Raw genomic sequence first — 55,465 nt, 5'->3', positions numbered from 1 at the left:
CCGTTGAACAGCGGCGAGCCGTTCATGACGATCCCGACCCGGCCGCCGCCGTCCGCGGGTGCCCGCATCTTGTGGGCCAGGTGAAGCAGGAAGAGCATCTGCCCGTCCGAGGTCGCCGGCAGGCCGGGGGCGAACCGGCCGTACGGGCCGGCCTCGTCGCGCTCCTTGGTGACCTTCTTGGCGTACTGCTTCCAGTCGACGCCGTACGGCGGGTTGGACATGCAGAAGTCGAACTTCTTGCCCTTGAAGGCGTCGTCGGTGAGCGTGTTGCCGAAGGCGATGTTGGTCGCGTCGTGGCCCTTGGCGAGCAGGTCCGACTTGCAGATCRCGTACGACTGCGGGTTGTACTCCTGGCCGTACAGGCTCAGSTTCGCGTCCGGGTTCTSCGCGAGCAGGTGYTCCTCGGCCAGGGCGAGCATGCCGCCGGTGCCCGCGGTCGGGTCGTAGAGGGTGCGGACGATGCCGGCCTCGGTCAGGTCGACGTCCTTCTCCGCGAAGAGCAGGTCGACCAGCAGGCGGATCGCGTCGCGCGGGGTGTAGTGGTCGCCGGAGGTCTCGTTCGCGGCCTCGTTGAACTTACGGATGATGTACTCGAACGCATCGCCCATGTCGGCRTTCGACACCACATCGGGGTGCAGGTCGATTGCCTTGAACGAGGTGACGATCTCGCGYAGGAGCCCGGCCTTCTCCAGAGCGAGGATCTCTTTCTTGAAGTCGAAGTACTCGAACACGTCCACGTCMGCCGAGAACCGGTCGATGTAGTCGGCCAGGTTGTCCRCCAGCCCGTCGGCGTCGGCCAGGAGGTTGCTGAATCCGTAGTKGGAGGTGTTGTAGAACGGYCTGCCGGTCGCCTTCTTCACCTCGATCTTCAGCCGGTTCGGRTTGTCGAACKKCCGCGCGAGCTCGCGGACMGTCTCCCGGTCGGGTTCGAGGATGCAGTCGARCCGGCGCAGGATCGTGAGCGGGAGGATCACGTTGCCGTACTGGTTGGGGCGGTAGGGACCCCGAAGCTGGTCGGCGATCGACCAGATGAAACTACCGAGGGTGCTCACAGGGCTCCTTGAGGGAATCTCACGCGAAGACGGAGTGCCGGACGCCCGGGCCATGGGCCACCGGCGCCGCCGTGTTCGGCGGCCGAAGTTCCTGACCAGTCCGTTCCAGCAACCGAGCAGTCTGGCGGGCTCGTCGATTCTGATCTCACCCGACTCGAGGCATGGCCTGCTGGAAGTTCTCGGCGACGTACCGCTGTCGACGACGGCGAGGACCAGCACCTCGTCGTCGGCGAGCAGACGGTGAAGCCGCTCTGGCCACGGCTCGCGGCGACCAGGTCGATCCCGACGTCGGTCACCCCGGCCCGGCCAGGCCAGGCCGTCCACTGCCAGACCTCGGAGAACCTCTCGGTCCACCCCGGGTCGGCCTCCAGGTACACCTTGATCAGCAGCTCGAACTTGTCACCTTTGTCCCGCTCGTCCAGCGACGCGGCACGAGGATCCCCCGGCAACTCGCGAATCGTGATCCCCACGGGCGATAGTCTGCCGTACAGGTCTGACAATCACGCCAAGACCCTTGCGACACAGTCAGCATCCGGCTAAAGACCGCCCTACGCTGCGGCGGCTTAGGACCACGCCACGCTCACCACGAGAGCATCTGATCTCGGTGGACGCGGGATCGTGGCCGCGGACTACGGGCCGACGACCGGCGCGGATCATCGCGGAACTTCACCGTCTCGGGTCCGCAGTAAGACGATGCGGGAGTCGCGATCTGGATAGATCATCGAGTGGCCGGGTAGGGGTACCGGCCCGACGGCAGATCGGTCGTAATGTTGCTCTTTGTGTCGAAAACTGTCGACCGTGTGATATATCGGTGCCATCACCGTGATGCGAGGGGGCCCGTGGACACCGACATCGCCGCCATCCTCACGAGGCTCGGCCAGGTCGATCCGACCGACCCGCGGGATCTGCGTCGCGTCTGCGACGCCACTGCGGCGGCCTTGGCCGCGGYCGGCGTCGAGCCGCCGTTCCAGGTCCGCGCCGCTGACGCGATCGCCGACCCGTGGCTAACCTGCTCGCGGCTCTACTGGGGGCGCCGCCTGCTCACTGAGCCGACTATGCAGGTCGCGGCCCAGTGCGCCCGCTGGCTGGCCGCACATACCAACGACCTGACAGCCCAGCAGCGGGACGTGATCGTCGAGGTGTGGTCGCTCGGGTTCGCGGAGGCGACCAGGGACACAGTCGACTCGCGCTACGACGTCGCCGCGGCCACGGGCAGGCTCGCCGACGAGCCCGCCGACGTCCGCAGCTTTGTCGTGCTTTACCACGCCGCCAAGTTGCGGGCGAACTACTGGTTCGATGAGCTGGACCTCTTCCTGGAATCCTCGCCGCTGATCGCCACCGGCCGGGACCAGGCACACGGTCCTCTGCTCGCGGCGTTCCGTGCGTTCGCCGCGTTCGGCAGCCGTCGGCGGACCGTCGAGTACGCCACCGGTCTGTTCACCCAGGCGTGGGACGCTGCCCTGCGATCACGGCAGGTCGTGGACGTCTGCCTGGACGGGCTGCGTGTGGCACCGCCGTTCGAGGGGCGGGGGGAATTGCTGCGCCGCCATGCTGCCGAGGCGGCCAGCATCTATCCCGATGATCATAAAATCCGGTACTGCCTGGCGCAGGGGCAGCGGATGTGCGGCCTGCTCTCGGAGGCACTCGATACGATCGGGACCGCGCTGCGGCTCCTGTCCGCCGCGGGCGAATGGGACTCCGCCGCCAGGCCGCGCTACCTGCAAGAACATGACTTCATCTGCTACCTGCGGCGCCATGGCCGGGAAGACGCTGCCCAGCAGGCCGCAGCAGACCAGGACAGGGCCGCAGCGCGCCAGCTCCAGCGTCGGCTCCGGGACCCCAGCGCGCTGATGGGCATGGTGGTACTCGTTGTCATCCTCGAAGTCGTCTTGGTGATTCTTGCCGGGAGATCGAGCGCCGCCGGTGCACTGGACTTGCGGGCCCGTCTGGGGATGCAGGCGGCTCTCGGCGGGAGTCTGCTGCTCCTCGTCGCGTTCGTCAGCGCGATGACGAGGTTGACCGTTCTCGGGCGTCGTCGTCCCCGGTAGCGGTCGCCGGTCCGCTTCGCAGGGCGGCATCGCGTGACTGGAGGCGCGGCAGTCGCTGGGAGGCCGGCCTTCACGATCGGGAGCAGCGAAACGCGCAGGCGGGGCAGGCGGTAGCGATCGGCGGCAGTCTTTCTGCGCTGAGCAGCGGGGACAGCCAGCGTCGCCGCGCTGTCTGATTCGCTGGGCCAGTCTCCTGGCATTGCGACGGTTAGGTCGCTGCGGTCACGCTATGGTCACCTATGGTCTCTCCCCAGGCTCTTCATCGGGTGCAGGGAGCACGCATGATCTGCTGGATCAACGGATCGTTCGGGGCGGGTAAGACGACGTTCACCGAGGAGCTGAGACGGCGGTGCCCGGACGCGGTGGTGTTCGACCCGGAGGAGGTCGGGTTCATGCTGCGCGACATGCTCCCCCCGGCCCCGTCGGGTGACTTCCAGGACCTGCCCGCGTGGAGGCTTCTGGTCGTGGAGACCGGGCGGGTGCTGGTTTAGCAGCACGACGGGCTCGTCCTCGCGCCGATGACCGTGGTCGATCCGGGATACGCGCGGGAGATCTTCGGCGGGCTGGCCGCATACGGGATCGCGGTGCGGCACTTCTTCCTCAAGGTGCCGCCCGCACGGCTGCGGGAGCGGATCACCGGGCAGGTCATCCACCCCGGCGACCCGCAGCGGGATGCCGAGGTCCGGCGATGGCGCCTCGCCCAGGTCGATCGGTGTGCCGCCGCCGAGGACACCCTGCCCAGTGACACGGTCATCCTCGACGGCAAGTTACCGGTGGCGGCGCTGGCGGACGAGGTGCTGGAAGTGCTCCGGCAGGAGGGCCAGTTCTCGCTGTAGGGCGGGAGTGCTGCCGGCCATGCTCAGGCCGGGCGACTCGACCATGGCAGAACCTGGCCMGGGCAGCTCGGAATAGACGCTCGCCGTCACGGCTCCGGCGTCTCGCCAATGCCGGAATCGGCTGTCAAGCAAGAGCAGGATCGCGGGGGCACTGTGTACCCTCGGCCGGCTTGGCGAGGGGGTCACCGAAGACGGCCTGAAGGGTTGTGAAGGCCAGGTCTCGCAGGGACTCGGGCACACGGGGCTGCCGGGAAGCCGGTGGCGGAGGCTGGCGGTGCGCGCGGCCAGGGGGCGCGCAGACACGCTGACCCGTCGTCATCGGAGGATCGCGGCCCGCGCTACGGGCGAGACGCGATCTTCTGAGTGGGTGTTCTGTGAGCTCTTGCCGGGTCTGGGTCTGAGTTGATGTCTGGTTTGCGTGCCTGGTGGCGGTTTCGGGGCTGGTCGGGTTGCGCCTGGTGGTGGGTGCGTTCTGCTGGAAGGCGTGAGCGAACGCAAACCGTACCCGAGTGATCTGTCGGACGAAGCGTGGGAGCTGATCCGCCCGGTCCTCACCGCGTGGAAGGCGGCGCACCCATCGGTGTCCGGGCATGCGGGTCGTTACGACATGCGGGAGATCGTGAACGCGGTCCTGTACCAGACCCGGACCGGCTGCCAGTGGCGCTATCTTCCCCACGACCTGCCACCGGTGTCCGCGGTGTACTACTACTTCGGCGCCTGGCGGGATGACGGGACCACCGAGACGATCCACGACCTACTGCGCTGGCAGGTCCGGGAGCATCACCGCCGCCCGGCTGATCCGAGCGCGGTCGTGCTGGACTCMCAGACGGTCCGGTCCTCCACCAACGCCCCGGCCGACACCACGGGGCTGGATCCGGGAAAGAAAAGCCGGGGCCGAAAACGCGGGATCGCGACCGACACCCTTGGCCTGCTCATCGCCGTCACGGTCGTCGCCGCGTCCGTGCACGACAACCTCATCGGCACCGCCCTGTTGGACGCGGTCGCGCTCGCCGCGCCGTCGGTGCGTACGGCGTGGRTGGACGCCGGGTTCAAGAACACCGTCGCCGAACACGGCGCCGCTCTGGGCATCGACGTCGAGGTCGTCGGCCACGGGCCTCGGGGGCGGGGGTTCACCCCGCTGCCCAAGCGGTGGCGAGTCGAGCAGACCTTCGGCACGTTGATGCTGCACCGCCGCCTGGCCCGGGACTACGAAGCGAGACCGGCCAGCGCGGTCGCGAGGATCCACTGGTCGATGGTCGACGTGATGACCCGCCGGCTGACCCGCGCGGCCACCCCGACCTGGCGCGACCCGCCGACCTGACCAACAAACGACGGGTGCGAGAGGCGGGAGCGGTGATGAAGGACCTGTTGGAACGGATCGAGGCCCGGCGTGTCCGGGCCGCGCGGACCGTGGAACGGCTCCAGGCCGAGATAGCCGGGCTCACCGAGCAGCTCGCCGCCGCCGAACACGACCTGGAACGGCTGGAAATCACCCGCGAGACGGTGCTGGACCTGTCCGCCGAGGACAACGCCACACCGGTCGAGATGCCGCCAGGCTATCGCGAGGTGGTCGCCCTGTTCGAGCACGACGGGAACGGGCTAYGCGCCAAGGACGCCTGCCAGGCACTGGGCACCGGCACCGAACCCCGCCACATCGAAAGCATGCGCGCCAAACTGAAACGCCTCGTCGACCGCGGCGTGCTCACCGAACCCGACCCCGGCCTGTTCGTCCTGCCCCGGCCCACCCCAGAGATCAGCTCAAGCTGAGACCCGACGAAGACTCACAGAACACCCACTTAGGTTTTTGATCGTCTGGTTTGGCTGTTGGGATCTTCGCCTGGTTCGCTGCCTGTTGTGACGCCGGAGGAGATGGAACAGGTGCGTCCGGTCGTGGAGGAGTTCGCGGCGCGGATGCTGGCGGACCTGCCACGCAAGGACCAACGGGCCAAGGGCGAGCTCTACCTGCGTGGGCTGATGCTGGACGGGAAGCGCAAGAGCCTGGTGCCGATGGCCGCCCGGCTCGGGGTGGACCATCAGGGCCTGCAGCAGTTCCTGCGGAACTCGACGTGGGAGCACGGCGAGGTCCGCCGGCGGCTGGCGGGCTGGGCGGTGGAGTTCGTGGCCCCGGAGGCGCTGGTCGTCGATGACACCGGGTTCCCGAAGGACGGTCCGGCCTCGCCGGGGGTGGCCCGGATGTACTCCGGCACGCTGGGGAAGGTCGGCAACTGCCAGATCGGGGTGTCCGTGCACGCGGTGACCGACTGGGCGTCGGCGGCGCTGGACTGGCGGCTGTTCCTGCCTGCGTCCTGGGACGACACCGCCTGCGATCCGGCCGAGGCCGCGGCAGTCCGCGACCGCCGGACACGGGCCGGGATCCCCACCGAGGTCCGGCACCGGGAGAAGTGGCGCCTGGCGTTGGACATGTTCGACGAGCTCGCCGGCTGGGGCGTGCCGCCCCGGCCGGTCGTCGCGGACGCCGGCTACGGCGACGCCGCCGAGTTCCGTCAGGCTCTCACCGACCGGCGCCTGGTCTACGTGCTCGGGGTGACCCCCACCGCCACCGCCCACCCCGCCGACGCCGTACCGGTCACCGCGCCCTACTCCGGGAACGGACGCCGCCCCGTCCCGGCCTACCCCGACCCGCCGTCCACGTTGAAAGCCCTCGCGCTGGCCGCCGGCCGCAGCGCGCTGCGCACCGTGACCTGGCGACACGGCACCCACCGAAGCCCAGCCAACCCCGACGCGGCGATGCGCTCCCGGTTCATGGCCCTGCGGATCCGCCCCACCGCCAAAGCCCTCACCCGCGCCGACGACCGCAGCCTGCCGGAATGCTGGCTGCTGGCCGAATGGCCCCCCGGCAAGGCCGAACCCACCGACTACTGGCTGTCGACCCTGCCCGCCGACATCCCCCTGCGCCAACTCGTACGCCTCGCGAAGATCCGCTGGCGGATCGAACACGACTACCGCGAGCTCAAGGACGGCCTCGGCCTCGACCACCACGAAGGACGCTCCTTCCTCGGCTGGCACCGCCACGTCACCCTCGTCTGCGTCGCCCAGGCGTTGTGCACCCAGCTCAGACGCAGCCCAAAAGCCCCTGCGCCGGCCTGACCCTCTACGGAGTCCTCCGCATGCTCCAGACCCTGCTCAACGTCTGGACCGGCGCCTGCCGCACCTGCCACCRCCCCTACGAACCGTTACCAGGAGGAACACCTCCACATCCCGGAGTCACCTAACAAAGTCCTATTAGAACCTGTTTTGAATCTTGGGTTCGGACAGCGAGCCGCGTCCAGGTGGTTCCTGGCAAGGCGGAAGGCCGAGCCGATACCGGATGAGTTGTATCGGTTCGGCCAACAACGAAGCCAGGGGCCGGCTGGGCGTGGATCGCCCGGACAGAAGATTCAAAACAGGTTCTTAGAGATATCAGACCAGCGACCGTCCCCGGCGCCGTCCTTAATATTGGAGCTCATAACCGTCAGCATGTTTCCAGTTTCCCGTCAACGATTTTCTCCTGATGAAGGGGTCGCTCTGATCCTGCCGACACCGGCCAGGATTGGTGGTGACGATTCTTGTCGGACTGGGTGTACCAGACGATCTGGATACACGTACCCAGGTGCGCGAACAGCCAGCGTGCCTGGTCAGCTGAGGAGAATGACCCGCGTAGCCCACCGTCGCACCCGACAACACAAACATGATCGTCGAATTGGAGTCCCCAGGCGAGTATGCGGGCATTCGACCGGTCGCCGTGCTCCTCGACCAAGGCGAACGGGCAGGGTGCCGCAGCGGCGACGAACGCCTCCAGCGTCCCCGCCTCATCCTGGCAGGCGGCCGGCTGTGCCATCCCAGCCGAGCCCTCACGGCTGGGAGCATCTGTCTGCTGGCCATCGGCCGTCATGTCCGCCTTCCCGTTGTCAAGGTGTGCGCGTGGCTGCCACGGCGACGGAGCGCTCCCAGGCGGTCGGAAATGGCAAGCGGTAGACGTCTCCGCTGCCCAACCGCTCCCCGATGGGTGCCGCGGGTCCCCGGTCGGATCTGCCTGCGCGCAATCAGCCCGGTGGGGCCGGCCAGCGTTGATCCTGACACGCATGGTCTGGCCGGCAGACAGCTCGGCGGCGGGCGGATCGCGGGAGGACCTGGTCGGCGGCGCTATCCGTGACCATCGTCGCCGTCGCTGGGGCCAGTTGTCTGGTTGCCAAAGGTCTGTACGACGGTGACAGCGCGGCGCAGCGCCGCGGCGGTCGTGTGGGCTTCCTCGGGGGTGAGGCGTCCGTAGCCGTCGAGTTCACCACCGTCACCGGCATCGATGACGATCATCGGTGGGTGGGTTGTCGAGGCGGTAACGTACTGTTCGATCGTCACCCGGACTGCTGCCTCCCCACGCAGCCCGGGGATCTCCGGAAGGTCGATCAGGGCGAGCTCGGTGGTGTGGTAGTCGCCAGGGCCGTCCGTCTCCACGTGCAGGTGGCCGGCGGGCTCCTGGCACCACGGCGGGCAGGAACGGTCGTGATCGTCGTCGGTCATGCTGGCGTCGCCTGAGTCTCGGTCGGTGCGGCCGGTCGGGTATGGGTGTCGGTGCGGTCGGCTGCCGGTCGTTGCATCCAGTCGTCGAGCGCGCGCAGGCCGTCGATGACGCGTTGGAGCAGCGTGTGGTCGTGGACGATCGGATCGGCGCTGCTCACATCCCCGTCGGCCTGCGGGCTTCGGCGAGGCAGGCCCGCCGATCCCGGCACATCGGTGACGACGGCGGAAATCGGTGGTGTGTCGTGCGCTATGACTGCCCAGACGACCTTGCCGTTCGTCCGGTAGCCGCCGTCGGCGGTGCGGACCCGGACCCAGTAGTAGCCRGTGTCTCGGGTCAGGGCGCTGACCAGGTGCAGGCCGCGGCCGTCCTCGGCGTTGGGATCGGCGTCCCGGCGGGTCGGCTGCCCGGTGTCCCCGTCCCACACCTCGACGATCACGTCGTGGTGGCTGTAGGTGAGGCGCACGGCGACTCTGGCAACCGAGTGGCTGTCGTTGTGCTGGTGTGCTCGATGGCCGGCGCGCGTCGCGTTGGTGACCAGTTCCGACACCACGATGGCCACGTCGGTTAGCCCGTCGAGCCCCCAGCGCTGGAGTTGCGCCATGACGTTCTGGCGGGCGGTGCCGACGGAACGAACGTGTGCGGGGTAGTGCCAGACGTGCTGTAGCGACATGAGGACGAAACGCGTGGGCTCGGGGAACGTGGCGGGGGCGAGAGCGGCGGTCATGACGGCTTTCTCGGCTGGAGGATCTGGCACGAAGCGGCTCTCCTGGCCACGAGGCGCGTGCCTGCTCGCCGGGCTGTGGGCATGTGGCCTGACAGCAAGAACGCGTGACGCTGTGGGCCGTGGGGCGAGAATGCCGGAGGAAGCGGGATGCCGTGACTGGGTGTCCGGAGCGAACCCGTCGGGCTCCATCAGGAACCCCCCTGYGACGGCCGGCCCGCCACCGCGAACTCTTCGCCCGTGTAGGGCCTCCGATCAGCTGGCCTGGGCCTGGTGCCAAGGGCGCTGCCAGGGCGCGTCGCGCACGCGGTCCTCATCATCCGAGCAATCCTCGCCGAGAGTAGTCATAACGGAACCGTTACACCATCGCCCCGATGGCGTCAGACAGTCATTCCCCCCGTCACGAAGAAGCTGTTCGTTGCGTCCCACCCCTTTTGACCTGGAGAAACGTCCTGSACCACGTCTGTCGATTCGGGACGGTGCCCGCCTTCACTCCCCGAGGAGCAATCGTTCACCACCGTGGACACGCCATGCGGGAGCACAGGACAACCCCCGTGCGCAGAGGGACGCCCCATCCTCATGGCTATGCCCAGCCGGCGAGTCGGACAGGACGAGCGATGGTCCCGGAAACGGGCGATCGGCGTTTCCGCCTGTTTCCACGGTTCTGCCGGGGTCAACGACCGCGAACCGATTTTTTCGTACCCGTGACCTTCCAGCGCGGGAGGACGAGGATGGCGAGCCCTCGTTGACCTTCAGGCGGACCGCGGCGATCTGCTGGGGCAGCTGCTAACGGCACACCCACATCGTGATCTTCTGGCCGTTGACAGACCGGAACCGCCCGTCTACCGTCCGGGTTCTCGGCGCAGGTGGGTGAAGAGCGTGTCGACCTCGCCGGGCGGGGAGTCGCGGTAGGTCGTCCAGGCATCGAAGATTTCTTCCGCGCCACGGATCATGGTGTCCGGCAGGCATGCGGCACGCAGGGCAGCGGCGGCTTCGGCCATCTCCGGTGACCACCGCCACGCACGAGCGGCGACGGAGGGAAGATAGTCGGGTTCGGCGAGGATCGGGCGGTGGTAGCGCTGCCCCTCCGCGGTCAGGACGTCCCCGACGCCGTAGTGCTCGGCGAGCGCGTGGGCGAGTCCGGCGAGGGCGCGGCTGGCCTTCTGGAACACCGCCTGCGCGGTCTTCAGCGCCGACGCGGCGCCGATTTGGTCGGAGATCGGTAGGACGTCCAGGTCGGAGCCGGTGAACAGGTCCGCCACGGCGGTGGTGTCCTCGGGTGTGCCGGCGAGGTAGAGCCGGGTGGTCCCCGGCCCGGTGGGCGGCGGGCCGATGATCGCGCCGTCGACGACCCGGACCGTGGTGTCCGCGAACAGGTCACCGATCGCTGCCATCCGTTCGGGGGTGAGCGCGTTCGCGTCGAGGAAGAGCCCGTGGCGGAAGCCGGCCGCCAGCACCGCCGCGGCGATCCGGTCGGCGACCTGCGGGGGACACAGGGAGATCACCACGTCCGCGTCGTGGACGAGGGCGGTCATGTCCGGTGCGGGCCGCAACCCGGCGGCGCTGGCGCGGGACGCGGTCGCGGCGCTGCGCCCTTCCGGCAGCCACCGCACCCGCGCCCTGCCGGTGGCCTGCCGGCCTACCGCCGCGCCCATCGCCCCGGGGTGCAGCAGCGCCACCACCGGCCGCGCCGGGCAACTCATTCGGCGTCGGCGCGGGTGTCGTGGAAGCGGTTCGTGGTCTGCGTAGCGGTCGTGCAGGTATCCAGGATCTCCTCACGCAGGTGCTGGGCGGGGAGCAGATCCCGATACCGGGGCCGGTCCGCGACGGTGGCGAGCTGGCGAAGTCGGCGCAGGACGCTGTCGGTGGGCCGGTGCGCCGTGGCGTCCAGGACGGTCCGGATCGTCTGCGCCGCGCCGTCGAGTTCGGAGCGCTCCAGGTGGGCGGCGGCCAGGTCGAGCCGGGCCAGCGACAGTTCCCCGAGCCGCTGTTCGCTGGTGGGCGCGGCCTCGTACAGACCGATCGCGGCTCTGGCGACCTGTTCGGCGCGAGTCGCCCAGTTGGCCGCGGGCAGGGCCTGGCCGTGTAGTCCCAGGTAGGAGGATGCGGTGTAGAAGAACTGTTTGGGCTCGGGAAAGGCCAGCATCCCGCCGGGCGCGTCATCGTCGGTGATCTCGTCGCGGGCCTGGCCGGCACGCCGCAGCGCGTCCCGCACCGTTGCCTCGTCGCCCAACCGGCCCGCGGCGCGTGCCTCCAGGGCTGCCGCCCGGACGCGTGCGGTGCCGTGTTCCGGAACGAATTCCCAGCCGTGGCGGGCCAGCGAGACGGCCTCGGGCAGACTGCCCTGCCAGTAGGCGATCAGGCTTTGCATGCCACGGACCCAGCAGCGCAGGCCGTTGTGCCCGGCCAGCTCCCCGCACAGGAAGGCTGTCCGTGCCTGGGTCGCCGCGGCATGGAGGTAGCCGAGGTCGAAGGAGGCGTTGGCCAGCATGCCGCACAACATGCCCGCGATCACATACAGCTCTCGGGTCTCGTCCGGACGCTGTCGCTCTTCCAGCAGGCTGAACGCGTGGTTGCGCAGATCGACGATCTCGGCGAACGACGGCGCGACGGGACGATAGGGGTAGCGTGTGGCCAGCCAGGTCAGATCCGCGTGGAACTGTTCGACTGTCAGCGGGCCCACGTTGCTGCGACCAGATGCCCGGCCGAAATCGGCGGACTCACGAGCTGCCATGACGACCATCCTCTCCACAAGCCATCCTGCCAGTGGCGTGTCCAGGGACGGCCTGCTGTGTCCGACGGCGATCCGCCGTGCCGCGACACCCTCGGTGACAGGCCGGAATCCTCCGTGACGATCATTCTGTCGGGAGTCCATCCCTATAGAAGCGGACGATTCTGGTGAGCCCACGTCGTCGTTTCCTATGAGACCCAGTCTGGCTGGGATGATTCCTCTGCCGGCTGGTATGGGTGACGATGGTACGGATTGGCGCATGCCGTTGATCAGGAGCATGTCGGTGGGTGCGAGGTGTTCCCGGTCGTCGAGATCGAGCAGGGTGTGGATGTCGGTGCCGTAGACCGCGGCGAGCACGGCGAGGATCTGCGGGGTGAGGCGTCGGCGGGCTGGGAGCGGCCAGTTCTCCAGTTCGGACAGCCATGGGGCGGTCATGGTGGCGGCGCCGTCCGGGTCAAGGCCGGCGTGGGCGGTGTGGGCGTTGATGCGGCTGGCCGCCTGCGCCTGGGTCCAGCCGTGCGCCACGCGGTGGGCGGCACGAGGCCGTAGCCGGTAGCGGCGGGCGAACTCGACGACGATCTCGCTGTGGGTCATGCCCACCGCACGCATCCGATCCCGCAGTTCCTCCTGCTCGACGCGCTGACTGAGCCTGCCCATGCTGCCGCTCCCTTCCCGGGCCTGGACACTGATCAACCCCAATCACCGTCTCCCGACGGCCTACCGGAGCAGCGTAACCGTAACCATCCCCTCACCTTCAGAACAGAGGGGTCGGACAGACCGGAACCGTTGTATCGCCGGTGACCCGGGACAGGGTGAGGGCGCCGCCGGCTCATCGTCCGCCGGGATGTAGGAGCAAGGCCACGGCGGCCGTGCCATATCCGCTCGCGATACACCGACAAACGATCAAGATCGGATGCGGGTGGGATCAGCCGAACGAATCGACGTGTTCGGGCCGGACAACAGCGGCCCGCCACCACCGTTCTCGCAGGTCAGCGGCCGATTTGGACCCGAACGAACTCTTCCCGCTGGAGGGAATGATTCGTCACCGCGACTGAGGCATCGTTACAACACACCCACCTACCGTCCCACACGGTCGCGCTGCACACGACGATTCCGCGCCGGCCACCCGCCCCACCCGGGAGCAAAGACGCCATGGAGATCCCCGTGCCAACCCTCACATCAGAAAGATCAACAGTATCGTAGAGTTTACGAGATGTTGCCCAGGGTCGCTATTTGCGTTCGAGGAGAAGCCTGGTGCTCGCCCCAGCAACCGATACCAGTCATGATCATAAAGATGTGCGGCCGGTGGATGTCGCTCGCCTGCGTGAGGRACTCGTCCGGGAACTACGCGCGCTGAAGGCGCTCGTGACCCCCGAGGTGGAACGGGCGGTGCGGGCGGTACCACGGCACCTGTTCGTCCCCGAGGTCCCGGTGGAGAAGGCATATGCCGCCGAGCACCACTACGTGACGAAGAAGGACGAGCACGGGGTCAGCATCAGTTCGGTGTCCGCCACACGAATCCAGGTCATGATGCTGGAGCAGGCCCAGGTACGGCCAGGGATGCGGGTCCTGGAGATCGGCACAGGGGGATACAACGCGGCGTTGCTCGCCGAACTGGTCGGTGAGGGCGGCGCGGTCATCTCGATCGACATCGATCAGGACGTCCTCGATCGGGCCCGCCGGCTCCTGCCGGCCGCGGGATACGGGAGCGTCACCCTGCTGCGCGCGGACGGGGAGTTCGGCGCGCCGGAGCACGCCCCCTTCGACCGGATCATCGTCACGGCCGGGGCGTGGGACATCCCGCCAGCGTGGGTGGGCCAACTGGCTGCCGGTGGGCGGATCGTCGTCCCGCTGCGGATGCGGGGGCTGACCCGCTCGGTGGCGTTCGAGTGGACCAACGGCCGGCTGGCGGATCAGGGCTACGAGCTGTGCGGCTTCGTGCCCATGCAAGGCGCCGGCGAACAGCGCGAACGGCTGATCCCGCTCCACGGCGACGATGTGCGCCTGCGCCTGGACGACGACCAGCAGGCCGACGGCGACGCTCTGCGAGCCGCGCTCGCGATGCCACAGCGGGAGGCATGGTCGGGGACAGCGGTGGGGAAGGACATCAGGTTCGACGGCCTCTACCTGTGGATGGCCATGAGACTGCCCGACTTCGGGCTGCTGGCCGCGACGAAGGCAGCTGTGGACCGCGGACTGGTCGCGCACTCCTGGGGGCTGGGAGTTCCGACTCTTCTCGACGGGGACAGTTTCGCGTACCTGACCTTCCGCGCCACCAGCGAGGCGCGCGAGCGGTTCGAGTTCGGTGCCTACGGGCACGGGCCCCACGCCGACGTCACCGTCGAGAAGCTGGTCAGCCTCATCAGGTCCTGGGACGGCACCAGCCTGGGCGCCCGCATCAGCGCCTTCCCCGCGAGCACCCCTGACGAACTGCTGCCCTCCGACGCCCTCGTACTCACCCGACGCCATACACGCATCGCGATCACCTGGCCGTCCCCGCGGCCGGCGAGCACGGCCCGCCGGCCGTAGAAGAAGCATGCCCGGTGAACGTGACCGTGCGGCGGATGGTCCAGCGGTAGGTGTGGCCTTCGCGTCGTAGTTCGAGCAGGCTCACGCTGGTTACCGGGACAGTGATCGGTGGGATCCGGCGGAGTTCCGTGAGGCGGTGGATAACCTCGGCAGCTGGTGGGGGGGCATTGCAGTACGTCACGCTGATGTGCGGTTTGAACCGCGCCGGTTCGGCGGGGACCTGGTCGGCGCCAAGCTCGGCGGCGATGGCCGCGCGCRGACACTCGCGGACGTCGGCGACCGGACGCCACGGCGCGGCGCGCAGGAACGTGCCGCCGGGGTAGGCGGCGACGGGGCCAACCGTCAGCGTGAAGGGCTCGATGTCGGCCGTGCGTGCGGCTGCCTGCTCGCCGATGCGGGTGGTCGTGTCGACGTCGACCTCGTCGGGGAAGCCGACCCCTTGCACGGTCATGTGGATGCCGTCCGTGGGCACCGGGTCGAGATAGTCCAGGTCCGCGAGTGCCTTCTGGTGGTGGGCGACGTGGTCGCGGAGGGCCTGGTCGTCGAAGACGACGTACCACGTGAGGTAGGTGCGTCCAGGGCGGTGGCCGGGACGCCAGTACCAGTGGTCGGCCATCCGTTCCGTGCGCTGGAAGGCTTCCCAGTCGTCGGCGTCGACCTGGCCCTCGTGGGAGTGCGGCACGCTGCCAGGCTAGAACGGGGCGCGGGTGGAGGTGCTCGGCGTGCGCCAGGCGGCGACGGCGTCGGCTATCTTGGCGATCTCCGGGGTGCTTGACCAGGGTGCGGCGCTGGTGACGAAGTCCTGCGCGCGGCGGGCCACGATCCGCGAGTCGAGTGTGGACCCGACGGTGAGGGCCTCGCGGACGAGGGCGCCGGCTCGGTCGGGCTCGGCGGCGCGGCCGACGAGGTAGGTCATCGCGGCGTCGACCAGCGTCAGGGCGTGGCTGGCGGCCGAGTGCGAGCGGGCGAAGACGGGGATGACCTGGTCGGTGAACTCGCGGACGCGGCCGACGGCGCCCAGCGCGAGGTAGGCGCTGGCGGCGTTGCCGGCGAGGCGGGCGGCGCCGAACGGCTCGAACGACAGGAAGTAGCCGACCGGGTCGACCTGGTCGGTCTGCGCGTGCGCGGCCAGGGCGCGGTCGACCGCGTCGTCGACCCCGCGCCGGTCGCCCAGCTTGCCGAGCGCGCGGGCTTCGCCGCTGACCGCCAGCCGGATGGACGCTGGGCCGCGGGCGGCGTGGCGCTGGCCGTCGCGGGCGTAGTCCAGGGCCTGCTGGTAGCGGCCGGTGTAGTAGGCGATGAAGCTTTCTGTGCCGCGCACCCACGCGGCGAGGCCGCGGTGGCCGGCGGCCTGGGCAAGGCTCATCGCCTCGTTGCAGTAGGCACGGGCGAGCAGCTCGTTGCCCAGGTCGAACGCGAGATAGCCGAGCAGGCCGGAGAGCTTGCCGGCCACGGCGTACAGGTCTGCTCGGTGACGCGGGTGCTGGTGGCCGCGCATGAGGTCGGCGACGTAACGGCGCTGGCGAAGCGCGGTCGGGTAGACACTCCTGGAGTCGGACGTTTCGTAGCGGCGGCCGATCACCTCGATGCTCAGGTCCAGCTGCTCGACCGCGGCATCGTCGACGTTCGTTGCGGCAAACAGCTGCATGCGTTGGGTGACTTCGTCCACCTCGTCGTCGGCGGCCAGGACCACCGTGGTGGCCGTCGCGGTGAGAACGGTCCGACGGCCCGAGCCGTCGCGCTCGGCGACGGCCGACGGCTCGTCCGTTCCGGCGGGCACGGTCGATCCCCGCGGCGGTGTGGTGACAGAGGTCGCGGGTGCCCTGCTCGGATCTGCCGACAAGCGGCGCATGCTGTTGATCAGGAGCATGTCGGCGGGCGTGAGATGTTCCCGGTCGTCGAGGTCGAGCAGGGTGTGGATGTCGGTGCCGTAGATCGTGGCGAGCACGGCGAGGACCTGTGGGGTGAGGCGTCGGCGGGCCGGGAACGGCCAGTTCTCCAGCTCGGACAGCCAGGGAGCGCTCATCGAGGCGGTGCCATCCGGGTCAGAGCCGAGGCGGGCGACCGCGGCGTTGATGTGGCCGGCTGCCTGCTGCTGGGTCCARCCGTGCGCCACGCGGTGGGCGGCGCGGGGCCGCAGCCGGTAGCGGCGGGCGAACTCGACGGCGATCTCGTCGTGCGCCATGCCCACCGCGCGCATCCGGGCGCGCAACTCCTCCTGCTCGACGCGCTGGCTGCTCCTGTCCATGCCGCGGTGCTTCCTCCCTGAGTCTGGATGGCGATCGGCCTCGGGGCTCTCGGTCACCGACCGAACTGTCGCAACCGTAGCTGTCCGCTCACGGCCAGAACAGAGGGGTCGGGTAGATCGAAGCGGCCGCATCGCCGGTGATGGTGGACAGGATGTGGAATACCGCCGGCCGCGGCGTTCGTGGGGTGAACCGAGCGCGGGTCGCTGCTTGTCCGCGGCGCCCTCCAGGCGACGAGCGAGATCGCGTCCTTGCGGGCCCCGCCGAACGAATCGGCGTCATCGCTCCGGACAAAGCGGAGCAGGCGGCGGCGTTCTCGCAGGTCAACGGCCTTGTGAGGGCCGAAGGAAACGTTCGTGGTGGGGGGAATGACCCACCTCCTGGCATCGGCCATCGTGGTGGTGCGTCACGCACGGCATCAATTCGATCTTGTTCGTTGCGCGCGGCGTGGCGCCCGAGGGAAACATGATGATCATGTTCTTGTGTCGGCCGGCTTCGCCTGCGCGGGAGCAAGGGCGACACGGAGGTCTCCATACCGATCCACTCACGCTAGAAAGATCGTCAAAGTCAGGAGGTCGCCCGAACCGTGGCGGTCCACACGCATCGAGAGAGGACGTCGCTATGAGCGTCGACATCACCACCCGGGCCGAGGAGCTCCGCGACGCCCTCGTCGACAAGATCATCAAAGGGCATGTGCGGCAGGGTCTCACGATGCGCGCCGACGTGGAGCGGGCGCTAAGGACGGTTCCGCGGGAGTTGTTCACTCCGGGGGTCTCTCTGGAGGAGGCATACGAGGACACCGCGATCGTCACCAAGCGCCGCGAGGACGGTGTGRGCATCAGTTCGGTGTCCGCGCCGTATTTGATCGCGGAGATGCTGGGTCAGGCCAGCGGCCGACACGTTCTTGAGGTGGGCAGTGGTGGGTATAACGCCGCGCTGCTGCGGGAGATCGCCGGGCCGGACGGGTCGGTGACGACCGTCGACATCGACCCGGACGTCACTGACAGGGCCCGCGCCTGCCTGGACGCGGCGGGCTACACCGACGTCAAGGTGGTATGCGCCGACGCCGAGTTCGGGATCGAGCCCGGCCGCACCTACGACATGATCATAATCACCGTGGGCGCGTGGGACATTCCTCCGGCTTGGATCAGCCAACTCGCCGACGGCGGCACCCTCGTCGTCCCGCTTCGCACCTTGGGTATGACCCGGTCCTGGGCGCTCCAGCGTTCCGGGAATCACCTTGTCAGCCGCAGCAACCTGATGTGTGGATTCGTTCCGATGCAGGGCGCCGGCGCCAGCGATAGCTGGAACGTCGCCCTCGGCGACGGCGTGACCCTGTGGCTCACCGAACCCCAGCAGGACATCGACGGCGGCGCTGTCACCGGCGTGTTTTCCCAGGAACGTCATGAGGCGCGGTCGGGAGTGACCGTCCCTGGCGGGCGTCTTTCCGCCAACCTTGACCTGTGGCTGGCCACCCACCTACCTGACTTCGGCTCGATGATCGTTCCGCAGGAGGCGATCGACAGCGGTCTCGTCGTTCCGTCGTGGCGCTGGGGCACCCCGGCGTTCGTCGACGGTACGACCCTGGCTTACCGGGGGAAGCTGCGCCAGGTCGACGAGGCCGGGACCGAGTTCGAGTACGTCGCCTACGCCCATGGACCCGGCGCGGCCGGGGCCGCCGAGCGGATGGCCGACCAGATCCGCGCATGGGATGAGGTCGACCGTCCGGCTCCGRCACTGTGCGTTTTTCCGATCGACACGCCCGACGCCGACCTTCCGGAAGGGCTGGTGCTGAACAAGAGACACAGCCGCGTCGTATTCACCTGGCCGCTCTCGAAATAGCAACCCTTCCGGAAACGAACCCCTCTTCTCCGCGGAAGGGGAAATGGTTTCCGAGATCCATCTCAGAAAGGATGCCCTCTGATGGACACCATGGACACCTCGGAGTTCCGTCTCAATATCCAGCTCGTCGACGCCGGGCCCGCGCCCGCGACCGGTTCGGATGACTGCACCTCCGACAAGTGCGGATCCGGAGAAACCGGCAGCGACGCCTGCACCACCAACGGCTGACGCTGATGTGTGGCCCGGCCCCCTGCGCAGGGGGCCGGGCCACACACCCACAGCTCATGGGTGGAGGTGCGGGTGCGCGCGTATGAGGCCGTGGACGCGGCACTGATCAGGACCACGACGATCCCCGCGGATCTGGAACTACCGCCGTGGCCGGACCTGACCGGCGACGACGTCCCTGGCTGGCAGGTGTGGCTCCGACGGGTATGGGCGTTGCGCGGGTTCGCCGACGCGGTGCGGACCGCGTCACCGGAGCTGGCCGCCCAGGTGGAGCGGCAGCTCGCCTCGCCTGCGCCCGCTGCCCGAAGCGCGACGCGGCCGGTGCGGCGGCTGGTAGAGACGCTGACGCGGTATCTGCTGCGCTGGACGAGCAGAGCGACGCCGTTCGGGCTGTTCGCGGGCATCGCCCCGGTGGAGTTCAGCACCCGCGCGCATGCCGCGTGGGGCGGTGACCACCGGGTCGTGATCCGGCCGGACGGGCTGTTCCTGGACGAGCAGGCGGAGCGGATCGAGCAGCGGCTGGCCACCCTGCGGACGGTCCCGGTCGTGACGAACGGCCTCGGGTTCGCCCGCGGCCGTTCGTGGATCGTTCCGGGTGTGAGCGCCGAGGGCCACCTGCGGGATGCCGAGGTGGACCTGACCCGCCCGCTGCGGCTGGCCGTGGAAGCGGCGCGACGGCCGATCAGGTTCAGCGACCTGACCGCCAAGCTGGCCGTCGAGGCACCCACCGTCGACCTGGCGGTCATCGAGGAAATGCTGGCTGACCTGGTGGCCCACCGCGTGCTGCTCTCGGCTGTGCGCCCCCCGATGACGGTGACCGACCCGGCGACGCACCTCGCCCGCTACGCCGACCTTCCGGACTCGTCCGGACAGACCGTGGCCGATGTGGGAGTCGGCTGCTCGGTGGCCTTACCTGCGGCGGTGCTGCGCGAGGCCGAGCACGCCGCATCGATCCTTACCTTGGTCGCGCCGGAGATGCCGGGGTGGCGGGCCTATCACCAGGCGTTCCTCGAACGGTACGGGCCGGGCGCGGCGGTGCCCGTCCGAGAACTGGCAGCGGCGTCCGGGCTGGGCCTGCCGGCTGGATACCGAGGGTCCCATCGGCGCGAGCCGCAGCTGCTCACCGCTCGCGACGTGATGCTGGCGAAGATCGCCCAGCAGGCCGCCCTCGACGGCCGTGCCGACGTGGTCCTGGACGACGATCTGATCGCCAGGCTGACCGTCGGGCATCGGCCGCCGGTCCCGCACACCGAGCTACGTTTCAGCCTGGCGGCGCAGACCCTGGGTCATCTGGAACGGGGAGCGTTCACGCTGACCGTCATCAGCGGGGCCCGGCACGCCGGGGTGACCGTCGGCCGGTTCCTGCACCTGCTCGACGACACCGAGCGGGAGCGCTTCCGCCGCGCGTACGCCGCGCTGCCAACCGCCATGCCCGAAGYGATCATGACGCAGATCTCCGGGCCACCGCTGGCTCGGAAGATGACGGCCCTGGCCAGGGTTCCCGAGATCCTGCCGGTCCTGCCCCTCGGGGAATACCAGGAAAACCCCGGCCTCGATCTCGACGACCTGGCGGTCACGGGCGACGCGCGGCGRCTCTGGCTGGTGTCACTGTCCCGCGGCTGCCCGGTCGAGCCGATGCTGTTCAACGCGGTCGACCTCCCTGGCGGCCAGCAACCGCTCGCGCGGTTCCTCACAGAGATCTGGACGGCCTTCTCAGCGCCCTGCTGCCCGTTCACCTGGGGACCCGTCGCCCGCGAACTCCCGTTCCTCCCGCGCATCCGGTACGGCCGGTCGATCCTTCATCCCGCCCGATGGATCATCACGGCCAGGAGCCTCCCGGCCCGCGCCGCGCTCTTTCCTGACTGGCGGGATGCCTGGGAGCGGCTGCGGAAGACCTACCGGATCCCGTCCGAGGTCCTGCTCGGCGCCGACGATGTCCGGATCCRCATCGACCTCGACGAGCCCGCCCACCTCGCGCTCCTTCGCGGCCAGCTTGACCGGCAGCCGTACGCGGTCCTCACCGAGGCCGGCGACCGGCCCGGGTGGTTCGGAGGCAGACCCCACGAGCTCGTCGTCACGCTCGCCCGAGCCGCGAACCCGATCGAGCCGAGACACCCGCGCCCGGTGCGGGCCGCCAGCACCGTGGAGCACCGGCCGGGCCTATCGCCATGGCTGTATGTGAAGGTCTACGGCSGCGACGATGAGATCCTTGCCCGGCTCGCCGAACTGGTCGGCGACAACCAGAACAGTCAGGACCGCTGGTGGTTCATCCGCTATCACCAACCTGAACCCCATCTCCGGCTACGCGTCCCGCTGCGCGGCGCGGACCGTTTCGGGGCAGCCGTCCGGCAGTTCGGACGGTGGGCGGACCGTCTGCGCGCTCACGCGCTGCTGCGCGACTACACGATCCACACCTACCGGCCTGAGACCCGGTTCGGCACAGGTCCGACCCTGGCGGCGGCCGAAGCGGTGTTCGCCGCCGACTCCCACGCGGCCGTCCAGCGCCTGTCCGGCGACCGGACAGTCGCAACCGCCGCCGGACTGATCGGCATCGCCGACGGCTTCACCGGAAACGGACATGCCTGGCTCATCGATCACGTCGAGCACCGGGGCGACCCGGCGACAACAACCGCCGGCCGACCGGTGAGCGGTGGCCGTGAGCAGGTGATGCGGACAGTCCCCCTGTACGAGAACGACCGGCTCCGCCGGGCCCTGGTGGACTACCGGGCCCGTGTCGACCAGGACGGCCTCGACCCCGACCGGGTCCTGGCCGACCTGCTGCACCTGCACCACGCCCGGATGATCGGAGTTGACCTGGTCTCCGAGCGTCACTGCCTGCGGCTGGCCCGCGCTACCGCTCACACCCTGCTTGCCCGGGGCGTGTCATGAAGCCGGGGCAGTCCCTCAGCGGCGGCGCGGCCGGCATCGCCCTCCTTCACATCGAGCAGGCCCGAGGCGGCGCGGCCACCTGGGACCAAGCGAACGCGACCCTGATACAGGCCGTCGCCGACGGCGTCAGCATCGCGGCCACAGCCAGCCTTTACTACGGCGCTCCGGCTTTGTCCTTCGTCCTGCACGGTGTCGCCGACCGGCCCGGCCTCGCCACGGCCATGGCCACCGCGGACGCGGGCACCGCCATGGTCACCCGGCATCGTCTCGAAGCCGCGCATGCCAGGATCGACCAGCGCCGCCGGCCGCTGATGGCCGAATACGACCTCATCGGCGGCCTGACCGGCCTGGCCGTGGCGCTGCGCCGCAGCGGCGATCATGATCTGCTCCGCGACGTCCTCGGCTACCTGGTACGGCTCACCGAGCCCGTCGACGGCCTTCCCGGCTGGTGGTGCCCAACCGGCCCCAATCGCAGTCAGAAAGGGCCCATCGGAGGTCACAGCAACCACTCGATCGCCCACGGAATCGTCGGCCCGCTCGCCCTCCTGGCCATCGCTTTCCGTGATGGCATCGAGGTCGACGGACAAACGGATGCGATCACACGCATCTGCCGGTGGCTGGACGCCTGGGAGCAGCAGAAGGCCGGTGGCGGCTCGTGGTGGCCACAGATCGTCAYGCTCGCCGACATCGACCGCGGTACCACCAGCCAACCGGGCCCGCTCAGACCTTCCTGGTGTTACGGAATTCCAGGCATCACCCGTGCCCTGCAACTCGCAGCCCGCGCCCTGCACGACCCCGCCCGTCAACAGCACGCCGAGACCGCCTTCCTCGACTGCCTGAACGATCCGGAGCAGCTCGGCCGTCTCATCGACCGGAGCCTGTGTCACGGGACCGGCGGCCTGCTCGCAACCGCCCGCAGCATCGCCGCCGACGCCCTCATCCCGATCCCTCTCACCCAGCCGCTGCTCCTGCACCAGAACGCCCCCGCCCAAGCCGACGAGCCCTCGGGTTTCCTGGTGGGATCGGCCGGTGCCGCCCTGGCCGCCGCCGGAACCAGGACGACCTCGTGGGACGCCGGCCTCCTGCTCCGCTGACGGAAAGGCCCCACCATGGAAGAAACCCCGTGGAAGCAGGTGAACATCACCTACCCTGCCCAGGACCCCGCTAAGCGGGAACGCCAAGCCATCGCCCACCTGGCCGGAATCCTTCCGTCGGCCGAGGCCAACGGTCTCATCACCTCCTGGTGGTTCATCCGCAAGGGCCCGTGGCGCGTGCGCTACCTGCTCGCTGACCCGGCGGACGGCCACGGCAGCAACGCCGCCGACCCGCTCCATCCCCTGCTCACGAACGGCGTCACCTGGACCCGCGACATCTACGAACCGGAGACCCACGCCTTCGGCGGACCGGCCGGTATGGACCTGGCCCACACGCTGTTCCACGCCGACAGCCGCCACCTGCTCTCCRCCCTCGGCGACGGCCGCACCGACCGGCGGGAACGCTCCCTCGTGCTGTGCACCGCGCTCATGCGGGCCGCGGGACTGGACATCAACGAGCAGGGCGACGTGTGGGCACGAGTGRCCGAGCAGCGCTCCGGCCTCGCCGAAGTACCACCCGACCCGCGGATATGGGCATCCTTCACCAGCGACGTGCGCCACCTCCTCCTCGGTCACGCCCGCGCAGACCTCATCGGCGGCGACTGGCTCGCGTCGTTCCACGAGGCAGGAAGATCACTCCGGAGCCTGCGGGAAAACGGCAATCTCACGCGGGGAATACGCGCGGTCATCGCACTACATGTGATCTTCCATTGGAACCGGATCGGGCTCGCAGCGACCACCCAGRCCACACTCGCGCGGGCCGCGCAGGAAGCCGTCTTCGGCAATATGCCCGGATGACACCGGGGCATCGACGAGGACCCGGGGCGACCCCGTCGGCCGGTCCGCAGCACGTGTTCGCCCGGCGTACCAGGCAGCAGAGGTATGAGCACGAAGAGTCTCCACCGCCTTGGACACCCGGCTGCTCTACCCGTGACTGTTTGACTACGGTGGAATGGTTCATGCTACGGGATAGAAGGCTCAGCGATCAGCATTCGCGTCCGGAGAGGATGTGCGGCGGCGTCATGAGCAAGCGCAGCCAGCGGGTCGAGCAGGACGAGCTGCGTGCGCGGATGCGCGCGGTCGGCATGTCCCACGACGAGATCGCGATCGAGTTCGCCCGCCGCTACAAACTGCGTCCCCGCACCGCGCACCGGGTCGCGCACGGTTGGACCCAGCAGGTGCGACACGAGGTCGCATGGTTCGAGTGAGTGCGTCGGAGGGAGGGCAGGGGCGGATTCAGCCGATGATTGCAACATCCGGGAGGTCGAGTGCTGCGACGAGCTTATCGAGCTGACTCGCCGGAGTCGTCCAGCCGAGGATCTTGCGGGGCCGCGCGTTGAGTTCGGCAGCGACGGCCGCCAGATCGGACGCGGTGTGGACGGACAGGTCGGTGCCCTTGGGGAAGTACTGGCGCAGCAGCCCGTTCGTGTTCTCGTTCGAGCCGCGTTGCCAGGGCTTGGCAGGCTCACAGAAGTAGACCGGGACACCGGTGGCCGCGGTGAACTCGTCGTGGCGGCTCATCTCGCTGCCCTGATCCCAGGTGAGTGAACGCGCCAGTGGGATGGGCAGGCCGGAGACCTCGCGCACGAGCGCGTCGAGCACCTGGTCGGCTCCGCGCCCGCCGGGCAGGTGCAGCAGCATCAGGTAGCGGGTGGAGCGTTCGACCAGAGTGGCGATGGCGGACCGGTTGCCCTGGCCGACGATGAGGTCCCCTTCCCAGTGACCGGGCTGGATCCGGTCCTGGACTTCGGCGGGCCGCTGGGTGATCAGGGTGCCGGGGGCGGCGAAGCGGGTGGCGCGCTGGTCAGGACGGCGTCGCGGGCGGCGGGACCGTCGGCGGGTGCGGAGGTTCGTGGCGGTGTCGCGCTCCAGGCCGCCGCGTTCGGGCCGGTAGAGGGCCTGGTAGATGGTCTCGGTCGCGGCCTGCATGGCCGGGTCGTCGGAGAATTGGCTCTGAACCGGCGATGCGCCGTCGGGACCATCACCCCGAACGACGGCGGCAACAACCGCCACGCACAGCCCGACGTCAACACGTAGACCACCGCGGTGAACACCGCCCGATCCGACACCGGCGCCGTGTCCCGCTACCCTGACCACGCCGCAGGGAAAACAGGCAGCAAGGGCTCCACGAGCTCCCAGAGCTCATCCGGTACCAGCCGCAGAGCAAGGCGGTCATCCACCCCTCAGATCATGCAAGAAGATTCACAACACCACATGAGACACCCTCTTAATTTCGACCCCATAGAGGAAATGATAAAAGCGAACATGGACAACTATAGCGACGGTGGCGACAAAGTCGAGATATCGCGACGAGAGGCGAACGCCTTCAGTGAAGTAGAAGTTTTCGAATCGAATATATGGGAAGACGAGGAGCTCTGGGTCGAGCCAAAATTTGGCGAGAAGACCGTGTCGTGGCAAACCGTGTGGGATCACTTGTATCCAGAATATGATGAGTTTGATCTATATGCGCCCCACGACGACGGCGCGGCTTCGGATATGCATCGCTTGCGCGGTTTGGTGGCGACCCAGTGCGCAGAGACCGAAGCCGTTCTAGGAAAGATCGCCCTCCACTTCGATAAGTCCTTAAATGTCGAACGCAGGACTGCGGGACAATTGCTGCATGAGGTTCGTCGACTATTGGGCGAAGCCAAGGAAAAATGGGCGACAGAGTTGACCGCTATCGATGGCGCGATAAGGCGAAGAAACCACGTGATCCACTCGCCGGCAACGATCGCTTCAGATAGAATTGGGGATGGCGACTGGGTTCCAGTTCTTAGCTTCATCGGCGATGATATCTACGATGAGGGAAATCTCCGCCGCGATCTAGCGCTGCAACATGAAGCAATCATAGCGGCCGTGCGCCTATTTCACTCCTTGAGTGCAGACAGCAAGGAAGATGTTGCCTCAGGCCCAGAGGAATGACAGGGATAGCCGCTTGGGTAATGAATCTTCCTCGGTGCGACAACAAAGCAGTCCAGAGGTGGGAAATAATAGCGCAGCAGGCGGGGTTCCCGCTCGTGCGAACGTCAACCGCTGCCGACCATCGGGGTCGCTGAGAAAGTGTCCATTGAGAACTTCAAGAAATACCGGGACTCGCAGCGCGAGCGCCGCAAATCGGGCGGTCATCGCGCGAAGCCTGGTGATTCAGCTACGCAGCGATGGGGTCAAGGATCCGTCATGAATTAACATTTGCACGCTCGGAGGCATCTTCGCAGGTCACAGGCTTGGGGAAGGTCCAAGGTGCACAGGTTATTTCATTCCAAATCCCAAGGTTGCCGACGAGCATTCGGAAGCGGGGGCTAACCAACCGCTCTTTGAAACTGGCCGACCTGACGTCCTACGCCGGTCGAATTGTACCGGAACCGTGCCATCTCGATGGTCACCTGGTACCGATCGGCGATCTCGGCGTGTGTCAGGCCTTGCCGGGCCGCCGAAACTAGCAGCGGTCTTGGGAGCAGGAGCGTGCCGCCGAAGTTCGTGGCCTGCTCCTCTTCCTCTGGCCTGCACGTACGAAACGGGATTCCGTCAATCTCGCGCATCTCAGAAAGTTCATGCTTGAGAAGGATGTGTGAGAGCTCGTGCGCGATATCACTGGYACGTCGGCCAGGCGTCCGCAGCGGGCTAGTGATCACGAATTGACGACCGCCGATCTCGAACGTGGCCCCGGAGAACGAGTAGGCCTGAATACGTTCGATCTCTTCTAGCCGCGACATCTCTATTAGGTCGCCAGCGCTTACAATCTTGACGCCGAGATGGGTAGCGAGAGTGCTGACGTCAAGGGCGTCGGTCTGCCGCAGCCCCATTTCCGCTCGGAGGCGAAGCGCTTCACGTTCGGCGTTGGCTTTGAATCCGCGCGGTAGGCTCATAKCTGGCCGCTTTCGACTCGCTTCTCTAGCTCGCGGTGGATGTCGACGAGTATGGATCCAAGCCTTTCGGGGACTCCTGGCCGCATTGTCGACGCGGCACGGAGGTGGCATGCCACAAGACTTCGATTTGGTTCRACCTGGGCAGCCAGGGCATCGTACATCTGGCGAATTACCGATGCAATGCTCGAGGCGTGCTCCGGTGCCAGCCGTGGATCGGCGCTGAGGTGCGCGATCGCGACTTCCACCGGGGTATCCAATCGCTCGGCGATCGGGGTGAAGAAGCGGCTCGGTGAGACGCCCACCCAGGCACAGAGGGCCGTGAACGACGCGAGATCTGGCTGTGCACCCGCCTCCACACGCGACATGGTGCTGACGCTGACACCGGCCTCGGCCGCAGCCTGCCTCAGCGATCTTCGACCACGGTGATCGCGAATGAGCGCACCGAGCTTCGCGGCGTCGAGCCGCTCCGCCGGGCGTGTCCGTCCAGCCTCCTCCTCAGGCATGGCGCCCGAGGCCACAGGAGATCCGGGCTGTCCCATACAAGCGATGGTAGCCGACGAACGGCGCTCTGCTGCCCCGTCACCCCGATGTTGCGCAGCGCCGCATCGGTGTGCCAGGATCACGTCCACAGTGAAGCGATGTCGCTTTGCTGAGACAAGGAGGTGCTCATGACGAGCGACGCAGCACGAGACGGGCGGCACCGGACCGTGCAGATCACGATTGACGGCCGCCCGTTCGACGTCGATCCCGATCGACACAGAACGGCAGGGGACCTGCTCCGCCTTGCCGGCCTGAACCCGAACGGGTACGACCTCGCCGTCGTCCGCGGGCACGGCGACGTCCACCGGTTCAAGGACACGGACCCTGTCGAGGTGCACCCGCGGGAGAAGTTCGTGTCGATCCGGCAGCGAGCAGAGGTCGCCTGATGACCTCCGCCGTCGCGACCGTGGGCGCCGACGCCTTCATAGCCGGTCTACTCCGGTGCGACATCCAGACGACGGTGACAGCCTCGGTCGTCGTCTTCACAGTCGCGGCGGCGACCCAGTCAGGGGCAACCGACGTGGAGACCGGAGTAGCTATGTCCGAACTCGGAGCATGGCCTGCCGTGCCGCCTCACTGGATCCACCTCCCCGCGACGGTGGCGCTGACGAACACCAACATCAACATGGATGAGACGTTGCCCGGGTGGGTGCGGCACTCCCGCCAGGTCGCCGGTTGGGGTGACGCCGAGGAGCCGGCGCAGGCATGRCTGGCGCACGTCCGGAGCGTTCTTCAGGAAGCGGCATGACCTTCTCCGCAGCGATGCCCGGCACGATCGACAACGAGCTCAGCCGGCATCTGCTCCGAGCCGACGGCCAGGAAGACGTGTGCCTGGCGACGTACGCGACCTCCACCGGCTCGACCAGAACTACCGCCTTGGTAAACGCCGCGCTGCTACCGGAGCGCGGCGAGCGGGCTGTCCATGGCAACGCGTCGTTCACCGGCGACTACTTCGTCCGGGCGGCAGCCCAGGCTGCTTCGCTCGGTCGAGGTGTCGTAGCGCTGCACTCCCACCCCGGGAGCCGGGGATGGCAGCTGATGTCCCGTCCGGACCATGACGCCGAGCGGTCCTACGCCCACCTCGTTCAGCAGGTGACCGGCAAGCCGCTGGTCGGAATGACTCTTGCCGGGAACGGGGATTGGTCGTGCCGTGTGTGGGATGCCGTGGGAGTCCCGACGCACGGTGAGTCGGTCCGGGTCGTGGGTGACCATTTCCGGGTCACCTGGAACGACCAGCTCCGGCCGGCACCGAAGAGCAACGACAGGCAGGACCGCACCGTCTCAGCCTGGGGCGAGGAGATCCACGCCAGCCTCGCCCGCACCCGGGTACTCGTGGTCGGGGCCGGCAGCGTAGGGCTGGATGTTGGGCTGAGGCTCGCCGCCACCGGCCTCATACAGGTCGGCGTGATGGACTTCGACAGCGTGGAGATCGTCAACCTCGACCGGCTGGTAGGCGCGACCGCCACAGACGTTCGGCTGGCCCGAAGCAAGGTCGAGGTCGCCGGACGGTTGATGGTCCGAGCAGCCACCGCCGCGAACCCCAAGATCGTCGAGCTCGATGCGAGCATCTGTGACCCGGCCGGACTGGCTGCGGCCTTGGACTACGACATCGTGATCAGCTGCGTCGACCGGCCCTGGCCTCGCGGTGTGCTCAACACCCTCGCGTACGCCGACCTGATACCCGTCATCGACGGCGGCATCGGTATCGACACCTTCGACGACGGCACCATGAGGAACGCGACGTGGCGTACCCACGTCCTGCTACCAGGACAACCCTGTCTCTGCTGCAACAAACAATTGGACGCAGGCGAGATCCAGACAGACAAGCTGGGCCTCCTCGACGATCCCGCCTACATCAACGGTGCAGACCCCGAGGCACTACCCAAGCGGCAGAACGTCGCCGTCCTCGCCGCGGGCGTCAGCGCGAGCATCCTGGCCCAGTTCGTCAGCCTGACCGTGACCCCTAGCGGCTTCGGTGTCCCCGGCCCACTCAGCTACTCCCTATCCACCCACACACTCGACCACCTCCATTTTCCGACGAAGAAGGACTGCGCCTTCGAGGCCGCCGTCGCAGCTGGCGACGACCGCCTCGTTCTGACGGGCGAACACACTGCCGCCCGGCATATCCAAGCCGAACGCCGCGCGCGACAGGCCCGCCCCGTCACTCGGCTCCGACGGGCGCTCTCACGGGGGGCTTAACGCTACTACTAAGAACGTGTCTCACGTGGCCAGTTTCTTCCAGCAGGTCAGCGTCGCTGCCAGGGTGAGGAATCCGAGGAAGTTATGGCCGTTGCGTTCGTAGCGGACGGTGAGGCGGCGGTAGCCGCCGAGCCAGGCCATCGTCCTTTCGACCTCGCCTTCGACGGACGCCTGTCCGCCGGCCGCAAGTAACAGACTGAAAACCCACCGTTACACCGTTAACTTGGCCCTGCCAAGATTCCGGTGGTAACGGAGCGTGGTCATGAGAGCAGGATGYGCTGGCGGAGCAGAGGGAACTCGGCGCGGCCGTACATCTGCCGCTTGATCAGCTTGACCTTGGTGTTTGCGCCCTCCATGGGGCCGTTGCTGTAAGGCAGGGTCAGTCCGGCGACGACGGCGTCGTGGTCGGTGTCGAGCCCGGTGACGAAGGCGTGCAGGAAGGGCAGGTCGTCGTCGCGTACGGTTTTCATCCACATGTCGAGGTCCTGGCCGCAGTGGTGGGTGAGCAGGGCGGCGAACGCGCGTATCCGGGCGGCCAGGGCGGTCATCTGCGGGCAGCTGGCGACCAGGTCGTCCCGGTGCCGCCGCCGATGATCGGGCAGGTGCTCGGGCCTGYTCATGAGCCAGGCGGCCAGACGGCGCGGGGACGGCGGGATGCGTTCGGGGTCGGCGCGTCCCTGGTTGAGGTAGCGCACGAGCAGGGTGGCGCTGCCCGGATAGCCCTGCTCGCGGATCTCGGCCAGGAGCCGGGTGACTGCCACGCCGGACTCGTCGGCGAGGCGGCGGCGCAGATGGTCGCGGTAGGGATCGACCAGCGTGCGGCGGTATTGCGGGGGACGCAGCAGAGCCTCGGCCGAGTCGGCCCGGGCATAGCGTTTGACGGTGTTCAGCGCCCAGCCCAGGCGGCGGGCGCACTCCAGCAGCCCGACGCCCTCGTCGAGCAGGGTGTGGACGGCGGCGTGCCGGCTGCGCGTGTGTTCCTCACGGGCAGTGATCGTGCGGGGCGGTCCGGCATGCCAGCAGCGGCTGTGCGCGACCACGGTCTTCTCCACGGCCTCGCCGAGGTTCTTCCACAGGTGCCAGCGGTCGCTGACCTGCACGGCGTCGGGGGCGCCTTGGCGGATCGCCTCCGCATAGGACAACGACCCATCACGGCACACCACCCGAACCCCAGGATGCTCACGCAGCCACGCCGCCAGGCTGTCCGCCTTCCGGTTCGGGAGCACATCGATGCGACGGTGGGTGACGGCATCGATCAGCAAGGTCGCATACCGGCGGTGTCGCCGCAGGGCGACGTCGTCCACGCTGAGCACCCTGGGCACCGCCGACATGCGCAGAGGCAGTGCCATCACCAGCCGCAGCACGGTGGAGCAGCTGACCGCCACCGCGAACACCGACAGCAGCCGTGCCCCCGCCCGCCCGGCCAGGACCACGCCGACCGCGCTGATGAGCGCCCCCAGGTGAGGAGTGCGCCGGGCGTATCGCTCGGCCAGTCCGGGTACCTGCTCCCGAAACGTCTGCTGGGAACAGTCCGGGCTCGGGCACACCAGCCGCCGCAGGGTCAGCTCGATCACCACCGGCCTGCCCCCGACCGGAAGATCGGCGAGCCAGCGCCGGTGATAGCCGTGCACCCGCGCGGTGAGCGTCCCGCAGCGCGGACAGGCCACCGGATCCGCCCGGGTCCGGGCAACGACCCGCACCCTCTGCCCCTCATCGACAACGCGCTGGACCAGCACCGCGGCCAGCTGAGGAAAGACAGTCTTCAGCAGCTCGGCGTCACACAGTTGCCAGCTTGTCACCGCGACGACGGCCTGTCACCACCGGAATCTTGGCAGAGCCGTTAACTTGACACTCCCTTCTCGGGTCTGCCTGGAGTTTGTTTTTATACAGATCTTGAGGACGGTGAAGCGGTGAGCATATCAGCGCGGTCGAGGAGTTCGCGGACTGCTGGTGTCCGGCGGTGGGGCGCCAGGTGGGTGGCCAGGCGGCTCATATGGCCGATGCATCGGGCTGAGTCGACTTCCCCGGTGAGGGTGTTGACGGCGGCATTGCCGAGTGCTGTTACCCGGTCGAGGTCGGGGGGATCCTGCCGGGCGTAGGCGGTGGCGAGCAGTGTCTGGCGGAGGGCTGCTTCGCGGGAGAACGCCGTGTCCTGCAAGGACAGGGCGGCGTGGAGATGTTCTTGCGCCCGGGGCCAGTCGTGGAGTTTCAGATAGCAGTACCCGGCTTGGGCGTGCACCTGCGCCTCGTTGATCCAATAGCACCATCCGGGTTCGCCGTGCTCGGGAACAGCGTCTGTCAGCCGGTCGAACGCGGTGTCGATCGCCGTGCGGCAGCCGGTGGTCTGCTGGTCGTTGGCGTACGCCTCGGCCGCCCGCAGGTGCAGGATCGCGCTCACCCGGGGTGTTCCACCKGGATAGCCGGCCAGGGCGGTTTCAGCGAGTGACACCGCGGCACGGACATGACCGAGGTCCTTGGCCTGGCAGGAAGCGAAACCGAGGATGTTGGCGCCGAGCGCGCGGTCACCGGCGGTGTGCGCGGCGTGGAGCGCGGCGACGAAGAAACGTTGCGCGGGGGCGTGCTGACCGGCGTCGAAGGAAAGCCAGCCCGCCAGCCGGAGGAGTTCGGCCGCGGTGGCGTGGAGGCGGCGTCCGACGCTGTCGGTGTAACGCCGATGCTCGATGAGGCCGATGACGTAGGCGAGGTGCTGGCGGACCAGGCCGAGTAGCGCGCCCCCACCGAGCTGGTCGTCCATCCGGCGGAGCTGGTCGATGATCTGGTCAAGGTGGTCGACGACCGTGGCGGGCAGACGGCTGCCGCTGTTCCGGGTCACGGAGTCCACGGGTGGGGCAAACAGCCACCCGTGGGCGGGTTCGGTGATCGCCGTGCCCATGGCGGTGAGGAACAGTCGACGATCCATGCCTTCAGCGTCGAGGATGCCCCGGGCCGCCTGCAAACCGCCCTCCGCGTTCCAGGGCAGCGCCATGGTGGTGTCTGCGGATGCGCTGTCGCCGGCGGGTACCGGCGGCCACGGGTGGATGACGGTCTCCCCGGGGAGGGGCCGGCAGAATCCCAGCTGCGTTTCTGTCGCCTGGTACAGCGTGCACAGCAGCTGCCGGTAGCGTCGTCGTGGTCGGACCAGTCCGCGTTCCCACCGGGAGATCATCTCGTCGTTGACCCCGGGGTGCGTGCCGTCGATGGCGTGGGCAAGGGTCACCAGTCGTGAGGCAACTTCGTGCTGCTCGAGGCCGTACCACTCCCGGTAGGCCCGCAACATCAGTACGGGGGTGTCTCCCGACATGACGGCCACGTCCTGCGTGTCGCTTGAGTGACTGAACGCGGTAACACTAGCCGTCTCGACGTCRCTCCCCGGACGGCTTCCGGAAACGGCAACTGAAACGGCCACTGATTAGGCCATTGCCACGGCCTTCCTGTGGGCGTCGTCCTGCGGTGTGCTGGGAGCGGTCGCCGCCGGGGCGATGAGCAGCAGACCGGCCCCGGCGGCGGCATGCCAGCCCCAACGAGGGGCGGTGGACAAGGCGGCCAGAGCACGGCTCGCCCTTCGGCGTGCCGGTAACCGCCATGTCCGCGCGGCCCCGAAGCCCCAGGAAGGAGGAAGGCGATGAGTAGCACCATCGGGCAGCCCACCGGTACGGCTCCGACACCCGCGCAGGTCACCGTCCAGGACGTGGCCCGCGTGCAGCGCCGGGTGCGGGCGTTTACCGCGACCCGTGTCACCGACACCGCCCCGACGGCCTACCACCGGTAGAACCCGTCAACGCCTGGCTCTGTCCGGGTCGGCGGGCAGGGGTCCCGTTCCCCCTTCGTGGGATCCCTGCCCGCCGGCCCCTCGCGGCAGAGCAGAAAGGACGACTCTGGCATGGCCCCGCGGTCCACCGGCCTGGAACTGACGTTCCTGGGCCATCAAAGCTGGCACATCAGTGACGGCACCGCTGTGGTGCTGCTCGATCCGATCCTCACCCCGGCGTTCGGGGCCTGCCCGCAGCTGGAGTTCGCGCTATGGCCGCCTCGCACGGTGGACGTCGCCGCGATGCCCCGCCCGGACGCGGTGGTCCTCAGCCACGAGCATCTCGACCACTTCCACCTGCCGTCCCTTGACCTGCTCGACCGGCGGGTACCGGTCTACACCGGCGTCACCACCCCCACCGCGGTGGTCGACGCGATCCGCATGGTGGGTTTCACGGTGCGGCGGCTGGACCACACACAGCCGCTGCGGGTCGGCGAGATGGAGATCTTCCTGTATCCGGCGGCTGCCCGGACACTGTTCTGGGAGTCCCGGGTCGCCCAGCCGCTGATCCGGCTGGTAGACACCACCKGCGCTGACGTGTTCATCGGTGTCGACGCCGACGTCAGTGACCTGTACGTCGAGCAGCTCACCGACGGTGCTCTGCTGCCGCCCCGGTTGGCGGTGGTGTCGAACAACGCCCAGACCGTCCCCTACGGGGCACTCGGCGCGGACACGAACCTGCTCCCCGGCCTGGACGGGCCCCGCCGCCGCACGACCGGCATCGAGATCCTCCACAGCCTGCTGATCAGCTATGTGGAACCGCTCGACGGTGTCAGCGAGGTCGCGCTGTGCGGCAACGGTTTCACCGCCCCGCGCAGCCCGCACGGCCCGTTTCTCTACGCCGACCATGCCAGGCTCGCCGACGCCGCCAACGCCCTCCAACACCTGTTCACCGTGTATGGCCCGCGGCCCGGTGACCGTCTGACCCTGCCCGCCGCCGGCGGGCCCGCGCGCTGTGACCGGGTCCGCTGGGTGCATATCGACACCGACGCCGAGCAGGCCGCCTACGCCCGCCAACGCGCCTTCCTCGCTGACCCCCGCCCGGTGGAACCCACCCCGATCGCCCCACCGCTGATCCACGCCGACGACATCAGCGACGCCCGGACGCTTCTCGCCGCCGAACTCCCCCGACTCGCCCGGCATCTGATCGCGACCCGGACCGGCGCGCTGGCCGGCGGCATCCACGACTACCTGTCCGGCCCGCTCGGGCCGCAGCGGGCGGTCCTCCGCCTGCTCGACCCGCCCGGCAGCCCCGGCACGACGGACAGCTACGCCTGGGACATCACCGGACCCGCGTTCGTGCCGGTGCCCACCACCGGACGCGAGGCGGCCATGGCCACCTACCCGTTCGGCGCGGAAATCTACTACCAGGACCTCGTCGGCCTGCTCCGCGGCCAGGTCCAGATCTGGGACATCATCGGCGGCTCGTTTCAGGGCTGGCACCTCGGCGAACCCCTGGACTCCCTCGTCTACGCCCTGTTCGCCATCTACGGGGAGCACCAGCGCCCCGACCTCGCCCACACCTGCTACACGCGGGCCGTCGCCGCGCTGCGCGGTTCCCCGGCCCGCCACCCATGAACCCCGACCCGGCCGGGCCGCTGGCAGGCGCGACCCGCATCCGACCGGACGGCTGGCTGGCCACCCCCCTCGACACCGACCCCACCACCGCCGCAGCCCAAGCCCAGGATCTGATCAGCCGGTTTCATCCCCACGCCCGCGGCCCGCTGCGCTGCCTGCGTGCCGGCTACCGCACAGCCGTGTTCACCCTCGGGGATCCACCGGTCGCCGTCCTCAAACGCCACGGGGACCCCGACGCCTACACCGGTGAAACCCTCGCCTACGAACTGCTGGCCGGGCAGAACGTCCTCCCCGGCCTGCGCAGCGCCTGCGACACCTCCCACACCCTGCTGGTCGACCATGTGGCCCGCCCCGCCAACTGGTCACGGCCCACCACCTTCGACGCCCTCGTCACCGCGATCGCGACCGTGCACACCGCCTCCGCCCGCTGGCCTCCCTCCCTCGTCACGGCCACCGCCTGCTGGCAGCTGGACACCGCGCTGACCGCACCACCCCCCAGATGGATCAGTAATCCGGACGCGTGGTGCATGCTCCTGCACGTGACCGCCGACGCTCACGGACCCGCCCACATACCACTGGGACACCTCGACCTGAAACCCGCACACCTCCGCGCCGACGACGACACCACGGTACGGATCATCGATGTGGAGACCCTGCGCCCGGACCTCACCGGCATGCCCGACCTGATCACCCTGCCGTCGGTGGCGCACGCCGCCGGGCTCGACCTCGACCCGCGCTGGATCCGCCGCGCCTACCTCGCCGCCACCACCGACCGCGGTGCCCGCTGGAACGACCAGTCCCTGATCCGTGCGCTGACCGCGTTCGCGACCGCCACCGGACTGTCCTCCCTGCACGGCCTGACCGCCCCGTGAACCCGACCCCGCGCGGCAGGATGCTGACCCCGCTGGCCCACCGGCCGTACGCACTGCTATGGACCGGACAAAGCGTCTCCCGCGCCGGTAACTACATCTTCGACACGGTCATCACCGTCGCCGTCTACCAGCTCACGCACTCCGGGGTCCACGTCGGCGCGGTCCTCGGCGTCCTGGTCGCCACCAGCCTGCTGTTCCTCCCGTTCGCCGGGGCCGCCGGGGACCGCGGCTCCCGCGTCCGGATCGTTCTCGCCGCCGACATCATCTCCGGAACGGTCAGCCTCGCACTCGGCGTCGGTCTCCTCACCGACCACCTCCCCCTGCCCGCGGTCTACGGTGCCGCCGCACTGGTCGGCGCACTATCGGCCTACCACCAGCCCTCCTACAAGGCGCTGATCAAAGCAACGGTGCCCGACAACGCCCACGACGCCGCCGTCGCGCTGACAACCCTGACGAACAACATGATCCGCCTGGGCGGGCCCGCGCTCGCCGGACTCGTGCTCCTGCTCGGCAACGCCGCGGCCGGCCTCCTCATCGACGCCGCAACGTTCGCGGTCGCCGCCACCACCCTGACCGCCGCCCGCATCCCCACCCCGCCCGTCCCCCCCACCCGCGGGAACGGGCTCCTGCACGACATCCGCGAAGGTGCCATCACGGTCGCCCRCACCCCCTGGCTACGCCGCTCCTTCCTCACCTCCGCCGCCGTCTCCGGGCTCGCGCTGGCCCCCCTGGACGCACTCATGCCGCTGATCGTGCTCACCGGCGGCATGTCCCCGGCCACGATCGGCTGGCTCGGTGCCGCCCAAGGCGCGGGCGCGGTCACCGGCAGCATCCTGTTCCTCCCGCACCGCCGACCACACTCCCCCGCCGCCCGGCTCCGGCTCTACTACACACTCCTCGCCCTCGGCGCAGCCGCGACCCTCACCGTCGCGCTCACCGCCCACCTCCCCAACCCGGCCCGCAGCATGGCCATGACCGCCGCCATGACCACAACCGGGATCGCCATGGCCGGCTACACCCTGCACGCCATGCTCCTCCAAACCCACGTCCCCGAACGGCTGCTCTCCCGCGTCGTAGCCGCCGACATCCTCGCCTCCGGAGCACCGCGACCCCTCGCGCTCCCCCTCGCCGGAGCACTCGCCGGCCCGATCGGCCCCACCCTCCTCCTCGCCGTCTGCGGCCTCACCGCAACCGTGACCACAACCACCATCGCGCTCACCCCCGGCCAGCCACCCGACACCATCACCCCACCCCCCGACCCGACACGACAACCCGCCATCGCCAGCCAGACCGGATAACCCGCACAACCCCTGGCGGCGACCCCAACGGCGATACACCACACCGCGCGTCGGTCGCGGGAGGTGCTGACCAGTGCCGGGGCGGTCAAGGTCACCGCGCCGCGGGTGAACGACAAGCGCGTCGATCCCGCCACCGGCGAGCGGATGAGGTTCTCCTCGGCGACTCCGCCGCCGTTGGCGCGCAAGACCCCGAAGATCACAAAGGTGCTGCCGCCGCTGTACCTGCACGGGCTATCCTCGGGTGACTTCGTGCCCGCGCTGGGCCAATTCCTCGGCTCGGCGAAGGACCTACCGTCGGTAGTGATCACCAGGTTCACCGAGACGTAGAAGGCTGAACAGCGCGCGTTCGCCGAGCGTGATCTGTCCGATGTGGACTTCGTCTACCTGTGGGTCGACGGCATCCACGTCAACATCCGCCTCGCCGAACACAGGCTGTGCCTGCTGGTGATGATCGGCGTCCGCGCCGACGGCCGCAAGAAACTCGTCGCGCTGGCTGACGGCTACCGCGAGTCCACCGAGTCGTGGGTCGACCTGCTGTGCGACGGCAAGCGCCGCGGCATGGCCGCCCCGGTGCTTGCCGTGGCGACGGGGAAGCAGCCGAACGATTCTCTGCTCCCGCGTGGAACATGCAGGCTCCCCGGTGCCTGTTTGGGCAGGTCAGCGGGGGTGCACAGGTACGAAGCACATCTTCCCTCTACGGGGAATGACTGCCCGTACGCCCACTTGGGAGGCTGACGGGTGTTCAGCGTCCGATGGCAGCACGCCGTCAGGACAGGGCTGGCCGGTTGGCTGCTGCWTCACCGCACGCGACCACGTCAAGAAGGAACCGATGATCGCCTCTACCCCCATACCCGTGATCGAAACCGCAGCGGCGCCGCCGGTCCCCGGCGAGACACGCCTGCGTGCGGGCGCACCCGTGGTCTTCACCGACGGGCATCACTTCAGCCTCGCCGGCCCGCAGGACCTGGACGCGGTGGTCGACGCCGCGGCCGGCCCGCTCTCGGTCATTCTCCAGGTCACCAAACGGTGCAATTTCGACTGCTCGTTCTGCTCGGAGACGTTGCAGGAGCCCGATCCCAGCCTCGCCGTGCTCGAACGCGTCCGAGACAACCTGGCCGGGGTGCCCCGGGTGTTCCTTTCCGGTGGGGAACCGCTGCTGCGCCGGGACTTCATCGACATCGTCGACATGTTCACCGGCACCGTCCTCGGTGTCCCCACGAACGCGACCCGCGGCATCCAACACGCCCACCACCTGACCGGCAAGATCGCGTTCGTGAACGTCGGGCTGGAAGGCCCACGAGCGACGACGAACCGGGTCCGCGGTGACTACGACACGGTCCTGGCCGGGGTGCGGGCGTTCCAGGACGCCGGCCTGCCGCTGTCGCTGTCCGCGGTCGTCTACCGCTCGACGCTGGCAGCGCTGCCGTTCACCTACCAGATCGCCGACGTGCTCGACGCCGGGAAACTCAAACTCATCCTGCCGTTGCGCAAGGGCAACGCGCTCGACCTCGCCGGCCACGAATTCCTCAGCCTCGAGGAGGCCACCGCGGCGTTCGAGCGGCTGACCGAGCTGCGCACCGTGCACGACTGGCGGCCGGCGCTGCGGCTGACCGCGTGGACCCCGGCCACCGAAGGCCACATGATCGTCGTCGGGCCGGGTGGGACGGCCAGCGCCTGGCCGGTCTACACCGCCCCGGACCTGCTGGAACCGCTCGGCAGCCTCCTCGACGAGCCGATTACCGCGCTCTGGCAGCGCTACCGGTTCCAGCGCAATCACTACGCCAAGTACCTGGGCCAGTCGATCCGCACCCTGGCGCGTAGCGACCGGCCGCCCGCGCGGCCCGTCCCGGCCGGGAGCGTCCATGCATGAGGCGCGCAACCTGGGCTGGGCGGACACCCCGTTCGGTGCGTCGCGGCGCCCCTTCCCCGAGCGCATGCCTCTGCTGGCCGCCGTCGCTGTCGCCGGCGGCGCCGACGACCCGCCGATGGCCGTGGGGGCCGTCTACCTGCGGCTGCCGCGGGCGTGCCCGCTGCTGGTCAGCGACGCCGCGCTGCGGTTCGGTTTCCACGCCCTCGCCGTCGACGATCCGGCGGAGATCCCGGCGGTCGTCGCGATGGTTGACGGGCTGCTCGTCCAGGCCCGCCGCCGGGCCGTGATTCTCGCCGGCCACCGCCTCGCCGACGACCTGGCCCGCCTGGCCGCCGCCGCCGACGGCCGGCCCCTGCGAGGGATCACCGCTGTCGCCGCCGCCTGGCAGGACGGCGCCAGCGGACGCGGTCTCGCCCGGCTACTGGACACCTCCCACGGCCCGCATCCCACACCGGCGACGCTGCCGGCCGTCTGCGCCGGCTACCGCCTCACCGGCATCCCTCCCGATCACGATCCGGCCACTCCCGGCCGTGGCCGGTCCGGATCCGCCGGGCCTGCCGCCGCTCCGGACCCGCTGGGGCAGGTGCTGGTCCGGGCCCTGGCGATCGCCCTGATCGCCGCGAGGGTCAGCGGCCACTACCAGTGGGACGACGACCTGCACCTCGACACCATCGTCGAGGCCGCCGCTTGGGACCAGACCCCCGCCACCGCAGGGACAGAGCCGTGACCATGACCCGTCCCGCGGCAGCCCGGTGTCGCCGGCACACCGCCGCACAGCACCACCCTCCGCCCCGATGGCGGCCGGCGACGTCGGCGGGACAGAAGAGCGCGGGACAGGAGTTGGCCGATGCTGCGTGACTGCCTGGTCGTGGCCGTGGAGGGCACCCACGCCTCCGGGAAGACGACGTTGACCCACGCGCTCGCCGMCTACTACCGGGAGCGCGGCATCCACGTCGCCTGTGTCCCCGAACCCGCCCGCAACAGCCCGTTCATCGAGGAGATCGTCGTCCACGGCCGCGGTGCATTCGACCTGGAGACCGAGGTCGACCTGTTCGCCGCCCACCTGTCCAGCCAGCTCCGCACCGCCCGCCACCACACGATGATCATCGCGGACAAGACGATCGCGAACGTCCTCGCCTACGCCTGGCTGGTCCTGCCCGGCGGCCCCGACGGCCCGCACGGCCCCGTCCTGCGCGCGATGGACACGTTCTGCCGGGCCTGGGCACACGTCTACGACGCGGTGTTCTACTGCTGCGACCGCTTCGACCAGCAGCAGGCCGGCGACCCGTACCGGTCGAAGGTGCTCGACATCCAGCCGGCCGCCGACCGCGTCGTGCGCAGCACCTGCGCCAGCGTCGGGCAGCGTATTTACGATATCCCGCCGAACATGTCCACCGCCCAGCGGGTGGACTGGATCGCCGAACAGCTCACCGCCCTCGGCCTCGACCCCACAGCCCGGTAACAACCCGCCCCGTCACGGCCAGCAGGAGGACCGCCCCCATGACGTATACCAGCGCCATCGACGTGCTGTTGCTGCTCATCCGCGACAGCACGGTACTGCTCGCCCTCCGGAACGGCACCGGATTCGCCGATAATCAGTGGAATCTGCCCTCCGGGAAGCTCGAGGCCGGTGAGGACGCGGCTTCCGCGCTGCTGCGTGAGACCCATGAGGAAATCGGCCTCACTCTGGACCGGGCGTCGCTCACGCTCTCCTCAATGGTCCACTTCCGCAACGAACACGGTGAAGGACGACTCGGTTTGTTCTTCCGACCGCGATGGTGGGACGGCGAACCGGTCAACGCCGAACCCCACAAGTGCGCCCGCATCGCCTGGTTCCCCCTCGACGCCCTGCCGGACAACACCTACCCCTACACTCGTATCGGTGTTGATCTCTACCAGAGGCGGCGGAACTTCGCTGCCCACGGCTGGAATACGTAACCACCGGCATCGGTCGGATACAACCACACTCGGCCTACTCGGCCGCGACGACAAATCACGGCGATACGCCTTTTTCAGTTCGCGGAAGGAGACGCACCGATGCCTCGCAGAACCCGGCCGCACTGGCCCGCCCAGCGGCAGGCCAACGGTGAGGTGACCGTCCGGCAGTTCGACCCGGGAACAGGATGGACCCTGGCCGCCGCACGGGACCTGCTCGCCCAAGGCTACACCCACGATCACATGGCCGCCCTGACGGGTTACCCGATCGCCATGCTTCGGGCCCCCGTCCCGGCGCAGGACGTCTTGCACGCAGCCACACCGCCGGCCTCCTGGACTGCGGCCACCCAGTAGCGCCACACGCCGCGTCCCTTGCGTGGCGCCGACGCGGGTCTTCTTGAGCGGTCCGGATGCTGCGCCCACGGCCACCGTGTTTCCTTGTCCCGTTCGCGCTCATCGTGTCGCTGCCGCGATCTCGGCGCGGAGTGGCGGCGCCTCTTTCTGTTTCCCGGCCAGCCCGAGGTCTTCGGCGAGCTCCGGCGCGCGGACAGCCGAACGGTAAAGATCGCAACAGCGTCGCTGGGCACGTGCAACTGCCCCGTCGATCTCCTGTCATGCTGCCTTGATCCGAAGATGGCGACCTGTCGGTCCGCCGGCCCAGGAGGGGATGTCTCTATCGGGCTATGCCAGCATCTTGCTGGCATAGCCCGTATGAGTACTTATCTGTGCTGAAATAGCTAGTTCTCCTGGGTCAATTTGCACTGGATTGACGGTCGCACTGCGAAGTTGGAGCGACGCGGACCGCGACAATCGGGGTAGTCATGGAGGGGAGGGGCGTACCCAGACGGGTGGTCCACCGCCTGTCGTGACGGACCTGCGAGGTGGGCGCTGTGGTAGTTCGTCGCGCGTGGGCGGGTCGCCGACGTCGTTCTCCGCGGGCAGGACTCCCGGGCGTATTCGCGGCTGTTGTCGCCGCGATGCTTCTGGGAGCGTGTGGCTCCGGCGGCGGCTCCACGCCTGTAGCCGGTGGCTCGGGAGGGGCCGGTTCGTCCTCCGCCCAACCGAGCGTGTCGCCGTCGGATCTTGCCCGGGAGCGGGCGGTCGCCGCCTATCGGGGAATGTGGCAGGCCGACGCCCAGGCCAGTCACACCTCGGACTGGCGGGCGCCCTATCTGTCGCGTTACGCCTCGGGTGACGCTTTGCAGGTGCTGACCGGTGACCTCTACGCCGACCATCTCAATGGGCTGGTCGCGAAGGGCGAGCCGGTAAACAGTCCGCGGGTGACGTCGGTGAGCCCGCAGGACACGCCAACCTCGGTGATGATTGAGGACTGCGCCGATACCCGGAACTGGTTGAGATACAGGACCGACGGTTCGTTGCTGGACAACACGCCGGGGGGAATGCACCGGATTCTTGCCGAGGTGCGGCTGYACACCGACGGACTGTGGCGTGTCACCCGGTTCGGGATCGGTGATCTGGCATCATGCTGATGCGAAGAGGCATTTTCCTCGCTGTGCTCGCAGTAGCGGCGATCGGCGTATTCGTGTCTCCAGCCACCGCCGACGACAAGTTCGGCAGTACGCGGTGTACCCAGAACCCCTATCCAGGGTGCGAGCTTTTCGCCGGGAACAACGGGACTCCTGCGCCGGCCCCGGGAGAAGGCCCTTCGCCCGCCGGCCCTGGTGCTGGCGGAGGTGGCGGGCAGGCACGTCCCACTCCTCCAAGGGACAGGTCGTTGGACGAGCCGGACACGGCGGACTGCTCGTATGTCCGTAGTGATTACCAGGTGCCTGTGAATGCTCCTCAGCCGGTCCTTTACCGGCCGCCGGTGAGTGGTGGGCTGATGGTACGGCCGGCGGTGTTCCGCTCGTCGCGGCTGTCGGTGCAGGCGGTGGCAACGGGGCCAGAGCAGGGGGCGGGTGCCTGGTATGTCTACCGGTGCGCGGCGAACGGTGTGCGGGACGCGCTGTATCGGCCACCGGTGTGGATTCCGGACGCGGCTCCGGGGGCGGCCGGGCCGGACCCGGCGGGGCTGGCGGAGCAGGCGCGTAACCGGCTTCGGCTGGCGGGTCCGCGGATCGTGATGAGTCCGACGGGTGATCAGCTTGTCCGGTTGCCGACGTGGCTGTGGCTGGACCCGGCCGGGTGGGCCGCGTTGTCCGCGACCGCGGCGGCGGGTGGGGTGGCGGTGACCGCAGTCGCCACGCCGGTGGAGGTCACGTGGGCTCTGGGTGACGGCGGGACGGTGACCTGTACCGGTCCGGGCACACCGTTTCCGGCCGGTGCCGATCCGGCGAGTGTGTCGCCGGACTGTGGCTATACCTATCGCGACCGGTCGTTGGATGCGCCGGGTGGGACGTTTCCGGTGACGGCGACGGTGCGCTGGGACGTGTCGTGGGCGGGCGCGGGTCAGGCCGGGGTGTTCCCGGGGTTGACGACGGTGTCCGCGGCGGCGGTCCGGGTGATTGACGTTCCCGTGCTGACGACAGGCGGTGGCTGATGACGACCGTGACCGGTCCGGCGAGGCGGCGCAGGCCGGGATGCGCTCCCAGCGGGACGCGTGCGGGGGGTGGGTCGTGGTGACCGCGTCGTCCGCGACGCCGCGTACCACCGGGCAGGACCGTGCCGGTCGGCGGGCGGGCGGGCCGTCTGCGGCCCGGGTGACGGGCGCGCCGCGGCGCCGCCGTGTTCCGTATCTGCTGCTCGGTGTGGTGCTGGTGGTGGGGTGTGCCACCGCCGGTCTGATCGCCGGGGCTCGGGTGGGTGCCCGGGAACCGGTGCTGGTGCTGGCCCGGCCGGTGATGGTGGGTCAGGTCCTGGCGGCGGCGGATCTGCGGGAGGTGCGGGTCGCCGCGGACGGGGTGGACACGATCCCGGCCCGGGGCAAGGACGGTGTGCTCGGCCGTCCCGTGGCCTACAGCCTGCCGGCCGGCACGGTGCTCGGCCGGGCGGTCCTCGGTGCCGCGCAGATTCCTCCGCCCGGCGCGGCGATTGCGGCGGTGGCGTTGAAGGCCGGCCAGTTCCCCACCGGTCTGAGCGCCGGCTCCCGGGTGCTGGTGGTCGTCGCCCCCGGCACCAGTGCGGTCGCGGCTGCCCCGGCGGCGGCTTCCCGTTCGTGGGAGGCGACGGTGGTCGCGGTGGCGGCCCGCGACACCGATCAGACGATGGTGGTCTCGCTGCAACTCGCCGAGGATGACGCCCGCGCGCTGGCGGCGGCCCCGGCCGGGCAGATCGGCATCGTCGTGGTCAGCGGAGGGGGCCGGTGACCCCCGCATGATCGTCACGGTGGGTTCGTTGAAGGGGTCGCCGGGCGCGACCACGCTGGCGCTCGCGCTGGCGGACCGCTGGCCGGCGGGTGGTGAGCCGCTGGTGGTGGAGGCGGATCCGGCGGGTGGTGACCTGGGCGCACGGTTCGGGCTGAGCCCGCAGCGGGGGCTGGTCACGCTGGCCGCCGCCGGCCGTCGGGGTGGTGGTGGGCAGCCGCGTCCGCTGGCGGAGCACGTCCATCGGCTGCCGGGTGGTCTTGAGGTGCTGACCGCGCCTGCCGGTGCCGAGCAGGCCCGGCAGGCGCTCGGTGAGCTCGGCGGGGGTGGCTGGTCGCTGCTGTGGGCCGCAGCACGGCAGGGCGGCCGGCCGGTGCTGGTGGACTGCGGCCGGTTGGACCCGGCCTCGCCGGCGGCGCCGGCGTTACGCGCGGCGGACGTGCTGCTGCTGGTCGTGCGGGCCCGCGACGACGAGCTGGCGCATCTGGCGACCCGGATGCGGGTGATCCAGGGCTGGCGGCTGCCGGCCTGGTATCTGGTGGTCGCCGGCCAGCCGGGCAGGGACGACCGCTACCGGATGCGTGACCTGGCCGGGGTGCTGGGCGCCCGGGTGCTCGGGCCGATCCCGCACGACCCGGCTGCCGCCGCGGTCCTGGCCGGGCAGCGCCGCGCCCGCGGCGGTATCAGCCGATCCCGGCTGGGCCGGGCGGCGGCCGAGCTGGCCGGCTATCTGACCGGCCACCTCGACGTCCCCGACCAGACCACGCCCGACCAGCACGTCCCCGTTCGTCCCGGCCGGGACGAGCCGGCTGCGCTGCCCGCGGTGTCCACCGGCTGGGTGCCCGCCGACACCGTCTACGCGCCGCGCGAGAAGGAGGCGCGGTGACCGGCGATCTTTCGTGGACGGCGGGGAACGGCGCGGGCTGGCCGGACAGCCTGACCCCTTGGACCGCCGCGACGGCACCAGCTGCTCGTCCCGGCCGGGTTCCCGGCACGGCGGCCGATCTTCTGCGCGCGCGGCTGCGGGACGGCTTGCGGGCCGCGCTCGCCGCCCGGCTGCACGCCGATGAGGACGCCGGGGCGGCGGGGCTGGACGGGCCGGCGCGTGAGGCGTTCGCCCTGTCCGTGCTCGCGGATCTCGCGGAGGAGCACACCACGGCGGAGCTCGCGCGCGGCGCCGCGGTGCTGCCGCCCGCGGACGAGCAGCGTGTCCTGCACGAGGTCCTCGCCGAGGTCCTCGGGCTTGGGGGGCTGGAGCCTCTGCTGGCCGACGGCTCCATCGAGAACATCAACATCAATGGTGATCGGGTGTTCATCCGTCGGGCGGACGGCAGCCGGGAGCGGCTGCCGTCGATCGTCGGGTCTGACGGCGAGCTCGTCGGTCTGATCCGGGATCTGGCCGCGCACGCCGGGGTGGAGGAACGTCGCTGGGACCGTGGCGCGCCGCTGGTCAACTTCCACCTGCCGGACCGGAGCCGGGTGTGCGCGGTCATGGCGGTCACCCAGCGGCCGTCCGTCAGTATCCGCCGGCACCGGCTCCGTCACGTCACGCTGGCCGCGTTGCGGGCGAACGGCACGCTCGACTACGGGGTGGAGGCGCTGCTCGCCGCGCTGGTGCGGGCCCGGAAGAACATCGTGGTCGCCGGTGGGACCGCGATCRGGAAGACCACGCTGCTGCTGGCGCTCGCCGACCAGATCCCGCCGTCCGAACGGCTGGTGACTGTGGAGGACGTCTACGAGCTCGGTCTCGACGCCGACGAACATGCCCACCCGGACGTGGTGGCGATGCAGGTCCGGGAACCCAACACCGAGGGCGAGGGTGCGATCTCCGCGTCCGACCTGGTCCGCGCCGCGCTGCGGATGTCCCCGGATCGGGTGATCGTCGGGGAGGTGCGGGGGGCCGAGGTCGTGCCCATGCTCAACGCGATGTCGCAGGGTAACGACGGGTCGATGACCACCGTGCACTCCTCCACCTCCCGCGGGGTGTTCACCCGGCTGGCCTCCTACGCGGTGCAGGGGCCGGAACGGCTGCCGCTGGAGGCGACGAACCTGCTGATCGCGTCGGCGATCCACGTGGTGGTGCATCTCGCGGAGCCGCGTGGCGAGCGGGGCCGCCGGGTCGTCTCCAGCGTGCGGGAGGTGGTGGACGCCGACGGCACGCAGGTGATCACAAACGAGTTGTACCGGCCGGGGCCGGACCGCCGCGGTGTACCGGCCGCCCCGCCGTCCGCGGAACTGCTCGACGACCTGATCGACGTCGGGTTCGACCCGGATCTGCTCGCCCGGGGGTGGTGGGGGTGACCGGGCTGTTCGGGCTGTGCGGGCTGGGGATCGGTGTCGGACTGCTACTGATCGTCTATGGCTGGCGGGGTGTGCCCGTCGAGGCCACCGGCCGTCTGCCGCGGCGGTGGCCCGCCCTGCCGGGGCGGGACGATCCGCATGCCGGGCGGCGGGCCGCCGCCGCGGGCGCCGCCGGGATCCTCGTGGGTGCGGTGACCGGCTGGATCGTCGGCGGGCTGCTGGCCGCGCTGGCGGTCGTCGCCCTGCCGCGGCTGCTGGGCCGTGACCACGCCCATGCCCGTCAGGTCGCCCGCACCCAGGCGATCGCGGTGTGGGCCGAGCAGCTCCGGGACACCCTCGCCGCCGCGGCCGGTCTGGAACAGGCGATCCACGCGACCACGCCTGCCGTCCCGGCCGCGATCCGCCTGGAGGTCACCGTGCTGGCAGCCCGGATCGACCGGCGGGAACGGCTCGCTCCCGCTCTGCACGCCCTCGCGGACGAGCTAGATGATCCGCTGGCCGATCTGGTGATCGGTGCGCTGGTCCTTGCCAGCGCGCATCAGGCCCGGCAGCTGTCCGGGTTGCTCGGTCAGCTCGCCGCGACCGCCCGTGCCCAGGTCGAGATGCTCGGCCGGATCGAGGTGGGTCGGGCCCGGATGCGCACCACGACGCGGGTCGTCGTCGTGACGAGCATCGTCTTCGCCGGCGGGCTGGTGCTGTTCAACCGGCCTTTCCTCGCCCCGTATGGCACCGCCGCCGGTCAGCTGGTGCTACTCGCCGTCGGCGTCCTGTTCACCGTGGGGTTCGTCTGGCTGGCGCGGATGTCCCGGATCCGCCAGCCTGCCCGCTTCCTCCAGGGCGATGGGGGCACGACGACGACCTCGACCCCGGCGGGCCTGCCAGCCGGGAGCGGTGGGGGAGCCGGTTGGGGAGCGGGTAGCCGATGACCGTGCTGCTGATGCTGCTGGCCGCCGGGGTCGGGGCCGGCCTGTGGGCGCTGACGGTCTGGCTGTTCCCGCCCCGCCCGCCGCTGGGTGAGCTTTTCGCCCGGCTTGATCCCGCCGCCGCGCCAGCACCCGCCCGCCCGGCACCGGCCCCGGCCGGCCAGGACGGCTGGGCGGTACGGACGGGCCATCCCTTCGTCGGGCTACTGCGCGCCGCCGGGCTGCCGACCGAGGCGCTGCGGCAGGACCTGGCGATTCTCGGCCGGGGTATCGACGCGCACCTGGCCGAGAAGGCCACCGCGGGCCTGGCCGGGCTGCTGCTGCCCTCCGTGATGGGAGTGGCGTTCGCCGCCGGAGGCCGCCCGTTTCCCTGGGCGCTTCCGGCCGTGGTCGCACTCCTGTGCGCCGTCGCCGGATTCCTGTTCCCCGACCTCACCGTGCGCACGGAAGCGGCGCGTCACCGGGCCGCGTTCCGTCATGCGCTGTCGGCCTATCTCAGCTGGATTCAGGTGCTGCTCGCCGGTGGGGCCGGGGTGGAATCCGCGGTGACCGACGCCGCCGGGATTGGCCAGGGCTGGCCCTTTATCGCCCTGCGCCGGGCCCTGGCCACCGCCCGGGACACCCGCGTCACCCCCTGGGCGGCGCTGGGCCAGCTCGGCGCGGAGCTTCAGATCTCCGAACTGATCGAACTCGCCGATGCGGTCGCGCTTGCCGGCACCGAAGGCGCCCGCGTCCGCCAGTCGTTGGATGCGAAAGCCGCCGCGCTGCGGGTCCGTCAGGCCCAGGACGCCGAAACCGATGCGAATGCCGCCACCGAACGGATGAGTATCCCCGGCGTGGTGATCGCGATCGGTTTCATTCTGTTCGTGTTCTATCCCGCGATGACCCAGATCACCCGATCGCTATGATCTTTCCTGTCGGAGGTGTCGTGTTCGACCATCTGCGTACCTGGTGGTCACGGGTGTACACCCGTGTGCGGGACATGCCGCCGGACGAACGCGACCGCGGCAGCACCACCGAACAGGTCATCTGGATCGCGTTCCTGGCCGGGCTCGCGCTGACCGTCATCGGCATTTTTGGCCCGCAGATCCTGGACGCCGCGCAAAACATTGTTTTCAAGTAGCAGAAAACAGCCATGGCAGCCCGCATCCACCCGACACCCCGCTGGCACTGCCGCGTCCCCCCATGCCACGGCTCCTCGCCCCGAACCGGTCAGGACCACTCCCACCGGCGTGCTCCTCGACCCCACCCGCCCAGGCCACTTCCACCGTCCTGCCCGCCGCGGCGGCGCGCACGGACCAGACCCGCCTTCGGCGGATCGGCGCGGCGGGGTGACAGCGGGGCGCTCACCATCGAGATGATGTTCGTGCTGCCGGTGCTGTTCAGCATCGTGCTGCTGCTCGCGCAGGTCACGATCTGGGCGCACGCCACCCACATCGCCCAGGCCACCGCCGCCCGCGCCCTGGCCGCCGTCCGCGCCGACGGCGGCAGCGTCACCGCCGGCCAGGAGCAGGCCGACGCCACCCTCACCCAGCTCGGCCGGGCCACCCTGACCGACCCGCAGATCACGGTGACCCGGGACGCCGCCCGCGCCACCGTCCGCATCCAGGGCAGCGCCGCCAGCGTCGTCCCCGGCCTGCACCTGCGGGTCGACGCCACCGCGGCCGGCCCCCTCGAACAGCGCCGGCCCGAAGCCTCATGACACGCCTGCCCCCGCAGACGACACCGGACTCCGGCACGGGCGACCGGGGCTCGGCCACCACCGAACTCGTCCTGATCATTCCGGTGCTGCTCCTGATGCTGCTGTTCCTCATCCTGTGCTACCGGATCAGCACCACCCGGCTGCGGGTCACCGACGTCGCCCACCAGGCCGCCCGCGCCGCCTCCCTCGCCCGCACCCCCACCGAGGCCGCCGCGGACGCCCGCTCCACCGCGCAGGACGTGCTCGCCGACACCGGTGTCACCTGCCAGGACCTCACCGTCGACACCGACACCACCCGGCTGACCCCGGGCGGACTGGTCCACGTCACGGTGTCGTGCACCGTCACCCTGGACGATCTCGCACTGCTCGCCGTCCCGGGCACGGCGACACTGCACGGCACGTCGACCGCGCCGGTCGACGCGTTTGGTGACCAGCCTGGAACGCTGCCATGATCCGCCGGGYGTGCCGCGGCGAGCGGGACGCGGGCACCGTCACCGTCTTCGTCGTCATCCTGTTCGCCGCGTTCGTCATGTTCGGCGGCCTCATCGTGGACGCCGGCGGCGCGCTCGCGGACAAGACCAACGCGATGGGTATCGCGCAGGAAGCCGCCCGCGCCGGCGCGCAGAAGATCGATCTCACCGCGTTCCGTCGGACGGGTACCGTCCGGCTGCTGCCTGACCCCGCGGTCGCCGCCGCGCGGTCCTACCTCGCTCAGGCCGGCGCGACCGGCACCGCGACCGTCGCGGACAACACGGTCACCGTCACGGTCACCGCGACCCATCACACCCAGCTCCTCGGCATCGTCGGGCTGGACGCGCTCACCGTCACCGGCACCGGTAGCGCCCACCCCGCCCCACCCGCCGGAGTGATGCCGTGAGCCGACCCGTCGCCAGCACACCCCGGCCCTTCCCTCGCAGGCTCGCCGCCGGTGGGCTGGCGCTGGGCCGCATCGTCCGCGCCGCCGTCGCCCTCGTCGCGCTGATCGCCCTGATCGGCGGATTGCCGTGGGGACTGTGGCATTTCGTCGGCTGGCCGCTGCCCGATCACCTGCCGTCCTGGGCGGAGATCGAGACGCGGCTGACCGGCCCGATGGACGACGGCCTGCTGCTGAACATCCTCGCCTGCCTGCTGTGGCCACTGTGGGCCGCGTTCACCGCCTCCGTCGTCCTCACCGTTCCCGACGTCCTGCGGGAAGCGCGCGGGCCGACGTACGGCTCCTCGCTGCCCGCCGGCGGCATGCGCGGGTTCGCCGCGTTCCTGCTCGGCGCCGTGCTCCTCACCGCCCTCAGCCCCCGCCTGCCGCTGGCATCCGACGGCGGCCCCGCCGTCGCGACCGTCGTCGCCACCGGACCCGTCACCCCCCGCCTCGTCCCGGCCAGCACCATGACGGACATCACGCCCCCGGTCGCGGCGCCGGGCACCGTGGTGGTGCAGGCGCCTCACGGCGGCATCCACGACAGCCTGTGGCGCATCGCGGCCCGCTGCCTCGGGGACGGGGCTCGCTGGCCGGAGCTGTGGGCCGTCAACCAGGGCGTCGTCCAGGCCGACGGGCGGACGCTGACCCGCCCCCAGCTCATTCACCCCGGCTGGGTCCTGCGCCTGCCAGCCGAGGCGGTCGCCCCCGGATCCCCGGGGCGCCCGCCCGTCTCCGACCCGCCGCCACCGGTCGCACATGCGGCCACCGCGCCCCCGCACACGCCGTCACCGACCAGCCCGCCCCCCGCGATGACCTCGCCCGGCGGCGCGACCACCAGCCCGTCCGCCACCAGCCCGTCCGCCGCCGGCGGTCCGACCGCGATCCCCCCGCCATCGGTCCCCTCGGCCGTACCGTCCACACCAGCGTCACCGGCCGTAGCGTCCGCGCCAGCGTCACCGGCCGTGCCACCCCCGCAGCAGCCTGCCCCCGCGCCGCCGCACGCCCCGGGCGTGGCGTTCCCCTCCGGCGGCTACCTCGGTCTCGGCGCCGTCGCGCTGCTCACCGTCGCGTTGTTCACCCTGCGGCTGTGGCGCCGCCGGCACTACACACCCGGCAGCGGCCAGCGAGACGACCTGGACGAGGCACCCGTCATCCGCCACCTGGCGATCGCCTACGATGCCGCCACCGCGCTCCCCGACGAGCACGGCGATCCCGTCGTCGTGCGCTCTCCCGGCGACCGCCACGTCGCCGGCCGCCGCCACGCCCAGGCCACCGCCGCGCACACCGCCCCACCGCCGGGCACCCAGGTCGTCGGCACGACCCGCGACGGCCGGCCGCTCGCCCTCGACCTCGCCGCCACCCGCGGCCTCGGCCTGATCGGCCCCGGCGCCGACGCGGCGATCCGGGCCCTGCTCCTCGCCCTGCTGGCCGAACGCCACCGGCCCGACACCGACCCCGTCGAGATCCTCATCCCCGCCGCGGACGCGATACGGCTCCTCGGCGAACAGGCCACCGCCCACCCCCCGCAGCGGCTGCACATCGTCCCCGACCTGGACACGCTCCTGGACCGGCTCGAGGCCGAGATCGTCACCCGGGCTCGTCTCGCCGCCCACGGCACCCCCACGGCCCACCGCGCCACCCTCGTCGCCGTCGCCACTCCCACCCCGGCGGCGGACGGCCGGTTGCAGGCCGTGCTCGACAACGGCTCGTCCCTCGGGCTGGCCGGCATCCTCTACGGGCAGTGGCGGGCCGGGGCCACCGTCCGGGTCCGGCCCGACGGCGTGGTCGGCGCCGCCAGCCCCACCATCGCCGCCCGGCTGACCGGCAGCCGCCTGTTCACCCTCCCACCGGTCGACGCCGCACAGCTCCTCGAGCTGCTGGCCGACGCGGACGCCCCCGCGGACAACCAGGAGGCGTACCGGCGGGCAAACCCTACCCAGGGGCCACCGCCCCCACCACCCGCCTCCGCATCGCCCCCCGCTAACACCAGCCCCGCCGCGCCCGACAGCCCCCACGACGGCGACCGGCACGCACACCCCCAGCTCCCGGAACCGGCGCAACCCCCGCCGGCGGGCCCCGCACCCACCACCAGCGCATCCGCCGCCACACCCCGAGACAGCGGGGCGCCAGCACCGGCACCGGCGTCCGTGGCCGGCCCGGCCGTGAGCACACACCGTCCGCCGCCCGCGACCACACCACTGCTCCTCACCGTGCTCGGCCCCCTACGGCTGCTGTACCGGCCGACAGCCGACGCCGACTACCAGCCCATAGACGGGGTGGGGCCCAAAGCCCGCGAAATCCTCGCCTACCTGGCGCTGCACCCCGACGGCGTCCGCCGCGACACCCTCGTCACGGCGCTCTGGCCCGACGACGGCGAAAGCAGCCGCCGGCGTCTCGACAACCGCTTCTACGCCGCGCTCTCCCAGCTCCGCCGCGCGCTGCGCACCGCCACCACCGACACGATCGACGACATCGTCGTCCACCACGACGGCCGCTACCATCTGCACCGTGACCTGCTCAGCGTCGACCTCTGGCAGCTCCAGGACGCCCTGGCACAACGCCACCACGCCACCACCGCAGCGGACCGGTTCGCCGCGCTCCTGCCGATCACCGCCACCTACACCGGTCACCTCTCCGACGACCTCACCGGCGCCTGGGCCGAACCCCACCGCGAACACCTACGCCGCCAGGTCGCCGACGCTCTGGCCAGCCTGACCGCCACGATCGGAGAGGACAACCCGCAACGCCTCGAGCTCCTGGAAGTGCTGCGCCAGCTCGATCCCTACAACGAGCAGCTCTACCGGCAGATCGCCCGCGCCCAGGCCCGCCTCGGCCACCCCGACGCCGTCAGCCGCACCTACGCCCTGCTCACCGCCTGCCTCGCCGACATCGACCAGCAGCCCACCACGGACACCACCGCGTTCTTCCACGCCCTCCAGCGTCAGCAGCCCGATCCCCGCAACACCCGATCAGCCTCATAGGAGCTCGGACGGGCTGTCGCAGGGCAGACGCGCCCGCCTTCTTACGCTCGACGCCGACGGGACCGCTCCCGCTGATCCCGGAGGAGAAGGTCCTCGTGCTTGCGGGCCCACGCCGCCAGCGGCTCCAGCAGCTCGACCAGTTCCTCCGCCGGCGGCGTGAGCCGGTACGACGTCGGGAACGGGAACTGCTCCTCCCGCGTGTGCTCGACCAGCCCGCGCGCCTCCAACCACCGCAAGGTCCGGCTGAGTACACCGTCCTGAATACGCGGCTGCGGCCGGCGGCTCGTCCCCGCCGTCCCGTAGGAGCGGATGGCGTGCAGCAGGCCGGTGTAGGGACGCGACCCCGCGGCCAGCACCACCAGCACATCCGGGAACCACTCCGGATCCAGCAGACGCCGCAGATCGTGCAGCAGACCGCGCCGCTCAGCGTCGGACATCCCCGCCTCGCCCGTCACAGCCACCACCTCAGCGCACGCCACCCCAACGGAACCCCACGATCTCCTCGCCGGCGTTGACCACTCCGTTTCGCAACGCGATCACATCGTCGCAGCGGGAAGGGGCAGATGCACCGGCACGGCGACTCCTATCCTCAGCGTGCCCGAGACGGTCGCTATTCGACAAACTCTTCCCCAACAACAACCAGCTGGCGCGGGTACCCGTTGTGCAGCCCCTCGGTGCGGCATCTCGGCCGGCGCGACCGATCMCGCCATCTGCACCGACCCCGGCCCTTGCACGGCCTCACTGACAGCGACCGCCGGTGAATGACGTACGGTAACAACAGGCTGCTCATCGCAAGCGATTCCCCGCACCCCCGCCCAGGGAGCGACCCCCGGCATGGCGTGGGAGGAGGACGGGAGTGTATCGCCGGACAGGGGCCTGAAAAGGGCTGTCGATGTCGGGAAAGGATCCCAGACAGGTCAGTGCCGGCTTCCACGGAAAAGGCCAAAGGGCTGATGCCGGCATGCCAACCTCGGCGGGCGCGCCGGCCATAACCCGGCGAGCACGATGGGCGCGTCCCACGCACTGCGGGCGCGGCGCTCCGGTCTTCCGCAGCGACACCCGGCCGCCCCCCTGCGGGAAAATCGCGCTGACGACATGGGGCGGCGTTCGAGACGGGCAGGAGCCGTACGGATCGAGCAACAGCGCGTCCGGCCCTGGCCACAGCCCGACGCGCTGTCGTACCGGCGTCATGTGACGGCATCCACCTGGCGCAGACCCCGGAAAACGGCGCCCATCGCCCTGCCCGCCGGCCTACCCGCCGGTGTACCTGCCGGGCTGCCCCCTAACGGGTACCCCCCAGCCGTCACGCTGGCGCAGGTCACCAGCACACTGGCACTACCCACGTCCTCCCCGACTCAAGATGCCGGCAGGCACAGTAATAGTAGGCTCCGGAGACCGGCGGATAGCAGTACTGACTGCTGCCATTCCGAGACCATTCGGCACCATTTTCTATTTTCTTGACTATTCTCCGGATATCCCGGGAGTTTTTATCTCGCATTTCTCGTGCCGCTGCCATTCTCCTGTCGCCATGCTCGTCCCATTCCCTTCCACTTCTTCGCCGAATTCTCGTTGACCATTATTCCATGATTGCAAAATTCGCACAGATGTTCTCATAAAAATCTTGGATTTGACAGTTTTCGGGTATTGCATTACAGGGATGCCGGCGGGAGCATTAATTGTCGGCTGGACGCGCGGAAAGCGCGCCAGAATCCCCATCGCGTACGGAGAAAGCGATGCTGCGTGCCATTTTCAGCAAAGACGTTCCGAACGACCTTCCCGCCCAGGCTGCCGAGCGTGAGGACATGGCCAGAGTCACTGAAGAGGACTGGACGATCATTCAGCGCCTTGCGCGTGGCTACTGCCGGACGGTCGACGCGACCCGTTCCCGCAAGCGGATGGACGGAAGCGCCACCCTCACCCGCAACGGCTACGGCCGGTACGGCACCGACGACGTCTCCGACGACGTGACACAGGATGCCGTTCTGCTGTTCGCGCGGAAGTTCGGCCGGATCATTCGGACGTCGGTGGTCGCGTCGTGCTCCGTCACCACCCGTGAGCCGGACTCGTGGCAGTACGTCCGTAAGAACGGAAACATGATGATCGCAACGCGGGACACCGTACGCCGATGGGCCGTGCGGGATGCCGCCGCGCGCAACGGCTACCGCCTCGACGATCCTCCGAGCGAGATAGACGCGATCCCCGGAGCTCAGCTCATGGCCGGAGTCCGGCACGCTGAGCACCTGGCGACTACCGGGCACCTGGCCCAGAACAGCGACGCCCTTTTCCGGATGGCATGGGGAGACGGAAGCGGCTTCCCCACTCTCGGAAAGATCATCATCCGGGGGAACGCCGCGCCCGACCTGGGACGGGCACCTGTCCTCGCGGACGTGGCGCACGAACTGTACGGGGGCAAGCACGGCTCCCGCTACAACGTCCGCAGAACACGGGATGCCGCACGGAAAGAATGGGCCGAACTGTCCGCCCGGCTGGACGAAGCCCGTCAGGAACTGGTCTACGCCGCCGCACGCTGAACCACCGATATACCCATTCCCGCTGTCTGAGAGCCTCTGAGCATCGCTCAGAGGCTCTCAGACTGTCTGGAACGGCATTCCGAGTACGCGCCGTGCGGGTTTCTCGTGTCTGTCTGTCCGGCTGGTTTCCACCGGTCGCGGTCGCACTCG

General features: G+C 69.7%; 52 protein-coding genes and 4 pseudogenes. 40 read left to right on the top strand and 16 right to left on the bottom strand.

Annotated elements, in window-relative coordinates:
- On the bottom strand, positions 1–1,052 hold a 1,052-nt coding region (locus BL254_RS18280; RefSeq protein WP_139342387.1), incomplete at its 3' end, for a class I SAM-dependent DNA methyltransferase.
- Complete coding sequence (locus BL254_RS29580; protein ID WP_371390880.1) at positions 1,049–1,429, bottom strand: hypothetical protein; 381 nt, start codon at positions 1,427–1,429, stop codon at positions 1,049–1,051. The genes BL254_RS18280 and BL254_RS29580, both read right to left, overlap by 4 nt.
- A gap of 462 nt (positions 1,430–1,891) precedes the next feature.
- Between BL254_RS29580 and BL254_RS18270 the strand changes: the two genes are divergently transcribed.
- The 6 genes from BL254_RS18270 (at position 1,892) to BL254_RS18250 (ending at position 7,044) form a co-directional block, all read left to right on the top strand.
- Positions 1,892–3,100, top strand: coding sequence for a hypothetical protein (locus BL254_RS18270; protein WP_076844219.1), 1,209 nt, complete (start codon positions 1,892–1,894; stop codon positions 3,098–3,100).
- A 281-nt stretch (positions 3,101–3,381) separates the two neighbouring features.
- Positions 3,382–3,591: a hypothetical protein gene (locus BL254_RS27850; protein ID WP_200902481.1), complete on the top strand. Its 210-nt coding sequence runs from the start codon at positions 3,382–3,384 to the stop codon at positions 3,589–3,591.
- A gap of 27 nt (positions 3,592–3,618) precedes the next feature.
- Positions 3,619–3,936, top strand: coding sequence for a hypothetical protein (locus BL254_RS27845; protein ID WP_200902480.1), 318 nt, complete (start codon positions 3,619–3,621; stop codon positions 3,934–3,936).
- A gap of 484 nt (positions 3,937–4,420) precedes the next feature.
- Entirely contained in the window at positions 4,421–5,257 is an 837-nt protein-coding gene (locus tag BL254_RS18260) for an IS5 family transposase (protein ID WP_076844217.1), read from the top strand.
- Positions 5,258–5,292: 35 nt separating this feature from the next.
- Positions 5,293–5,703: a hypothetical protein gene (locus tag BL254_RS18255; RefSeq protein WP_076844214.1), complete on the top strand. Its 411-nt coding sequence runs from the start codon at positions 5,293–5,295 to the stop codon at positions 5,701–5,703.
- An 87-nt stretch (positions 5,704–5,790) separates the two neighbouring features.
- A complete protein-coding gene (locus BL254_RS18250; protein WP_371390875.1) occupies positions 5,791–7,044 on the top strand; it encodes an IS701 family transposase in 1,254 nt (417 codons plus the stop codon).
- 1,035 nt (positions 7,045–8,079) lie between these two features.
- On the opposite strand, the gene BL254_RS18245 is transcribed toward BL254_RS18250, so the two are convergent.
- The 4 genes from BL254_RS18245 to BL254_RS28590 all read right to left on the bottom strand — a co-directional run bounded on the left by BL254_RS18245 (position 8,080) and on the right by BL254_RS28590 (position 12,564).
- Positions 8,080–8,454 (bottom strand): DUF6907 domain-containing protein, encoded by a 375-nt coding sequence (locus BL254_RS18245; RefSeq protein ID WP_047224069.1) that lies wholly within the window; start codon positions 8,452–8,454, stop codon positions 8,080–8,082.
- Positions 8,451–9,209: an ATP-binding protein gene (locus tag BL254_RS18240; RefSeq protein ID WP_254858270.1), complete on the bottom strand. Its 759-nt coding sequence runs from the start codon at positions 9,207–9,209 to the stop codon at positions 8,451–8,453. The genes BL254_RS18245 and BL254_RS18240 overlap by 4 nt, the downstream gene beginning before the upstream one ends.
- 809 nt (positions 9,210–10,018) lie before the next feature.
- The gene (locus tag BL254_RS18235) at positions 10,019–10,879 is read right to left on the bottom strand and encodes a DUF1932 domain-containing protein (RefSeq protein ID WP_047224068.1); all 861 of its coding nucleotides are present in this window, start codon (positions 10,877–10,879) and stop codon (positions 10,019–10,021) included.
- Positions 10,876–12,564, bottom strand: coding sequence for a helix-turn-helix transcriptional regulator (locus BL254_RS28590; RefSeq protein ID WP_076844210.1), 1,689 nt, complete (start codon positions 12,562–12,564; stop codon positions 10,876–10,878). Before BL254_RS28590 ends, BL254_RS18235 begins: the two co-directional genes overlap by 4 nt.
- Positions 12,565–13,203: 639 nt before the next feature.
- Here BL254_RS28590 and fxlM (BL254_RS18225) point away from each other — a divergent pair.
- The gene (fxlM, locus tag BL254_RS18225; protein ID WP_076844208.1) at positions 13,204–14,436 is read left to right on the top strand and encodes a methyltransferase, FxLD system; all 1,233 of its coding nucleotides are present in this window, start codon (positions 13,204–13,206) and stop codon (positions 14,434–14,436) included.
- On the opposite strand, the gene BL254_RS18220 is transcribed toward fxlM (BL254_RS18225), so the two are convergent.
- Both BL254_RS18220 and BL254_RS18215 read right to left on the bottom strand, forming a co-directional pair.
- The gene (locus BL254_RS18220; protein WP_076844206.1) at positions 14,390–15,118 is read right to left on the bottom strand and encodes a 2'-5' RNA ligase family protein; all 729 of its coding nucleotides are present in this window, start codon (positions 15,116–15,118) and stop codon (positions 14,390–14,392) included. The genes fxlM (BL254_RS18225) and BL254_RS18220 overlap by 47 nt on opposite strands.
- Before the next feature lie 9 nt (positions 15,119–15,127).
- Complete coding sequence (locus BL254_RS18215) at positions 15,128–16,684, bottom strand: helix-turn-helix domain-containing protein (protein WP_139342386.1); 1,557 nt, start codon at positions 16,682–16,684, stop codon at positions 15,128–15,130.
- A 619-nt stretch (positions 16,685–17,303) separates the two neighbouring features.
- On the opposite strand from BL254_RS18215, the gene fxlM (BL254_RS18205) reads away from it, so the two are divergent.
- The 6 genes from fxlM (BL254_RS18205) (at position 17,304) to BL254_RS18185 (ending at position 23,940) form a co-directional block, all read left to right on the top strand.
- Positions 17,304–18,524, top strand: coding sequence for a methyltransferase, FxLD system (fxlM, locus tag BL254_RS18205; RefSeq protein ID WP_076844204.1), 1,221 nt, complete (start codon positions 17,304–17,306; stop codon positions 18,522–18,524).
- 81 nt (positions 18,525–18,605) lie between these two features.
- Positions 18,606–18,752 (top strand): FxLD family lantipeptide, encoded by a 147-nt coding sequence (locus BL254_RS26315; RefSeq protein ID WP_235433673.1) that lies wholly within the window; start codon positions 18,606–18,608, stop codon positions 18,750–18,752.
- A 72-nt stretch (positions 18,753–18,824) separates the two neighbouring features.
- On the top strand, positions 18,825–21,638 hold the full coding sequence (locus tag BL254_RS18200; RefSeq protein WP_076844228.1) for a lantibiotic dehydratase: 2,814 nt from the start codon (positions 18,825–18,827) through the stop codon (positions 21,636–21,638).
- The gene (locus BL254_RS18195) at positions 21,635–22,732 is read left to right on the top strand and encodes a lanthionine synthetase C family protein (RefSeq protein WP_076844203.1); all 1,098 of its coding nucleotides are present in this window, start codon (positions 21,635–21,637) and stop codon (positions 22,730–22,732) included. The genes BL254_RS18200 and BL254_RS18195 overlap by 4 nt, the downstream gene beginning before the upstream one ends.
- Positions 22,733–22,747: 15 nt before the next feature.
- Positions 22,748–23,530, top strand: coding sequence for a thiopeptide-type bacteriocin biosynthesis protein (locus BL254_RS18190; protein WP_076844201.1), 783 nt, complete (start codon positions 22,748–22,750; stop codon positions 23,528–23,530).
- 224 nt (positions 23,531–23,754) lie between these two features.
- Positions 23,755–23,940, top strand: coding sequence for a hypothetical protein (locus BL254_RS18185; RefSeq protein WP_139342384.1), 186 nt, complete (start codon positions 23,755–23,757; stop codon positions 23,938–23,940).
- A gap of 28 nt (positions 23,941–23,968) precedes the next feature.
- On the opposite strand, the pseudogene BL254_RS18180 reads toward BL254_RS18185, so the two are convergent.
- Together BL254_RS18180 and BL254_RS29575 are read right to left on the bottom strand one after the other, a co-directional pair.
- Positions 23,969–24,682 (bottom strand): annotated as a pseudogene (locus BL254_RS18180) (IS30 family transposase); the annotation flags it as partial.
- Positions 24,683–24,687: 5 nt separating this feature from the next.
- Positions 24,688–24,912, bottom strand: a pseudogene (locus BL254_RS29575) (transposase); the annotation flags it as partial.
- A gap of 85 nt (positions 24,913–24,997) precedes the next feature.
- Between BL254_RS29575 and BL254_RS26310 the strand changes: the two are divergent.
- A complete protein-coding gene (locus BL254_RS26310; protein ID WP_139342383.1) occupies positions 24,998–25,654 on the top strand; it encodes a hypothetical protein in 657 nt (218 codons plus the stop codon).
- Positions 25,655–26,031: 377 nt separating this feature from the next.
- On the opposite strand, the gene BL254_RS18170 is transcribed toward BL254_RS26310, so the two are convergent.
- Both BL254_RS18170 and BL254_RS18165 read right to left on the bottom strand, forming a co-directional pair.
- Entirely contained in the window at positions 26,032–26,598 is a 567-nt protein-coding gene (locus BL254_RS18170; RefSeq protein WP_175648410.1) for an ImmA/IrrE family metallo-endopeptidase, read from the bottom strand.
- Complete coding sequence (locus tag BL254_RS18165) at positions 26,595–27,101, bottom strand: helix-turn-helix domain-containing protein (RefSeq protein WP_076844226.1); 507 nt, start codon at positions 27,099–27,101, stop codon at positions 26,595–26,597. The genes BL254_RS18170 and BL254_RS18165 overlap by 4 nt, the downstream gene beginning before the upstream one ends.
- 165 nt (positions 27,102–27,266) lie before the next feature.
- Between BL254_RS18165 and BL254_RS18160 the strand changes: the two genes are divergently transcribed.
- From BL254_RS18160 to BL254_RS18150, 3 genes are read left to right on the top strand one after another with little or no spacing between them, the layout of a single operon-like run.
- Complete coding sequence (locus tag BL254_RS18160; protein WP_047224062.1) at positions 27,267–27,524, top strand: hypothetical protein; 258 nt, start codon at positions 27,267–27,269, stop codon at positions 27,522–27,524.
- The gene (locus tag BL254_RS18155; protein ID WP_076844197.1) at positions 27,524–27,886 is read left to right on the top strand and encodes a hypothetical protein; all 363 of its coding nucleotides are present in this window, start codon (positions 27,524–27,526) and stop codon (positions 27,884–27,886) included. The genes BL254_RS18160 and BL254_RS18155 overlap by 1 nt, the downstream gene beginning before the upstream one ends.
- Positions 27,883–29,337 carry a ThiF family adenylyltransferase gene (locus tag BL254_RS18150; protein ID WP_047224060.1) on the top strand — a complete coding sequence of 485 codons (1,455 nt, stop codon included), beginning with the start codon at positions 27,883–27,885 and terminating at the stop codon, positions 29,335–29,337. The genes BL254_RS18155 and BL254_RS18150 overlap by 4 nt, the downstream gene beginning before the upstream one ends.
- A gap of 21 nt (positions 29,338–29,358) precedes the next feature.
- Here the strand turns inward: BL254_RS18150 and BL254_RS29570 are convergent.
- The 3 genes and pseudogenes from BL254_RS29570 to BL254_RS18140 form a co-directional block, all read right to left on the bottom strand.
- Positions 29,359–29,490 (bottom strand): annotated as a pseudogene (locus BL254_RS29570) (IS5/IS1182 family transposase); the annotation flags it as partial.
- A 107-nt stretch (positions 29,491–29,597) separates the two neighbouring features.
- Positions 29,598–31,121, bottom strand: coding sequence for an ISL3 family transposase (locus BL254_RS18145; RefSeq protein ID WP_175648411.1), 1,524 nt, complete (start codon positions 31,119–31,121; stop codon positions 29,598–29,600).
- Positions 31,122–31,219: 98 nt separating this feature from the next.
- Positions 31,220–32,638: a DNA-binding transcriptional regulator gene (locus tag BL254_RS18140; protein WP_052914771.1), complete on the bottom strand. Its 1,419-nt coding sequence runs from the start codon at positions 32,636–32,638 to the stop codon at positions 31,220–31,222.
- A 321-nt stretch (positions 32,639–32,959) separates the two neighbouring features.
- Between BL254_RS18140 and BL254_RS27305 the strand changes: the two genes are divergently transcribed.
- The 22 genes and pseudogenes from BL254_RS27305 (at position 32,960) to BL254_RS18035 (ending at position 52,784) form a co-directional block, all read left to right on the top strand.
- Complete coding sequence (locus BL254_RS27305; RefSeq protein WP_157180544.1) at positions 32,960–33,106, top strand: hypothetical protein; 147 nt, start codon at positions 32,960–32,962, stop codon at positions 33,104–33,106.
- 111 nt (positions 33,107–33,217) lie between these two features.
- A complete protein-coding gene (locus BL254_RS18135; protein ID WP_076844195.1) occupies positions 33,218–34,723 on the top strand; it encodes an MBL fold metallo-hydrolase in 1,506 nt (501 codons plus the stop codon).
- Entirely contained in the window at positions 34,720–35,595 is an 876-nt protein-coding gene (locus BL254_RS18130; protein ID WP_047224059.1) for a hypothetical protein, read from the top strand. The genes BL254_RS18135 and BL254_RS18130 overlap by 4 nt, the downstream gene beginning before the upstream one ends.
- Positions 35,592–36,893: an MFS transporter gene (locus tag BL254_RS18125; protein ID WP_139342382.1), complete on the top strand. Its 1,302-nt coding sequence runs from the start codon at positions 35,592–35,594 to the stop codon at positions 36,891–36,893. Before BL254_RS18130 ends, BL254_RS18125 begins: the two co-directional genes overlap by 4 nt.
- A 36-nt stretch (positions 36,894–36,929) precedes the next feature.
- Positions 36,930–37,484, top strand: a pseudogene (locus BL254_RS18120) (transposase); the annotation flags it as partial.
- A gap of 238 nt (positions 37,485–37,722) precedes the next feature.
- The gene (locus BL254_RS18115; RefSeq protein WP_047224057.1) at positions 37,723–38,763 is read left to right on the top strand and encodes a radical SAM protein; all 1,041 of its coding nucleotides are present in this window, start codon (positions 37,723–37,725) and stop codon (positions 38,761–38,763) included.
- Positions 38,756–39,490, top strand: coding sequence for a hypothetical protein (locus BL254_RS18110; RefSeq protein WP_047224056.1), 735 nt, complete (start codon positions 38,756–38,758; stop codon positions 39,488–39,490). The genes BL254_RS18115 and BL254_RS18110 overlap by 8 nt, the downstream gene beginning before the upstream one ends.
- Before the next feature lie 120 nt (positions 39,491–39,610).
- Entirely contained in the window at positions 39,611–40,225 is a 615-nt protein-coding gene (locus BL254_RS18105) for an AAA family ATPase (protein ID WP_076844192.1), read from the top strand.
- 38 nt (positions 40,226–40,263) lie between these two features.
- The gene (locus BL254_RS18100; RefSeq protein WP_047224054.1) at positions 40,264–40,701 is read left to right on the top strand and encodes an NUDIX domain-containing protein; all 438 of its coding nucleotides are present in this window, start codon (positions 40,264–40,266) and stop codon (positions 40,699–40,701) included.
- Between the two features lie 99 nt (positions 40,702–40,800).
- Positions 40,801–41,052: a hypothetical protein gene (locus tag BL254_RS18095; protein ID WP_076844190.1), complete on the top strand. Its 252-nt coding sequence runs from the start codon at positions 40,801–40,803 to the stop codon at positions 41,050–41,052.
- Between the two features lie 713 nt (positions 41,053–41,765).
- Positions 41,766–42,188 carry a hypothetical protein gene (locus tag BL254_RS27300; protein ID WP_254858266.1) on the top strand — a complete coding sequence of 141 codons (423 nt, stop codon included), beginning with the start codon at positions 41,766–41,768 and terminating at the stop codon, positions 42,186–42,188.
- A 353-nt stretch (positions 42,189–42,541) separates the two neighbouring features.
- Positions 42,542–43,198 (top strand): hypothetical protein, encoded by a 657-nt coding sequence (locus BL254_RS28585; RefSeq protein ID WP_235433671.1) that lies wholly within the window; start codon positions 42,542–42,544, stop codon positions 43,196–43,198.
- On the top strand, positions 43,191–43,964 hold the full coding sequence (locus BL254_RS18080; protein WP_235433670.1) for an SAF domain-containing protein: 774 nt from the start codon (positions 43,191–43,193) through the stop codon (positions 43,962–43,964). Before BL254_RS28585 ends, BL254_RS18080 begins: the two co-directional genes overlap by 8 nt.
- A gap of 7 nt (positions 43,965–43,971) precedes the next feature.
- Positions 43,972–44,847, top strand: coding sequence for a hypothetical protein (locus tag BL254_RS29110; RefSeq protein ID WP_305775653.1), 876 nt, complete (start codon positions 43,972–43,974; stop codon positions 44,845–44,847).
- The gene (locus BL254_RS18070) at positions 44,844–46,262 is read left to right on the top strand and encodes a CpaF family protein (protein WP_076844186.1); all 1,419 of its coding nucleotides are present in this window, start codon (positions 44,844–44,846) and stop codon (positions 46,260–46,262) included. The genes BL254_RS29110 and BL254_RS18070 overlap by 4 nt, the downstream gene beginning before the upstream one ends.
- A complete protein-coding gene (locus BL254_RS18065; RefSeq protein WP_254858265.1) occupies positions 46,259–47,188 on the top strand; it encodes a type II secretion system F family protein in 930 nt (309 codons plus the stop codon). The genes BL254_RS18070 and BL254_RS18065 overlap by 4 nt, the downstream gene beginning before the upstream one ends.
- Positions 47,185–48,093: a type II secretion system F family protein gene (locus tag BL254_RS18060; protein ID WP_047224050.1), complete on the top strand. Its 909-nt coding sequence runs from the start codon at positions 47,185–47,187 to the stop codon at positions 48,091–48,093. Before BL254_RS18065 ends, BL254_RS18060 begins: the two co-directional genes overlap by 4 nt.
- 20 nt (positions 48,094–48,113) lie before the next feature.
- Positions 48,114–48,308 (top strand): hypothetical protein, encoded by a 195-nt coding sequence (locus BL254_RS18055; protein WP_139342381.1) that lies wholly within the window; start codon positions 48,114–48,116, stop codon positions 48,306–48,308.
- Positions 48,309–48,536: 228 nt separating this feature from the next.
- Entirely contained in the window at positions 48,537–48,887 is a 351-nt protein-coding gene (locus tag BL254_RS18050) for a pilus assembly protein TadE (protein WP_256386261.1), read from the top strand.
- The gene (locus BL254_RS18045) at positions 48,884–49,339 is read left to right on the top strand and encodes a TadE/TadG family type IV pilus assembly protein (protein ID WP_047224048.1); all 456 of its coding nucleotides are present in this window, start codon (positions 48,884–48,886) and stop codon (positions 49,337–49,339) included. The genes BL254_RS18050 and BL254_RS18045 overlap by 4 nt, the downstream gene beginning before the upstream one ends.
- Positions 49,336–49,764 (top strand): pilus assembly protein TadG-related protein, encoded by a 429-nt coding sequence (locus BL254_RS18040; protein WP_076844184.1) that lies wholly within the window; start codon positions 49,336–49,338, stop codon positions 49,762–49,764. The genes BL254_RS18045 and BL254_RS18040 overlap by 4 nt, the downstream gene beginning before the upstream one ends.
- On the top strand, positions 49,761–52,784 hold the full coding sequence (locus tag BL254_RS18035; protein ID WP_047224046.1) for a BTAD domain-containing putative transcriptional regulator: 3,024 nt from the start codon (positions 49,761–49,763) through the stop codon (positions 52,782–52,784). The genes BL254_RS18040 and BL254_RS18035 overlap by 4 nt, the downstream gene beginning before the upstream one ends.
- Positions 52,785–52,825: 41 nt before the next feature.
- Here the strand turns inward: BL254_RS18035 and BL254_RS18030 are convergent, their stop codons facing one another.
- The gene (locus tag BL254_RS18030) at positions 52,826–53,239 is read right to left on the bottom strand and encodes a winged helix-turn-helix transcriptional regulator (protein WP_076844222.1); all 414 of its coding nucleotides are present in this window, start codon (positions 53,237–53,239) and stop codon (positions 52,826–52,828) included.
- A gap of 1,278 nt (positions 53,240–54,517) precedes the next feature.
- Between BL254_RS18030 and BL254_RS18025 the strand changes: the two genes are divergently transcribed.
- A complete protein-coding gene (locus BL254_RS18025) occupies positions 54,518–55,315 on the top strand; it encodes a hypothetical protein (RefSeq protein ID WP_047224045.1) in 798 nt (265 codons plus the stop codon).
- Positions 55,316–55,465: the final 150 nt, after the last annotated feature.

This window comes from Protofrankia sp. BMG5.30, from assembly GCF_001983005.1.
Lineage (GTDB): Bacteria > Actinomycetota > Actinomycetes > Frankiales > Frankiaceae > Protofrankia > Protofrankia coriariae.
This window is presented reverse-complemented; position numbering and strand designations above follow the sequence as displayed.

Excerpts from the sequence above, each read along its gene's own strand:
- BL254_RS26315 (WP_235433673.1), top strand. The coding sequence starts at position 18,606 with ATGGACACCATGGACACCTCGGAGTTCCGTCTCAATATCCAGCTCGTC.
- BL254_RS27305 (WP_157180544.1), top strand. The coding sequence starts at position 32,960 with ATGAGTAGCACCATCGGGCAGCCCACCGGTACGGCTCCGACACCCGCG.
- BL254_RS18110 (WP_047224056.1), top strand. The coding sequence starts at position 38,756 with ATGCATGAGGCGCGCAACCTGGGCTGGGCGGACACCCCGTTCGGTGCG.
- BL254_RS18095 (WP_076844190.1), top strand. The coding sequence starts at position 40,801 with ATGCCTCGCAGAACCCGGCCGCACTGGCCCGCCCAGCGGCAGGCCAAC.
- BL254_RS18185 (WP_139342384.1), top strand. The coding sequence starts at position 23,755 with ATGAGCAAGCGCAGCCAGCGGGTCGAGCAGGACGAGCTGCGTGCGCGG.
- BL254_RS18025 (WP_047224045.1), top strand. The coding sequence starts at position 54,518 with ATGCTGCGTGCCATTTTCAGCAAAGACGTTCCGAACGACCTTCCCGCC.
- BL254_RS28585 (WP_235433671.1), top strand. The coding sequence starts at position 42,542 with ATGGTACGGCCGGCGGTGTTCCGCTCGTCGCGGCTGTCGGTGCAGGCG.
- BL254_RS18130 (WP_047224059.1), top strand. The coding sequence starts at position 34,720 with ATGAACCCCGACCCGGCCGGGCCGCTGGCAGGCGCGACCCGCATCCGA.
- BL254_RS28590 (WP_076844210.1), bottom strand. The coding sequence starts at position 12,564 with ATGGGCAGGCTCAGTCAGCGCGTCGAGCAGGAGGAACTGCGGGATCGG.
- BL254_RS18115 (WP_047224057.1), top strand. The coding sequence starts at position 37,723 with ATGATCGCCTCTACCCCCATACCCGTGATCGAAACCGCAGCGGCGCCG.
- BL254_RS26310 (WP_139342383.1), top strand. The coding sequence starts at position 24,998 with ATGGACAACTATAGCGACGGTGGCGACAAAGTCGAGATATCGCGACGA.
- BL254_RS18060 (WP_047224050.1), top strand. The coding sequence starts at position 47,185 with ATGACCGTGCTGCTGATGCTGCTGGCCGCCGGGGTCGGGGCCGGCCTG.
- BL254_RS27850 (WP_200902481.1), top strand. The coding sequence starts at position 3,382 with ATGATCTGCTGGATCAACGGATCGTTCGGGGCGGGTAAGACGACGTTC.
- BL254_RS18150 (WP_047224060.1), top strand. The coding sequence starts at position 27,883 with ATGACCTTCTCCGCAGCGATGCCCGGCACGATCGACAACGAGCTCAGC.
- BL254_RS29110 (WP_305775653.1), top strand. The coding sequence starts at position 43,972 with ATGATCGTCACGGTGGGTTCGTTGAAGGGGTCGCCGGGCGCGACCACG.
- BL254_RS27845 (WP_200902480.1), top strand. The coding sequence starts at position 3,619 with ATGACCGTGGTCGATCCGGGATACGCGCGGGAGATCTTCGGCGGGCTG.
- BL254_RS18245 (WP_047224069.1), bottom strand. The coding sequence starts at position 8,454 with ATGACCGACGACGATCACGACCGTTCCTGCCCGCCGTGGTGCCAGGAG.
- BL254_RS18235 (WP_047224068.1), bottom strand. The coding sequence starts at position 10,879 with ATGAGTTGCCCGGCGCGGCCGGTGGTGGCGCTGCTGCACCCCGGGGCG.
- BL254_RS18100 (WP_047224054.1), top strand. The coding sequence starts at position 40,264 with ATGACGTATACCAGCGCCATCGACGTGCTGTTGCTGCTCATCCGCGAC.
- BL254_RS18160 (WP_047224062.1), top strand. The coding sequence starts at position 27,267 with ATGACGAGCGACGCAGCACGAGACGGGCGGCACCGGACCGTGCAGATC.
- BL254_RS18045 (WP_047224048.1), top strand. The coding sequence starts at position 48,884 with ATGACACGCCTGCCCCCGCAGACGACACCGGACTCCGGCACGGGCGAC.